This window comes from Azonexus sp. (genome assembly GCF_041909095.1).
Classification (GTDB): Bacteria; Pseudomonadota; Gammaproteobacteria; order Burkholderiales; family Rhodocyclaceae; genus Azonexus.
This window is the reverse complement of sequence record NZ_JAYREB010000001.1, coordinates 1,138,650-1,192,908: the sequence shown is the minus strand read 5'-3', so window position 1 is coordinate 1,192,908 and position 54,259 is coordinate 1,138,650. Positions and strand designations below refer to the sequence as shown.

55 protein-coding genes and 2 riboswitches (2 of these 57 only partly in view) are annotated in these 54,259 nt (G+C 65.3%); of the genes, 30 read left to right on the top strand and 25 right to left on the bottom strand.

The window, feature by feature from the left end; translation table 11 throughout:
• Positions 1-472, top strand: the 3' end of a protein-coding gene (locus ACE3OV_RS05700; protein ID WP_374325899.1) for an ATP-binding protein. Its footprint begins 896 nt before the window's first position; only the last 472 of its 1,368 coding nucleotides appear in the window; the start codon falls outside the window, past its left edge; its stop codon occupies positions 470-472.
• Here the strand turns inward: ACE3OV_RS05700 and ACE3OV_RS05695 are convergent.
• On the bottom strand, positions 438-1,394 hold the full coding sequence (locus tag ACE3OV_RS05695) for an SdiA-regulated domain-containing protein (RefSeq protein WP_374325897.1): 957 nt from the start codon (positions 1,392-1,394) through the stop codon (positions 438-440). The genes ACE3OV_RS05700 and ACE3OV_RS05695 overlap by 35 nt on opposite strands.
• Before the next feature lie 111 nt (positions 1,395-1,505).
• On the opposite strand from ACE3OV_RS05695, the gene ACE3OV_RS05690 reads away from it, so the two are divergent.
• From ACE3OV_RS05690 to ACE3OV_RS05675, 4 genes are all read left to right on the top strand, one after another.
• The gene (locus ACE3OV_RS05690) at positions 1,506-2,207 is read left to right on the top strand and encodes a PepSY domain-containing protein (protein WP_374325895.1); all 702 of its coding nucleotides are present in this window, start codon (positions 1,506-1,508) and stop codon (positions 2,205-2,207) included.
• Positions 2,204-2,872 carry a response regulator transcription factor gene (locus tag ACE3OV_RS05685; protein ID WP_374325893.1) on the top strand — a complete coding sequence of 223 codons (669 nt, stop codon included), beginning with the start codon at positions 2,204-2,206 and terminating at the stop codon, positions 2,870-2,872. Before ACE3OV_RS05690 ends, ACE3OV_RS05685 begins: the two co-directional genes overlap by 4 nt.
• On the top strand, positions 2,862-4,184 hold the full coding sequence (locus ACE3OV_RS05680; RefSeq protein WP_374325891.1) for a sensor histidine kinase: 1,323 nt from the start codon (positions 2,862-2,864) through the stop codon (positions 4,182-4,184). The genes ACE3OV_RS05685 and ACE3OV_RS05680 overlap by 11 nt, the downstream gene beginning before the upstream one ends.
• Positions 4,185-4,263: 79 nt before the next feature.
• A complete protein-coding gene (locus ACE3OV_RS05675) occupies positions 4,264-6,264 on the top strand; it encodes an LTA synthase family protein (RefSeq protein WP_374325889.1) in 2,001 nt (666 codons plus the stop codon).
• Here ACE3OV_RS05675 and ACE3OV_RS05670 read toward each other — a convergent pair.
• The 5 genes from ACE3OV_RS05670 to ACE3OV_RS05650 all read right to left on the bottom strand — a co-directional run bounded on the left by ACE3OV_RS05670 (position 6,243) and on the right by ACE3OV_RS05650 (position 11,570).
• Entirely contained in the window at positions 6,243-6,776 is a 534-nt protein-coding gene (locus ACE3OV_RS05670; protein ID WP_374325887.1) for a histidine phosphatase family protein, read from the bottom strand. The two genes, ACE3OV_RS05675 and ACE3OV_RS05670, sit on opposite strands and share 22 nt — an antisense overlap.
• Entirely contained in the window at positions 6,764-7,525 is a 762-nt protein-coding gene (locus tag ACE3OV_RS05665) for an adenosylcobinamide-GDP ribazoletransferase (RefSeq protein ID WP_374325885.1), read from the bottom strand. Before ACE3OV_RS05665 ends, ACE3OV_RS05670 begins: the two co-directional genes overlap by 13 nt.
• A 2-nt stretch (positions 7,526-7,527) precedes the next feature.
• Positions 7,528-8,571: a nicotinate-nucleotide--dimethylbenzimidazole phosphoribosyltransferase gene (gene cobT / locus ACE3OV_RS05660; RefSeq protein ID WP_374325883.1), complete on the bottom strand. Its 1,044-nt coding sequence runs from the start codon at positions 8,569-8,571 to the stop codon at positions 7,528-7,530.
• Positions 8,572-8,642: 71 nt separating this feature from the next.
• Positions 8,643-8,842: riboswitch (cobalamin riboswitch) on the bottom strand.
• Positions 8,839-10,410, bottom strand: a complete 1,572-nt coding sequence (locus ACE3OV_RS05655; RefSeq protein ID WP_374325881.1) for an AAA family ATPase — start codon at positions 10,408-10,410, stop codon at positions 8,839-8,841. (Overlaps the previous riboswitch by 4 nt.)
• Positions 10,407-11,570, bottom strand: a complete 1,164-nt coding sequence (locus ACE3OV_RS05650; protein WP_374325879.1) for a hypothetical protein — start codon at positions 11,568-11,570, stop codon at positions 10,407-10,409. Before ACE3OV_RS05650 ends, ACE3OV_RS05655 begins: the two co-directional genes overlap by 4 nt.
• A 115-nt stretch (positions 11,571-11,685) precedes the next feature.
• Here ACE3OV_RS05650 and cobU point away from each other — a divergent pair, with 115 nt between their 5' ends.
• Positions 11,686-12,237: a bifunctional adenosylcobinamide kinase/adenosylcobinamide-phosphate guanylyltransferase gene (gene cobU, locus ACE3OV_RS05645; protein ID WP_374325877.1), complete on the top strand. Its 552-nt coding sequence runs from the start codon at positions 11,686-11,688 to the stop codon at positions 12,235-12,237.
• On the opposite strand, the gene ACE3OV_RS05640 is transcribed toward cobU, so the two are convergent.
• From ACE3OV_RS05640 to ACE3OV_RS05620, 5 genes are all read right to left on the bottom strand, one after another.
• Positions 12,238-12,909: a class I SAM-dependent methyltransferase gene (locus ACE3OV_RS05640; protein WP_374325875.1), complete on the bottom strand. Its 672-nt coding sequence runs from the start codon at positions 12,907-12,909 to the stop codon at positions 12,238-12,240. It lies immediately after the preceding gene.
• 92 nt (positions 12,910-13,001) lie between these two features.
• Positions 13,002-14,483, bottom strand: coding sequence for a cobyric acid synthase (locus ACE3OV_RS05635; protein ID WP_374325873.1), 1,482 nt, complete (start codon positions 14,481-14,483; stop codon positions 13,002-13,004).
• Between the two features lie 45 nt (positions 14,484-14,528).
• Positions 14,529-15,878: a hypothetical protein gene (locus ACE3OV_RS05630; protein ID WP_374325871.1), complete on the bottom strand. Its 1,350-nt coding sequence runs from the start codon at positions 15,876-15,878 to the stop codon at positions 14,529-14,531.
• Between the two features lie 17 nt (positions 15,879-15,895).
• Entirely contained in the window at positions 15,896-17,800 is a 1,905-nt protein-coding gene (locus ACE3OV_RS05625) for a TonB-dependent receptor (protein WP_374325869.1), read from the bottom strand.
• Complete coding sequence (locus ACE3OV_RS05620) at positions 17,787-20,033, bottom strand: TonB-dependent receptor domain-containing protein (RefSeq protein ID WP_374325868.1); 2,247 nt, start codon at positions 20,031-20,033, stop codon at positions 17,787-17,789. Before ACE3OV_RS05620 ends, ACE3OV_RS05625 begins: the two co-directional genes overlap by 14 nt.
• 142 nt (positions 20,034-20,175) lie before the next feature.
• Here ACE3OV_RS05620 and ACE3OV_RS05615 point away from each other — a divergent pair, with 142 nt between their 5' ends.
• The 10 genes from ACE3OV_RS05615 to ACE3OV_RS05570 all read left to right on the top strand — a co-directional run bounded on the left by ACE3OV_RS05615 (position 20,176) and on the right by ACE3OV_RS05570 (position 29,528).
• Entirely contained in the window at positions 20,176-20,703 is a 528-nt protein-coding gene (locus tag ACE3OV_RS05615) for an RNA polymerase sigma factor (RefSeq protein WP_374325866.1), read from the top strand.
• Between the two features lie 37 nt (positions 20,704-20,740).
• Positions 20,741-21,670 carry a FecR domain-containing protein gene (locus ACE3OV_RS05610; RefSeq protein WP_374325864.1) on the top strand — a complete coding sequence of 310 codons (930 nt, stop codon included), beginning with the start codon at positions 20,741-20,743 and terminating at the stop codon, positions 21,668-21,670.
• A gap of 48 nt (positions 21,671-21,718) precedes the next feature.
• Positions 21,719-21,903: riboswitch (cobalamin riboswitch) on the top strand.
• A gap of 39 nt (positions 21,904-21,942) precedes the next feature.
• Positions 21,943-22,668, top strand: a complete 726-nt coding sequence (gene bluB, locus ACE3OV_RS05605) for a 5,6-dimethylbenzimidazole synthase (RefSeq protein WP_374325862.1) — start codon at positions 21,943-21,945, stop codon at positions 22,666-22,668.
• Positions 22,665-22,910, top strand: coding sequence for a hypothetical protein (locus ACE3OV_RS05600; RefSeq protein WP_374325860.1), 246 nt, complete (start codon positions 22,665-22,667; stop codon positions 22,908-22,910). The genes bluB and ACE3OV_RS05600 overlap by 4 nt, the downstream gene beginning before the upstream one ends.
• Positions 22,898-23,821 (top strand): adenosylcobinamide-phosphate synthase CbiB, encoded by a 924-nt coding sequence (gene cbiB / locus ACE3OV_RS05595; RefSeq protein WP_374325858.1) that lies wholly within the window; start codon positions 22,898-22,900, stop codon positions 23,819-23,821. The genes ACE3OV_RS05600 and cbiB overlap by 13 nt, the downstream gene beginning before the upstream one ends.
• Entirely contained in the window at positions 23,814-24,806 is a 993-nt protein-coding gene (cobD, locus tag ACE3OV_RS05590) for a threonine-phosphate decarboxylase CobD (RefSeq protein WP_374325856.1), read from the top strand. Before cbiB ends, cobD begins: the two co-directional genes overlap by 8 nt.
• Positions 24,803-25,684: a cobalamin-binding protein gene (locus tag ACE3OV_RS05585; protein WP_374325854.1), complete on the top strand. Its 882-nt coding sequence runs from the start codon at positions 24,803-24,805 to the stop codon at positions 25,682-25,684. Before cobD ends, ACE3OV_RS05585 begins: the two co-directional genes overlap by 4 nt.
• A 10-nt stretch (positions 25,685-25,694) precedes the next feature.
• Positions 25,695-26,495, top strand: coding sequence for an ABC transporter substrate-binding protein (locus tag ACE3OV_RS05580; protein ID WP_374325853.1), 801 nt, complete (start codon positions 25,695-25,697; stop codon positions 26,493-26,495).
• A gap of 64 nt (positions 26,496-26,559) precedes the next feature.
• Positions 26,560-27,438 (top strand): ABC transporter substrate-binding protein, encoded by an 879-nt coding sequence (locus ACE3OV_RS05575; RefSeq protein ID WP_374325851.1) that lies wholly within the window; start codon positions 26,560-26,562, stop codon positions 27,436-27,438.
• Positions 27,435-29,528, top strand: coding sequence for a diguanylate cyclase domain-containing protein (locus ACE3OV_RS05570; protein ID WP_374325850.1), 2,094 nt, complete (start codon positions 27,435-27,437; stop codon positions 29,526-29,528). Before ACE3OV_RS05575 ends, ACE3OV_RS05570 begins: the two co-directional genes overlap by 4 nt.
• A gap of 10 nt (positions 29,529-29,538) precedes the next feature.
• Here ACE3OV_RS05570 and ACE3OV_RS05565 read toward each other — a convergent pair whose 3' ends face one another.
• Both ACE3OV_RS05565 and ACE3OV_RS05560 read right to left on the bottom strand, forming a co-directional pair.
• A complete protein-coding gene (locus tag ACE3OV_RS05565) occupies positions 29,539-31,602 on the bottom strand; it encodes a TonB-dependent receptor plug domain-containing protein (RefSeq protein ID WP_374325848.1) in 2,064 nt (687 codons plus the stop codon).
• 13 nt (positions 31,603-31,615) lie between these two features.
• Positions 31,616-32,203, bottom strand: coding sequence for a PilZ domain-containing protein (locus ACE3OV_RS05560; protein WP_374325847.1), 588 nt, complete (start codon positions 32,201-32,203; stop codon positions 31,616-31,618).
• A 262-nt stretch (positions 32,204-32,465) separates the two neighbouring features.
• Between ACE3OV_RS05560 and ACE3OV_RS05555 the strand changes: the two genes are divergently transcribed.
• Genes ACE3OV_RS05555 through ACE3OV_RS05545 form a run of 3 tightly spaced genes read left to right on the top strand, consistent with a single transcriptional unit; the run spans position 32,466 to position 35,487 of the window.
• Positions 32,466-33,599 (top strand): homoserine O-acetyltransferase, encoded by a 1,134-nt coding sequence (locus ACE3OV_RS05555; RefSeq protein WP_374326236.1) that lies wholly within the window; start codon positions 32,466-32,468, stop codon positions 33,597-33,599.
• Positions 33,596-34,207: a methionine biosynthesis protein MetW gene (gene metW, locus ACE3OV_RS05550; RefSeq protein WP_374325846.1), complete on the top strand. Its 612-nt coding sequence runs from the start codon at positions 33,596-33,598 to the stop codon at positions 34,205-34,207. Before ACE3OV_RS05555 ends, metW begins: the two co-directional genes overlap by 4 nt.
• 35 nt (positions 34,208-34,242) lie before the next feature.
• The gene (locus ACE3OV_RS05545; protein ID WP_374325845.1) at positions 34,243-35,487 is read left to right on the top strand and encodes an AmpG family muropeptide MFS transporter; all 1,245 of its coding nucleotides are present in this window, start codon (positions 34,243-34,245) and stop codon (positions 35,485-35,487) included.
• Here ACE3OV_RS05545 and ACE3OV_RS05540 read toward each other — a convergent pair.
• From ACE3OV_RS05540 to ACE3OV_RS05520, 5 genes are all read right to left on the bottom strand, one after another.
• The gene (locus ACE3OV_RS05540; RefSeq protein WP_374325843.1) at positions 35,471-35,776 is read right to left on the bottom strand and encodes a hypothetical protein; all 306 of its coding nucleotides are present in this window, start codon (positions 35,774-35,776) and stop codon (positions 35,471-35,473) included. The two genes, ACE3OV_RS05545 and ACE3OV_RS05540, sit on opposite strands and share 17 nt — an antisense overlap.
• 2 nt (positions 35,777-35,778) lie before the next feature.
• Positions 35,779-36,063, bottom strand: a complete 285-nt coding sequence (locus ACE3OV_RS05535) for a YqjK family protein (protein ID WP_374325841.1) — start codon at positions 36,061-36,063, stop codon at positions 35,779-35,781.
• Complete coding sequence (locus ACE3OV_RS05530) at positions 36,060-36,461, bottom strand: phage holin family protein (RefSeq protein WP_374325838.1); 402 nt, start codon at positions 36,459-36,461, stop codon at positions 36,060-36,062. The genes ACE3OV_RS05535 and ACE3OV_RS05530 overlap by 4 nt, the downstream gene beginning before the upstream one ends.
• Positions 36,462-36,465: 4 nt before the next feature.
• Positions 36,466-36,780, bottom strand: a complete 315-nt coding sequence (locus ACE3OV_RS05525; RefSeq protein ID WP_374325835.1) for a YqjD family protein — start codon at positions 36,778-36,780, stop codon at positions 36,466-36,468.
• 62 nt (positions 36,781-36,842) lie between these two features.
• Complete coding sequence (locus ACE3OV_RS05520) at positions 36,843-37,640, bottom strand: exodeoxyribonuclease III (RefSeq protein WP_374325832.1); 798 nt, start codon at positions 37,638-37,640, stop codon at positions 36,843-36,845.
• A 44-nt stretch (positions 37,641-37,684) separates the two neighbouring features.
• On the opposite strand from ACE3OV_RS05520, the gene pyrE reads away from it, so the two are divergent.
• Positions 37,685-38,326, top strand: a complete 642-nt coding sequence (gene pyrE / locus ACE3OV_RS05515) for an orotate phosphoribosyltransferase (protein ID WP_374325830.1) — start codon at positions 37,685-37,687, stop codon at positions 38,324-38,326.
• A complete protein-coding gene (locus ACE3OV_RS05510; RefSeq protein ID WP_374325828.1) occupies positions 38,319-38,963 on the top strand; it encodes a hypothetical protein in 645 nt (214 codons plus the stop codon). Before pyrE ends, ACE3OV_RS05510 begins: the two co-directional genes overlap by 8 nt.
• Here the strand turns inward: ACE3OV_RS05510 and gatB are convergent.
• From gatB to gatC, 4 genes are read right to left on the bottom strand one after another with little or no spacing between them, the layout of a single operon-like run.
• Positions 38,929-40,380: an Asp-tRNA(Asn)/Glu-tRNA(Gln) amidotransferase subunit GatB gene (gatB, locus tag ACE3OV_RS05505; protein WP_374325826.1), complete on the bottom strand. Its 1,452-nt coding sequence runs from the start codon at positions 40,378-40,380 to the stop codon at positions 38,929-38,931. The genes ACE3OV_RS05510 and gatB overlap by 35 nt on opposite strands.
• 12 nt (positions 40,381-40,392) lie before the next feature.
• The gene (locus ACE3OV_RS05500) at positions 40,393-40,926 is read right to left on the bottom strand and encodes a hypothetical protein (protein ID WP_374325824.1); all 534 of its coding nucleotides are present in this window, start codon (positions 40,924-40,926) and stop codon (positions 40,393-40,395) included.
• Positions 40,923-42,380: an Asp-tRNA(Asn)/Glu-tRNA(Gln) amidotransferase subunit GatA gene (gene gatA, locus ACE3OV_RS05495; protein WP_374325821.1), complete on the bottom strand. Its 1,458-nt coding sequence runs from the start codon at positions 42,378-42,380 to the stop codon at positions 40,923-40,925. Before gatA ends, ACE3OV_RS05500 begins: the two co-directional genes overlap by 4 nt.
• On the bottom strand, positions 42,377-42,664 hold the full coding sequence (gatC, locus tag ACE3OV_RS05490; RefSeq protein ID WP_374325818.1) for an Asp-tRNA(Asn)/Glu-tRNA(Gln) amidotransferase subunit GatC: 288 nt from the start codon (positions 42,662-42,664) through the stop codon (positions 42,377-42,379). The genes gatA and gatC overlap by 4 nt, the downstream gene beginning before the upstream one ends.
• 105 nt (positions 42,665-42,769) lie before the next feature.
• Here gatC and ACE3OV_RS05485 point away from each other — a divergent pair, with 105 nt between their 5' ends.
• The 6 genes from ACE3OV_RS05485 to ACE3OV_RS05460 are packed head-to-tail and all read left to right on the top strand — an operon-like array spanning position 42,770 to position 49,231.
• Positions 42,770-43,813 (top strand): rod shape-determining protein, encoded by a 1,044-nt coding sequence (locus ACE3OV_RS05485; protein WP_374325816.1) that lies wholly within the window; start codon positions 42,770-42,772, stop codon positions 43,811-43,813.
• A 31-nt stretch (positions 43,814-43,844) separates the two neighbouring features.
• Positions 43,845-44,759 (top strand): rod shape-determining protein MreC, encoded by a 915-nt coding sequence (gene mreC / locus ACE3OV_RS05480; RefSeq protein WP_374325814.1) that lies wholly within the window; start codon positions 43,845-43,847, stop codon positions 44,757-44,759.
• The gene (gene mreD, locus ACE3OV_RS05475; protein ID WP_374326235.1) at positions 44,759-45,280 is read left to right on the top strand and encodes a rod shape-determining protein MreD; all 522 of its coding nucleotides are present in this window, start codon (positions 44,759-44,761) and stop codon (positions 45,278-45,280) included. The genes mreC and mreD overlap by 1 nt, the downstream gene beginning before the upstream one ends.
• A gap of 9 nt (positions 45,281-45,289) precedes the next feature.
• Entirely contained in the window at positions 45,290-47,227 is a 1,938-nt protein-coding gene (gene mrdA / locus ACE3OV_RS05470; RefSeq protein ID WP_374325812.1) for a penicillin-binding protein 2, read from the top strand.
• Positions 47,214-48,317, top strand: coding sequence for a rod shape-determining protein RodA (gene rodA / locus ACE3OV_RS05465; RefSeq protein WP_374325810.1), 1,104 nt, complete (start codon positions 47,214-47,216; stop codon positions 48,315-48,317). The genes mrdA and rodA overlap by 14 nt, the downstream gene beginning before the upstream one ends.
• Positions 48,314-49,231 carry a septal ring lytic transglycosylase RlpA family protein gene (locus ACE3OV_RS05460; RefSeq protein ID WP_374325808.1) on the top strand — a complete coding sequence of 306 codons (918 nt, stop codon included), beginning with the start codon at positions 48,314-48,316 and terminating at the stop codon, positions 49,229-49,231. The genes rodA and ACE3OV_RS05460 overlap by 4 nt, the downstream gene beginning before the upstream one ends.
• Positions 49,232-49,237: 6 nt before the next feature.
• Here ACE3OV_RS05460 and ACE3OV_RS05455 read toward each other — a convergent pair whose 3' ends face one another.
• Positions 49,238-50,140 carry a response regulator gene (locus ACE3OV_RS05455; RefSeq protein ID WP_374325806.1) on the bottom strand — a complete coding sequence of 301 codons (903 nt, stop codon included), beginning with the start codon at positions 50,138-50,140 and terminating at the stop codon, positions 49,238-49,240.
• A gap of 124 nt (positions 50,141-50,264) precedes the next feature.
• Here ACE3OV_RS05455 and ACE3OV_RS05450 point away from each other — a divergent pair, with 124 nt between their 5' ends.
• Genes ACE3OV_RS05450 through ACE3OV_RS05440 form a run of 3 tightly spaced genes read left to right on the top strand, consistent with a single transcriptional unit; the run spans position 50,265 to position 52,632 of the window.
• Positions 50,265-51,272 carry a peptidase U32 family protein gene (locus ACE3OV_RS05450; protein ID WP_374325804.1) on the top strand — a complete coding sequence of 336 codons (1,008 nt, stop codon included), beginning with the start codon at positions 50,265-50,267 and terminating at the stop codon, positions 51,270-51,272.
• A gap of 2 nt (positions 51,273-51,274) precedes the next feature.
• A complete protein-coding gene (locus ACE3OV_RS05445) occupies positions 51,275-52,183 on the top strand; it encodes a U32 family peptidase (protein WP_374325802.1) in 909 nt (302 codons plus the stop codon).
• The gene (locus tag ACE3OV_RS05440) at positions 52,180-52,632 is read left to right on the top strand and encodes an SCP2 domain-containing protein (RefSeq protein ID WP_374325800.1); all 453 of its coding nucleotides are present in this window, start codon (positions 52,180-52,182) and stop codon (positions 52,630-52,632) included. The genes ACE3OV_RS05445 and ACE3OV_RS05440 overlap by 4 nt, the downstream gene beginning before the upstream one ends.
• 44 nt (positions 52,633-52,676) lie before the next feature.
• Here the strand turns inward: ACE3OV_RS05440 and ACE3OV_RS05435 are convergent, their stop codons facing one another.
• Both ACE3OV_RS05435 and ACE3OV_RS05430 read right to left on the bottom strand, forming a co-directional pair.
• Positions 52,677-53,342 carry an OmpA family protein gene (locus ACE3OV_RS05435; protein WP_374325799.1) on the bottom strand — a complete coding sequence of 222 codons (666 nt, stop codon included), beginning with the start codon at positions 53,340-53,342 and terminating at the stop codon, positions 52,677-52,679.
• 138 nt (positions 53,343-53,480) lie between these two features.
• Positions 53,481-54,259, bottom strand: partial view of a PHA/PHB synthase family protein gene (locus ACE3OV_RS05430; RefSeq protein WP_374325797.1) — the 3' end only. Its footprint extends 1,054 nt past the window's final position; only the last 779 of its 1,833 coding nucleotides appear in the window; its start codon lies off the right edge, out of view — the gene reads right to left on this strand; the stop codon is at positions 53,481-53,483.

The window sequence follows — 54,259 nt, the reverse complement described above, 5'->3', positions numbered from 1 at the left end:
CGACCCGCTGAGCTGCCCGCCGCACAACCAGGCGGTCGACCTCGGGCAACTGGTCGGACGCGTCGTCGCCGCCTGCCATGCCGAGGCCTCCGTCACCTGCCCGCCACTGGACGCCACCTGCCTCGTCCAGGGCGACGACGACCTGTTGCAGATCGCCGTGCGCAATCTGGTAGACAACGCCCTGCGCTATTCCCCGCCGGACAGCGCAATCCGCGTCATCATCGCGCGCCGCGACGACGCTGGCTACGACCTGACGGTCAGCGACAACGGCCCCGGTGTCCCCGAGGCCGTCCTGGCCCGCCTGGGCGAACGCTTCTTCCGCGCCGAGCCGGGCAAGACCGAAGGCAACGGGCTGGGGCTGGCGATCGTCGCCCGCATCGCCGAACTGCACGGCGCCTGCCTGCACCTGGCCAACCAGCCAGGCGGCGGCCTGGCGGTCAGTCTGCAGGGCTTGCAGGCGGCTGCCGGGTGAAACGGTAGAACAGGTTGGGTTCGCTGACCACGTAGAGCCGCCCCTGGTCGTCCAGGGTCACCCCCTCCGCTTGCGGTATTGCCTTCTGCAGGCCACTGCGTCCGGCAGCCAGCGACAGGCTGCTCAGCGGCCGGCCGTCGGTGGCAAATTCGACCAGAAGGCGGGATTCCTCGGACAAGGCCAGGAGGTGGCCGCTCGCCGCATCGAAGTGCAAGCCGGCCAGGTCGGTGCCGGGCAAAGCGGCGTCGCGCGCCGCATCCTCGGCAATGTCGACCGTCGCCGTCGCTGCATAGGGAAAGCCCCGCACTTCGTAGATACGCTGCGGGTCGCGCTCCTTGGCGACGAACATGCGACCGCTGGCGGCATCAAAGGCCAGTCCCTCGAACCCCTTGTTGCCGTTGCGGCCAATGCCGAGAGCCAGACGTGGCGCCCGCCCGCCATCAATCGCCCGCGTCCCCGCGTCGATCCGGACATGCACCAGCGCCTGCCGTCGTTCGTCGGTCAGCACGAACTCGCCGGGCCCGACATACTCGATGGCCTCCGGATCGCTCACCCCGCTCAGCGGAATGCGGCGCAGCACTTCACCGCTCAGCGACAACTCGATGATTTCCGGGGAGGCGTTGGTGATCGCGAACAAGCTCCGCCGATCAGGGTCGTAAGTCAGTCCGGAAAGATTGGCGGCGACACCGGCCAAGGGCCGGGCTTCGATATCGACCCGGTAGTCGGGTAGCCACGCCGCCCGCTCGCGTTGCCCGGCATCGGCCGTCACCTGCTGCCAGTGCAGGACGAGCAGCGGCCAGCGCCCGAACAGCGCGGCGCCGGCGAGAACGAGCAGGATCGCCAGCAGGAAGCCACCGTGCGGCCGGCGCAGCCGGGGAGCGGAAAGGGAAAGCGGGACAGACAGGCTGCGAGTGGCGGACATGACCTAAACAGTTGCAGTCGAAGACAGCACCATCCTGCCGCGCCGACACTAAACGGCGCCTGACGCTACAATTCATCAACCGTTTACCCTGGCTGCCGCAGCATGCGCCCGATGAAACTCCTGCCTGCCCTCCTGATCGCCCTGCTGCTGCCGGCCGCCCACGCTGAAGAGCAATACGTCATCCGCCGCGCCGTCGAGGCCGGCCAGCTCAAGCCGCTGGCGGAAATCCTGGCCGGCGTCCAGAAAACGCATCCGGGCAAGGTGCTCGACGTCGATCTCGAACGCGACCTCGCCGGCAGGCGCATCTACGAAGTCACCGTACTCAGGAACGACGGCCAGCGCAGCAAGCTGCTGGTCGACGCGGTGAGCGGCAGGGAGTTGCCGCACGCGACACCAGCAACACCGCGTCTCGACATGGCCAAGGCGCTGCGTGCGCTGCTCGCCCGCCACCCGGGCAAGGTGCTCGAACTGGAACTCAAGCTGACGGCCGACAACCGGTTGATCTACGAGGTCCAGCTCATCCTGCAGGACGGACAGTTGCGCGAGTTCGTCATCGACGCCCAGAACGGCGAAGTGCTCGACGGCAACGGCCACCGCCAGGAAGTCCTCAAGAAACTGATGCCGCTGCCCGACCTGCTCGGTCGCCTGCCGGCCCGCTACCGCGGCACCATCCACGAGGTCGAACTGGAATACGATCAGGACGGCCGCTATTTCTACGAGGTCGAACTCCGTCTCGATGACGGCCGCGTCTTCGAACTCGACATCGATGCGGTCAGCGGCAAGCTGCTCAACGACGAGGAAGTCAGCCGATGAAGGTGCTGCTGGTCGAGGATGATCGCGAACTGGCCGCCAGGATCGCCGCCGCGCTGAGCGCCGACGGCATGATCGTCGATACCGTGCACGATGGCGACGAGGCGGCCTTCGTCGGCAGCACCGAGGACTACGACGCCGCCGTGCTCGATCTCGGCCTGCCCGGCCAGGACGGCGTCTCGGTGCTGCGCCACTGGCGCGAGCAGGGGCGCCGCCTGCCGGTACTGGTGCTGACCGCGCGCGGCCGCTGGAGCGACAAGCTGGCCAGTTTCGATGCCGGCGCCGACGATTTCCTGACCAAGCCTTTCCTGCACGAGGAGGTCGCGCTACGCCTGCGCGTCCTCAAACGGCGCGCCCTCGGCCACAGTTCGCCGATCCTGCAGGCCGGGCCGCTCAGTTACGATGCCAACGCCGACCGTTTCACGCTAGCCGGCGCGCCGCTCAATCTGACCGCCCAGGAAAAGCGCATCCTCGCCTACCTGATCCAGCGCAAGGGCTGCGTCGTCAGCCGCAGCGAGATCAGCGAGCACGTCTATGCGCGCGACCTCGATCCGGACTCCAACACCCTCGACGTGCTGATCGGCCGCATCCGGCGCAAGCTCGGCGTGCCGCTGATCCAGACCGAACGCGGGCGCGGCTTCTGCCTCACCGAAGTCGATGCCGTTTAGCCGGCTGCACCGTTTTGGTTTGGCCTCGCGCCTGGTCGCGCTGGCCGCGATCGCCGCCCTGCTGGTCAGTACGGTCGGCGGCTGGATCTTGCGGCAAAGCGTGCAGAATACCCTGCTCCGGCATTTCGAGCAGCGCCTCGAAGAACGGACCGAGCGACTGCTCGCCGGTTTCTCCGTCCTGCCCGGCAGCAGCCAGATCCACTGGCTGGGGCGCAGCAACGACGAATTCGGCCGCATTTTCTCCGGCTGGTACTGGCAGCTGGAAAGCAGCGGCGAACTGCAGGCCTCGCGCTCGCTGTGGGATAGCCGCCTGGATACCGCCGGCAACCGGCCCGTCGCCGGCAACCCGAATCTGCTGCAAGGCGTCGATCCGCAGGGACTGGCCGTGATGGGTATCGTCCGCGCCATCGAAATCGACGGCCAGACGGCCCGCCTCCACGTCTATGGTCCGGCCGCCGACATCGCCAGCGAGCTCGACCGGCTCGACCGCATCCTGTTGTTCACCCAGCTCGGCCTGCTCGTCTCGCTGCTCCTCACCAGCATCCTGCAGGTCCGTCTCGGCCTGCTGCCGGTGCGCCGGCTGCGCGACCGGCTGGCGGCGGTGCGCACCGGCAAGGCAGATAGCGTTGGTGGTGATTACGGCCCGGAACTGGCGCCGCTAGCCCAGGAGCTTGACCTCGTCCTCGCCCGCAACGCGCGCATCGTCGACCGCGCCCGCGGTCACGCCGCCGACCTCAGCCATGCGCTGAAGAAACCGCTGTCGCTGCTGGCGGCCGACGGCGAACTGCAACAGAGCCCGCTGCTGCGCCAGCAGGTCGGCGCCATGACCCAGTTGATCGACCGCCACCTCGCCCGCGCCGGCAGCGGTGCCGGCAGCGTCCGTCAGGTCGCCGTCGGTGACTGCGTCGCCGGCCTGATCGGCCTGATGCAACGGCTGCACCGTGATCGCGGCCTGGACTGGCAGCTCGACGTCGACCGCGAACTGCACTGGCGCGGCGAGCAGACCGATTTCGAGGAAATGCTCGGCAACCTGCTCGACAACGCCGGCAAATGGGCAAAATCGCGGGTCTGCGTACGCGCCCGCCGGCAGCACGACGAAGTCGTCGTCGAAATCGGCGACGACGGCCCCGGTCTGTCGGCCGAACAGATCCGCGAAACCGGCGTGCGTGGCCGCCGCTTCGACGAGAACGTGGAAGGCAGTGGGCTCGGCCTGGCGATCACTGCTGACATCGCCGAAACCTACGGCGGCGAACTGAACCTTGGCCGTTCGCCACTGGGCGGCCTGCAGGCCAGCCTGCGGTTGCCGGGATAGCCCTCGCTTTAAGCTTCGTTTAAGCTTCGTTTAATCACCGCTGGTCAGACTCTGCGGAATCTGCCTCACTGAATCCGCCATGACTGCCAAGCTCCCTCCCTTCTTCTCCCGCCTCTGGCAACGCCTCGACCTCTGCGGCCCCTACGCCGGCATCGCCATGCTCTTCCTGCTTGGCCTGCCGCTGCTGACGCTGTCGCGCGCGGCGCTGATGCTGTGGCAGTCGGAGCGGGTTGCTGCCACCGGCATCTGGAGCACGATGCTGCTGCAGGGCGTGCGCGTCGATGTGATCCAGCTTTCCCTGCTCACCCTGCCACTGCTGCTGCTCGCCCCACTGCTCGCCGGCAAACGCCTGTGGCCGGCCTGGCGGCGCCTGAACATCGCCTGGATGACGCTGGCGATCGCCGCTCTGGCGCTGCTCGAGATCGCCTCGCCGGCCTTCATCAACGAATATGACAGCCGGCCAAACCGCCTCTTCGTCGAGTACCTGAAATACCCCAACGAAGTCGTCGCCATGCTGTGGAGCGGCTTCCGCCTGCACCTGGTCGGCGGCCTGCTGGTCACCGGCCTGCTCGGCTGGTCAGCGTGGCGGATCATGCGCGCCTGGCAACGGCGCGAAGCGCCGTGGTCGGGCTGGAAGCTGTGGCTGAGCTGGCCGCTGCTGGTGCTGATCTGCGCCCTGGCCATCCGTTCCAGCCTGCAGCACCGGCCGGCCAATCCGGCGACTTTCGCGCTGACCGCCGACCCGATGGTCAACACGCTGATCCTCAACTCCGCCTGGTCGGTGACGCACGCGATCTACGGCATGCAACACGAGGCCAATTCGAGCGAAATTTACGGCAAGATGGAAACTGCCGACATGCTCGCCGAGTTCCGTCAGGCCCGCACCAGCCTGGGCGACCCGCACCCGCTGCTCAATGACCCGGAAATCCCGACCCTGGTCGATCAGAAGGCGACGGTGCGCCGTGCCAAGCCGCTGAACCTGGTGATCATCCTTGAGGAAAGCCTGGGCGCCACCTTCGTCCAGTCTCTGGGCGGCGTGCCAGTGACCCCCAACCTGGAAAAGCTGAAGGAAGAAGGCTGGTGGTTCGAACAGCTCTACGCCACTGGCACCCGTTCCATCCGCGGCATCGAGGCAGTCAACACCGGTTTCCTGCCGACGCCGGCGCAGGCGGTGGTCAAGCTGTCGCTGGCGCAGCGCAATTTCTCAACGCTGGCTTCCATCCTCGGTCGCCACGGCTACGAGTCGGAGTTCATCTACGGTGGCGAGGCGCATTTCGACAACATGCGCGGCTTCTTCACGGGTAACGGTTTCACCCACATCACCGAGCAGAAGGACTACAAGAATCCGAAATTCATCACCGGCTGGGGTGTTTCCGACGAAGACCTGTTCGACAAGACGCACGAGCGTCTGAACGCCAAACACGCCGAAGGGCAGGCCAGCTTCACCCTGGTGTTCACCTCGACCAACCATTCGCCCTTCGACTTCCCCGACGGCCGCATCGAGCTTTACGAGCAGCCGAAGGCGACCGACAACAACGCCGTCAAATACACCGACCACGCGCTCGGCGAGTTCATGGCCAAGGCCAAGGCCAGCCCCTACTGGCAGGACACGATCTTCGTCGTCGTCGCCGACCACGACATCCGCGTACGCGGCGACAGCATGGTACCGGTTGAGCGCTTCCACATCCCCGGCCTGATCCTCGGTGCCGACCTCAAGCCGAAGCGGGTGAAGACCGTCGCCAGCCAGATTGACCTGGCGCCGACCCTGCTCTCGCTGATGGGCGTCGATGCCAAACACCCGATGCCGGGCCGCGACCTGACCCGCGAAGCCGACGACCTGCCGGGTCGGGCGATGATGCAGTACGAGCAGAACTACGGCTGGATGGAAGGCAATCAGGTGGTCGTCCTGCGCCCGGAAAAGGAACCCGCATTCGCCCACTACGACCGCAAGACCAAGCGCCTCAGTGCCGCCGAAGCCGCGCCGGCCGACGGTGAGGCGCTGGCCAGACGTGCCCTGGCGCATGCCCTGCTGCCAGCCTGGCTGTACCGCGAGCAGCGTTACCGGCTGCCCGAGGAATAATCGAGACTGGTCAGGCTGCCATACGCCGGCGCCGGTCGATTCAGGACCGCCGCCAGCGTCTCGCCAGCAGCCGCGGCAAGCAAGGCGCGAATCACGCCGGCATGGGTGACCAATAGATGCGCCCCAGCTGGCAGTTCGTCGACGAAGGCGAGCACGCGCTGTTGCAGCTGACGGGGCGATTCGCCGCCAGGCGGCGCGTAGCCGTCAATGTCGACGGCCCAGGCATCAAGCTCCGGGCGCGCAATGTCGTCCCACGGTCGCCCTTCCCAGGCACCGAAATTCAGTTCCATCAGCCGCGCGTCGAGCCGCGGCGCCGGCTGCAAGGCTTCGGCCAGCGTCCGACAGCGTTGCAGCGGACTGCTCCAGACCGGCAATCCCGGCGGCAGTTCGCAGCGCAGGCAGGCGACGATGGGCGCTGGGTCTTCGGCCGCGACATCGAGTTGACCGTAACAGACGCCGGGTGCGATCAGCGGGCGCGGGTGGCGCACCAGATGCAGCGTCAGCGCGGCCATTGCGCGAGCAGCCCGAGGTAGAAGGCAATTTCGGCGAGCTGCTGGGTGGCGCCCAGGCAGTCGCCGGTGTAACCGCCCAGCCAGCGGCGGAACTTGGCTGCCAGCCAGGCCGTCGCCAGCAGCGCCATGAGCAGCCCGAGCACTGCCTGCTGCCAGAGCAGGCAGAGCAAGGGCGCCAGCGCGAATACCAGGGCGAACAGCAACGCCCCCGGTGTCAGGCGTTGGGCCAGCGGCCTGGCCTTGGACTGGTCGTCGTCGCGCGCGTAGTCCATGGTCGCCAGCAATAGCGTTGCACAGCCGCGCGAGCAGGCGTGGCCGGCGAGCAGCGCCGCCGGCACCAGCGCCGGGTCGAGCGCCGCCAGCAATACGAATTTGCCGGTCAGCCCCAGCCACAGCGCAACGACGCCGTAACTGCCGACCCGCGAATCCTTCATGATCGCCAGGATGCGCGACTTCTCCCAGCCGCCGCCGAGGCCGTCGGCGGTGTCGGACAGGCCGTCCTCGTGGAAGGCACCGGTGGCGTAAAGCGTCGCCGCCATCGCCAGCAGCACGGCGACCGGCTGCGGCCAGAGCTGCAGCGCGGCAAGATAGACCAGCGCACCGATGGTACCGACGACCAGGCCGACCGCCGGCAGCCAGCGCGCCGAATGCTGCAGCGCCTCGGCCGAATGACCGACCCAGGCCGGCACCGGCAGGCGCGTGAAGAAACGCACGGCGCCGAAGAAATATTCGAGCTCGCGGCGCAGCATGGCTAGCCGGCGACGCCGGCCGACTCGAAGCTGGCCATTTCGTTGAGGAAGGCGACCGCCGCCTGGACCAGCGGAAAAGCCAGCGCGGCGCCGGTACCTTCGCCCAGGCGCAGGCCCAGGTCGAGCAGTGGCTCGGCCTGCAAGGCCTGCAACTGGGCACGGTGGCCGGGCTCGGCCGAATGGTGGCAGAAGACGCAGTAGTCGAGCAAGGCCGGTTCGAGGCGCGCGGCGACCAGCGCCGCCGCGCCGACGATGAAGCCGTCGATGAGCAGCACCATCTTCGCTTCCGCCGCCGCCAGCATGGCGCCGGCCATGGTCGCCATCTCGAAGCCGCCGAACTCGGCGAGCACGGCAAAGGGGTCGTCGTCGCCGCCTGCGGCGCGATAGCGGGTCAGCGCCTGCTCCAGCAGCGCCTGCTTGCGCGCCAGCCCCGCGTCGTCGAGGCCGGTGCCGCGCCCGACGCAATCGGCCAGCGGCACGCCGGTCAGGCAGTGGGTGATCAAGGACGCCGAGGCGGTGTTGCCAATGCCCATCTCGCCGAAACCGACCACCTGGCAGCCCGCGGCCGCCAGCCCGAAGACCACGCCGGCGCCCTGCTCGATCGCCTGCGCGCATTGCGCTGCCGTCATCGCCGGGGTTTCCAGGTAATTGGCGGTACCCGGCGCCACCTTGAGATCGATCAGACCTTCGCGCGGGCCGCCGAAATCGTGCGCCACGCCGGCATCGACCACCGCCAGGCCGAGACCGTTCTGGCGCGCAAAGACGTTGATCGCCGCGCCGCCGGCGAGGAAGTTCTCGACCATCTGCCAGGTCACGTCCTGCAGATAGGCCGAGACGCCGGCCCTGGCGGCGCCGTGATCGCCGGCGAAGACCAGCATCTGCGGCCGCTCGAGCGACGGCGTCAGCGTCTGCTGGATCAGGCCGATGCGTACCGCAAGCGACTCCAGTTGCCCGAGCGAGCCGGGCGGCTTGGTCTTGCGGTCGACCTTGTGTCTGAGCGAATTTTCAATGCCCCGGTCGGGGGCGACGATTGCGAAGGAATGCATCCGATTCTCCAAAAGCGAAAGGGCCTCGTGCCCGCATCGTCCAGACGCGAACACGAAGCCCTGTCCACAGGCTTTCTGTTTTTCCGTCCGACAGGTCTTCTGGCTCCCGGATCGTCCCCCTGACCGCGCCTTCCCGGAGCGTCTGTTTCCGCTCGTAGTGGCTTATTGCGGTGGGGTCCCCGGTTACAGCGGCGGGCCCGCCCCGGAATTGAGTTGTCTCGCACCGGGTTCCGTTTTGTCGAACGCGGCGATTATACCCGCGCCACGCTAGCCGACGACCAGCGACGGCGCCATGCGGGCGAGGATCTCCCGCGCCGGCAAGCGGATTTCGGGCGCCACATCGTTGAGCAGCTCGGCGTTGCCGGCCACCGCCGCCACCAGGGCGGCACGCACCGGCTGCAGGGACTCGCCAATGCCGGACGCGTCCAGCTCGGCCAGGACGCGCTCGCCGACCTGCAATTCCACGGCAGATGGCAGCATGGCCACGATTTCCCGCAAATACGCCGGAGCCGCAGCGACTTGCTCTTGCTGCGCGGCGAACAATCGACGGATTGCGCCCATCAGTTCATCCGCCGTAGCAATGTGCACCGCTTGAGACGGCGCCGGCTCGGCGCAGCGCAGCGCATCCGGAACGACGCCCGGATCGAGGCTGAAGTAGGCATGCAGAAATCCGACCAGCCGCATCAACCTGCGCCGCGCACGTCGACCAGCGCGCATCAGATACCAGATGTTGAAGAAACGTTCGGCGACCTGGAAAGCCATGCGCTTACCCTGCCCAGCCTTGACCTTTTCAACGATGCCAGCTTGCGCCAGACGATCGAGCTGGGCCGAGGCCTGGTTGACACTCCAGCCCAGGGCATCGGCAAGCTGACGGGCACTCATCGGGTTCCAGTGCACGGCCAGCTTGTCGAGCAGCAGTTGCGCCTGTGCTGGCATTTCGTCGAAACGAGCCTTGTACTGGGGCGTCACTTCATCGAGCAGACTCTCGAGATCGGCGCACACATCGCTGTCGAATCCCTTCGACAACACGCCGTAGACCAGCACGGCGAGACGCGGGTTGCCGCCAGTCAGCGTATGCAGCACGCGCATGCGCCCGACATCCTCCTGGACTCGCCTGATCAGCGCTTCGGCACCGTGCCGGCGAGCGAGGTTGACGATGATCTCGCGCATTTCGTCTTCGCTGAGACCACGTAGTTCGTCGATGCGGAAGAAATCATAGAAAGCGCGGCCGTAGTCGTAGCTGGCTTCCAGTGCCCGGCTGCTGGCGCCGATCAGCATCAGTCGCGGATATTCCTGCAGGGCTTCGCGCAAGGCCCAATCCTTGTCCTTGAGGCGATCGAGAATCAAGTCGATGTTGTCGACGAGCAGGATCAGCCGGCGCCCCAGCTTTTCCGCGATACGCAACAAGGTTTGCAGGGCTCCTTCGCCATCCTTGCGGTCGAGACGCTCGACTTCTGCATCGATGGCGTTCATTTCGGCAGTGCGACCGTGGCTTTCCAGGTAATCGCCCAGGGCGTCGAGGCAGTTGAGCCAGAAATCGGCCAGACTGCCGACGTTGTACTGTTCTTCCGGGAAAACCAGGGGTATCCAGGCGGCGGCGAGTTCCTCGTCGTCATCGACGGCAATCGCCAAGCGGCGCAGCAGGGTGGATTTGCCCATGCCGCGTTGGCCGAGAATCAGCCGGTGTTGGGGGCGGGTACCCGGCTTCTCGCGACGAAAATCGTCGATGAACCGGGCGAGCAGTTTCGGGCGGGCGACGTAGTAGGTGCGCACCTCGTCGCGGCTCCACAGCGCCGGGTTATAGAGGGCGGAACGTTTCAGGGCGGTATCCAGACTCATGCTGCCAACCTCCGTTGCCAGAAAACGCGCAGCCATTCCAGCCTGAAAGCGTAGCGTCCCTCCCGTTCAATCAGGTAGCCATCACTGGTCAGCACTTCGAGCAGGTAGTTGAGCGTCTTGTCGCGTGCCGCCGGATCGCCGATGACGGCTGCCATCGCCTGCTCCAGGTTGTCTCGGGTGTTGCCTGCGCTCGATCGGCAGATTTGGGTCAAGATCCTTGCCGCATGCCCCGCTTCTGGCTGGCCAAGCTCCTCGTCCAGTCGCTGGCGCCAGTAGTCGAAGTGATTTCGATAACCCATGCCCAGCAGTTTCTCGAACACCCGCTCGACCATTGCCGCATCCGGCGTTCTACCGCTTTCCACGCATTCTTCGCGCAAGTGTTCGAACATCAGTTGCAGGTAGTAAGGTACCGGCCAGCCTACCCGCCGGACGATGACTGCACGCAAGCCTTCGTCAAGATCGATGGCGTAGCTCCTGGCAAGTTCACCTAAAAAGCGAAGAGCGCTTTCCTCGCTGAATGCATCAAGCGGAAAAGGCTCAAGGTCGTTGATCGTATCGCTCAGGCCCAACCGGGCGGCAAGCGTGTCCAGACCGATGGAACCGGCAAGCAGCCATTTGATGCGTCGGTAGTGGGTTTGCCGCAGGTCACGCAACCAATAGAGGAAGGCTCGCGCCCGGCGACGACCATCGTCGCCCTGCTGCAACAGGTTGATGATGAAGACCGGCAGTTCATCGACACACACCAGCCAGTCGTCGTCGCCATCCGCCAGCGCCTTGCCCAGTTCCTCACCGGCCTCGCGCCAGCTTTCGGGCCGGGCTTCGTGCCAATCGACACCAAAAGGACCTAGCTTGAAGCTCTTGATCTTGTCGAACAAGGCCTTTCTTCTCTGCTCAATGGTGTGCTCGGTAGCCAGCGCCTTGAACAGTTCGCGGATGCAGTCACTCTCGTTTTCGCACTTGGCAAAACTGCAATGCACGGCGTAGCGCTCATGCTGCTGTGCTGTGGAACACAGGCGCAGAATCAGCGAGGTCTTGCCGATGCGTCGTGGCGCGAGCATCAGCAAGTGGCTACCCGCCAGCTTGCGCCAGGCACGCGCCTGCTCCTGCTCACGGTCGAAAAAGTCCTCACCTTCCACCGGATTACCGACACTGATTTTCATCGCCACCTCACAACAGAAAATTTGTACAACAATTTTGTTTTAAAAAATTTTTGCTGTAAAGCTATTCACTGCTCAAACCTTCACTAAAAACAAGGGAGACGCCACAATGCCGGCCATGGCAAAAAGAACCTTGATCCTCGGCGGCGCCCGTTCGGGCAAGAGCCGCCACGCCGAACAAATCGCCGCCGCATCCGGCCAGCGGGTCGTCTACGTCGCCACCGCCGAGTCGCGCGATGGCGAGATGGTGCGCCGCATCGCCCACCACCGCGCACGCCGCCCGGCCGACTGGGGCTGCGTCGAGGAACCGCTCTATCTGGCTACCCGCCTGCGCGAACTGGCGGCGCCCGACTCCTGCCTCCTTGTCGATTGCCTGACGCTGTGGCTGTCCAACCTGCTCTTCGCCGGCCGCGCTGCGGCGCAGGCGGAAACCGGCGAAGCCATTTCCTGCCCGCTGTTCGCCGGAGAAACGGCGGCGCTGGTCGAAACGCTGCCGCAGCTACCCGGGCAGGTCATTCTGGTCTCCAACGAGGTCGGCTGGGGCATCGTGCCGATGCATCCGGTCTCGCGCCTGTTTGCCGACGAACAGGGCCGGCTCAACCAGCGTGTCGCGGCGGTCTGCGAGCGGGTTACGCTGGTCGCCGCCGGCCTGCCGCTGACGCTGAAATAGTCAGCCGCGCTTGCGCAACGTATAAACCCGCCACATCGCGTAGCCGGGCAGAAAATCCCGATGGCCGACGATGTCGAAGCCGGCCTCAGCGAACTCCGCCTCAATGACGCGGCGCGGCACGACGAAGCGGTTATTGTTGACCTGCCGCCGCGCTTCCAGCCGGGCCCGCCGCCAGGCCTTGAAATTGCCGTCCACCCAAAGCGAAAGGACGACGCTTTCACAGGAAACTCGGTGAAATTCGCGCAGCATCGCCAGCCGGTGCGCCGGTTCGGCGATATGGTGCAGCAGGCGCATGCTGAACACGCAGTCAACAGCGCCGTCGCCCAGATCGATGGCGAAGGCCGAGGTCTGGAAGGCCTCGACGCCGGCAACGATCTCCGGCGCCTGCGTGGCCTGGGCCACGGCAATCATGTCGGCCGAGTTGTCGGCGGCGAGGATGCGACGCTCGCTCCGTTCCGCCAGCATCGGCCAGAAGCGCCCGGCGCCGCAGGGCAGATCAAGCACGCTGGCCGGGTCTCCAGCCATGGCCAGCGCCGCCCGCGCGATCCGCTGCTCGCGCCAGTCGGAAAGACGGCGCATCGGGCCAGCCCGATGCTTGTCGAAATACTGCTGGGCGTGCTTTCGGTCGTACTTGCGGGAGAACTCGAGTTCGATCGGTCCTGCTTGGCTCATGGAGGATATCCGGGTATCTGCGAACCCGGATACTAGAGGCCTCCCCCTTAACCAAACATGAACGAATCTCGACAGATTGCTACCGGATGTTTCTAGGGCGTATTCACAGCAAGCAGGGGTAGCACGACGCTCAGCTTTTGCCAGTCGAATGCCGCTTCGACTGAATCGGCCAGACGTTCCAGATCGGCTTCGCGGCGCGCCGCGAAATCGACCCGATCAACCTCGCCGACACCGGCCCAGCGCAACAGCGCGGTCAACGCCTCGGGATGCTCGAAGACGCCGTGACAGTAGGTGCCGAGTAGCTGATCATCAGCCGAGATGGCTCCGTCGGCACGGCCGTCGGCAAGCTGCACGGCGGCCCGCGTCAGGCCATCGCCCTGAGTGACGCCAAGGTGGATTTCGTAGCCGATCATCGCCGGCTGTCCTTCGAGACGCAAGTGACCGCTCACATTGCGCAACTGCTTTTCGCATTCGAGCGTCGTATCAACCGCCAGGAAGCCGAGACCGGGCGTCGTTCCCGGTGATCCTTCGAGACCGAGCGGGTCGGCGATGCTGCGCCCGAGCATCTGGTAGCCACCACACAAGCCGATCACCTTGCCGCCGTAGCGCAGATGGCGGGCAATGGCCTGATCGTGGCCCTGAGTGCGCAGCCAGTCGAGGTCGGCGCGCACCGCTTTCGATCCAGGCAGGACAATCAGGTCGGCCGGCGGCAGCGCCTCGCCCGGCGCGATCCAGCGGAAGTCGACTTGCGGGTGCAGGCGCAGCGGATCAAGATCGTTGTGGTTCGAGGTGCGCGGATAGGCCGGCGCAACAACGCGGATTTTTGCTGCTTGCTTCCCGTCCACCGCAGCCGTCGCGATCGCGTCCTCAGCGTCAAGCATCAGCCCGTGCAGGTAGGGCAGAACACCAAGCACCGGCTTGCCGGTGCGCTGTTCGAGCCAGTCGAGACCGGGCTCGAGCAGTGCGATGTCGCCGCGAAAACGGTTGATGACGAAACCGACAACGCGCGCCTGCTCGGACGCCGACAACAGTTCCAGCGTGCCGACCAGGTGGGCAAAAACGCCGCCGCGGTCGATGTCGGCGACGATGATCACCGGGCAATCGACGGCCTCGGCAAAGCCCATGTTGGCGATGTCGCGGTCGCGCAGGTTGATCTCGGCCGGCGAGCCGGCGCCTTCGACGAGAACGCAGTCGTAGTGCGCGGTCAGCCGCGCCCAGGATTCGAGCACAGCGCCCATCGCGCGCGGCTTGTACTCATGGTAGGCCTTGGCATCGAGGTCGGTGGCAACCTGACCGTGGATGATCACCTGCGCCCTGCGGTCGGTGGTCGGCTTCAGCAGCACCGGGTTGAAGTCGGTATGCGGTTCCAGCCCGCAGGCCAGCGCCTGCAGCGCCTGCGCCCGGCCAATTTCGCCACCATCGACGGTGACCGCCGAATTGAGCGCCATGTTCTGCGGCTTGAACGGCGCCACCTTGATGCCACGGCGCTTGAAAATGCGGCACAGCGCGGCGACCAGCGTTGATTTGCCGGCGTCGGAAGTGGTGCCTTGCACCATCAGGGCGGAAGCGAACATGGCAGCCTCGGAAAACGGGAGGCGCATTATCGCATTGCCCTGATCTCAGCGCGCCAACCCGTAATAGCTATTGAAGTAACGCACCAGCCGTGTCGTCTCCTCCGGCGTCAGCGGCGCTACGGCGCGTAGCTGGCGGTAGGAGTGCATGCGCGTCAGGCTCGGCGTCCAGTCGCTGCGCCGCGAGAGTAGCAGGCGGCGGGCGTCGTGGCAGGCCAGGCATTTCTGTTCGACCAGCTTTTCCGTGCCGGCACCGTCGGCCTTGAAACGGCCGCTGCGCACTTCCTCGGCGCGCTTTTGGTCCATCTCCGCCTTGCCGGCGATGCGCGCGGCGAATTGGACGTAACAGACTTCGCCGTCGCGCACTTCGCGGCTGCCCCGGCGTTCCTCGATATTGACCAGGTGTTCGACGTAGTCGCCGTCCTTCGTCCGGCGGTTGATGTTGTAGTTGTAGAACTCGGAGAACACGACGTCGCCGTTGCGCAGCACCTTGATGGCCATGGCCTGATCGTCGCTGGCGGGCCGTTCCGGCAGATAGGCGACTGCGCCGTCTGCGGCGATGCGCCCGATACGGCCGCGTTGGTCGCCGGAAAACCACAGCACGCCGTCTGGCGCCGCCGACATTTGCTGGATGTAGGTGGCGTCGGGCAGTTTCTGTTCGCTGAGTTTGCCATCGACGGCAACCCGGCCCAACACGAAACGGCAGTGGTCGGAGAAGGCGAGGCCGCCGGCGGCCGGCGTCAGGTTGCTCGGGCAACTGTTGTCCCAGGCCGCCACCGTGGTCCATTGGCCATCGCGCGACAGCGTCGCCAACCGGCCCTTGGGTTGGGCGCCATTGCGCCCCGGCACCAGGATCGTCACCCAGGCGCGGTCCCGGCGGTCAAAGGCCAGCGAGGTCGGCCAACCTTCGCGCAGGGGAAAATCGTGCATCCGGCCCTGGCGGTCGATGCGACCGACCTTGGCGATCATCGCGCTGCCGTGGCCGGCGTGTTCGTCGCTGTCGTTTTCATGCCCGGACATCTGCGTGAACCACGCTTCGCCCCAGCGATCGACGGCGACCATGCCGGGGTGGCCGTCGCGCGTGGGGAATTCCCGGATGCGCCCGTTCGGCGCCAGACGGCCGATCTTGCCGCCGTCCATTTCGACGAACCAGACGTTGCCCCGGCGATCCAGCGCCAGAGCGCTGGGCTCGGCGTTCTTCGTCGGCAGCGCATAGGCCTTGACGCTACCGTCCGGCGCCAGCCGCGACACGGCGTTGTTGTCGCCCTCGGTAAACCAGATGCCGCCGGTTTTGTCCTCGACCAGTTGGTAGGAACCGAAAGGCCGGCAAGCCAGGGCCGGCGTCGCCAGCAGCACGGCGAGGCCGAAGAGAACGGGGAAAATCGCTTGCTTGCGCATGCATAACTCCTTGCCAGTCAGAAACGCAAAATGAATTCGCCGCGCAGGGTGCGCGGCTCGCCATGCCAGAAGAAACCGCTGACGTAGTCGCGGTCGAAGACGTTGTCGAGCGCCAGCGTTGCTTCCCAGCCCTTGGCCCGCCAGCTTGCCGCCAGGTCGAGGACGTCGTAGGCCGCCTTTTTCCAGCGATAGCCCCGGCTGTCGACCACGGTGTTGGCTTCGTCGGTGTAGGCGCTGCCGAGCAAGCGCCATTTGGCGCGGGCGGAAAATCCTGCGGTCGACGCGTAATTCAGCACAAAATTTGCCTTGTGCCGGGGCATCTCCGGCAGGACGTTGCCGACCAGTTGCGGCGCCGACTGGTCGCGGACGATGCGGGTGCGGGTGTAGGTGTAATTGGCGTCGAGCTGCCAATGCCCGGCGAGCGGCTGCGACCAATGCGTTTCCAGCCCGTGCGCTCGCACTTCACCAACGTTCTGCGGCTGCTGCACGACCGGCGAACCGTAATCGAGGATGCGCACGGCTATCTTGTCCTGCCAGCGGGTGGCGAACAGGGTGACGCCGCCGTTGCCACCCGCCGCGCTGCCGAGCAGGGCGAGGTCGGCGGTGGTCGAGCGTTCCGGCTTCAGCGCCGGGTTGGCCAGCGTCACCGAGCCGGCGCTGACAAAACCGTTGTACAACTGCGTCGCCTGTGGCGGCGAGAAGCCGCTGCCCAAACTGCCGCGCAGGCGGGCGGTCGCGCCCAGCGGCCAGGACAGCGCGATCTTCGGGCTGGTCGCCGCCTTGACCACGCCGCCTCCGCGCGTTTCCTGCCCGGGTGGGCCGGCATCGAACACGCGTGACGAGATATAGCGTTGCCAGTCGTGGCGCAGCCCCAATTCCAGGCGGCCGGCGCCGAGCGGCATTTCGCCGGAAGCAAACAGCGCCTCCTTGCGGATCAGCGAATCGGCCTGCGTGCGCGTGACGCGGCTGGCGTAATCGCTGGCGCTGAATTGTTCCGACAGTTCGATCAGGCTGCCGCCCAGCCGTCCCTGCCAGCCGCCGTCCTGCCAGGCCAGCGCCGCCGAGGCCTCGCGCTGGCGGGTATCCTGAGTCAGCCATTGGTCCGCCGCCAGACCGGCGGCGTCGATACCGCTGCCGCGATCACGCACGCCGGCCGTGGCATTGCGGTCTTCACCCAGCGCCGCTTCCAGCGACCAGCGTTCGTTCACCTGCCAGGAAAACTGGCTGCGCACGGTATCGGTTTGCCAGTCGAAGACCCAGTTCGGACGGCCGAAAAACGAATGGTTGTCCGAGTGCTTGAGGTTCAGCGACGCGGCGAAATCGCGCCCGGTCCAGGCCAGCTTGCCGTCCACGGCAGTGCTGCGGCCGTGCTCGTCGGCGACCGTGATCTGGTAGGGAAAAGGCGAGCGCGGCACGGTGCGGAAACCTTGGTCTTCGCGGTTTTCCGCCAGCAGTGACCAGGCCAGTTCACCCCGCTCGCCGCTGCCACCCAGACGGGTGTAGTTGCCGCCCCGGGAATCCACCCCCTGCGTCAGGTTGAGCGCAGGATTCTGCCGACCGCCGGCCCGCCGCGTCGTCACCGCAATCGCCCCGCCCATCGCCTCGGCGCCGAAACGCGCCGACGCCGCGCCGCGCAATACCTCAATGCGCTCCACCTGTTCCGGGCGCAAGGCCGACAACTCGCTGACGGAAGAAACGAAGCCATCGACCACCACGGCAATGCCGCGCACCCCGCGCATGCTGATGACGCTGTTGTTCTCGTCCAGCCCGACCCGCCGCTTGAGCATCTCCAGCAGACTGGCCGGCTTCTCGCGGGCGATGTCGGCGGCGGTGATCAGGGAGACGTCGGTTTCGGCCGCCTCCCCGCCCCAGGCCGGACTGGCCAACAGCAGCAGCAGGACCGCCGTTCTAGAAGCGCACATTCAGCCCGAGCCAGACATTGCGACGATCCATGTATTCGTATTGCTGTTCGCGATAACGCCGGTCGAAGATGTTGTTCACCGCCAGACTCAGTTCCGCACTGCGAAGTGGCCCACTCACGGGCAAGCGCCAGCCGATCTTGGCATCCGCAACGAAATGGCCGGCCTTGCGCGCCTCGTCGGTGTTTCGATCATTGAAGTAGTAGTCATCGACATAACGACCGGAAAGGCGGACGTAGTACTGTTCCGACGGGGAATAAACGACACCTGCGTTAAGCTTGTGCGGTGCAATGCGCTGCACCTGTTTGCCAACGGTCAGGGGATCGCTCGGGTTTTCCTTGATGCGCGAATCCGTATAGGTGTAGTTCAGGTACGGTTGCCAATCGCCAAGCTTGCCCTCGAACGCCAGCTCCAGACCATCAATGGCCACCTTACCGATGTTCTGGAACTGCCACTGCGGTCCGACCCGGATCGACGAAATCTTGTCCTCGTAGTCGGTATGAAACAGTGCCGCCCGTGCCGACCAGTTAAGCTGACGATGCTTGACGCCAAGTTCGTAGGAAATCGAGGTTTCCGGTTTCAGGTCGGGATTGTCCAGCCAGGCACCACCGCCACGAAATTTGAGAAAATTCAAGGCCGGCACATACGCAGTTCCCACTGTCGCATACAGGGAAGTCGGTTCACTCAGCCGATAGCGGAGACCCAGGCGCGGATTGAAAACCTTGTCCTTGGAGTCCTTGCCGGTTGCGACGCCATTCTGGCTATCCCCGGCGAATTCGTAGCGATCCCAACGACCACCGGCGAGGATGGTCAGGTTCTCGGATAGCTGATGCTCATCCTGCACGAAGATGCCGGTCAGCTTGCTCTTGGAAATGCTTTCGCCGCTGCCACCCCAGATTACATCTTCCCAGCGACTGGTGAATTTTCCGACCCCGTATGCGTAACCCAGGGTCAGCAGATTGGCCGCACTCAGGCGCAGGTCAGCCTGCAGGTCGAGGTAGTCATGACTCTCGATCCGGTCATCGACCTCGGCCAGAACCAGGCTGCCGGCATTGCCGTTCACGTATTCGTCATCGAACAACATGTGCGTGCTTTGCCGGGTATGACGAAGCCGCACCTTGAACACTGCGCGCTCCCCCAGTTCGAAGCGATAGCCAAGGTCGTAATTTTCCGAATCGTTGTCAAAACGATAGTTCGGATGCCCGCCCAACCAGGCGGAACTGGCATCGCCCTTGCGCGCCGAGAAAGTGATTTCCTGGTTGGCAGCGGGCCGCAGACCAAGCGTGAGACCAAATTTCTTGTCCCTGCCATCGCGCGACGCCAAATCCCTGGAACCCCATGGATCGGAATCCGGTTGGGCAACATAGCCATCGGTGCGGTAATCGCTCGCGGAAAGACGGAAATCGACCACATCCCAGGCCGCACCAACCGCCGCCGAGAACAGTCTGGCGTCGTGAGACCCCGCCCCGATACTCACCTCGGCCCCGGGAGCACCTCGCCAGCGCTTGGGGACGAAGTTCACCACGCCGCCCACCGCGCTCGGTCCGTAAAGCGCGGAAGCCGGCCCCCGGACGATTTCGACCCTTTCCAGATCCTGCAGGTCGAGCACCTGGATACCCTGATGAATGCCCGCGACCGGCGACTCGATCGGCATCCCGTCGATAAGTATCTGGCTGGTCGACCCACCGAAGGAACCACCGACACCGCGCAGGGTAATCCTCGGCAGGGAGGCAGGCGAACCGTAACCGGCAACATCCACCCCCTCGACATTACGCAACAGGTCCAGCGGACTCTGCACCTGCTGGGTGGCAATGTCCTTGCGTCCGACCACGGTCACGCTGGCCGGTACATCCTCGACCCAGCGCTCGGTCCGTGTCGCCGTGACCACCATTTCCGGCAGCACCTTTTCGCTGTGCCCGGCGCGCACGATGACGTAGCTGCTGTCGCCATCCTTGCGGAACTCCAGCCCGGTGCCGGCGAGCAGGCGGCGCAGGGCTTCTTCCAGGCGCATGTCGCCTTTGACTGCGCTGGCCTGGAGCGTGCCGACGACATCGCTGGCGTGGGCGATCTGCACGCCGGCCTGGCTGGCCAGGGCGCGCAATGCGCTGCCTAGCGGCTGGGCGGCAACGTCGACCGGAACGGCGAAGACGGCGCTGCTCTGGAAGGCCAGGAACAAGGCCGTGGCGATGGTGCTGAGAAGAGGCCGGCGCTCGCCGGCGAAGGCTTTTTGAAACACGTGATTTCCCCCTTGGTTGTCTGGCGATGCGCTCGCCTCTCCCCACCAAGACGGATGAATTTGCCCTCTCCCTACCTCTGCCGGGCCAAACGCGACAATATGCCGCATGGAGTGGGGCGGCATCGCCGATTAGCATGCGGCCATGAATGCCACCACTTGTCCGCCTACCGAGCCGCTGGTACTTGATCTCTATCGCAGGCATTTCGACGAGTTGCGGCATTTTCTCGGGCGCCGGCTCGACTGTCCGGAGGCCGGCCGCGATGCCGCGCAGGAAATCTTCCTGCGCCTGCTGATCAATCCGCCGGCTGTCGACATCCGCAATCCGCGCGCCTTCCTGCTCCGCTCGGCACGCAACTTCCTCATCGACCTCGGCCGCGCCGCCCAGAGCCGGCCGCAACTGGTGGTGGTCGATGAGACGGACCCCGGCCTGGTCGACCCGCTCGCCGACCCCGCCCGCATCGTCATGGCCCGCCAGCAATTGCGCCTGCTCGCGACGGGTATCGAAGCACTGCCGGCCAAATGCCGCGAAGTCTTCTTCCTGCACCGCTTCGACGCCCTGACGCAGGGCGAGATCGCTGCCCGGCTCGGTATTTCCGCCAAGATGGTGGAAAAACACCTGGCCAGCGCCATGCTCCATCTGCGCCGCCTGTGGGCGAAGCATTCGGCCTGAATTGACTGCCCCCGCCCCGCTGCCGACAATGCGGCGCATGTCACCCACCGCCGCCACCTCTACCCCGGAACAGGTGCAGGAAACTGCCGCCCGGTGGTTTGCCCGCCTGCGCGGCGACGCGGTAGCCGCCAGCACGCGCGCGGAATTCGCCGCCTGGCTGGCGGCCGACCCGGCACACGCCGAGGAATACTCGCTGCTGGAACAACTCTGGGATAACGCCGCCCGCCTGCAAACGCGCCCGCGCAAGTCCGGCCGCGCGCTGGCGACGGCTGCCCTGGCCGCGGCGGCACTGTTCCTCGGCTGGTTCAACCTTGCGCCGCCGACCGACACCCTGCTGAGCACCGTCGCCGGTGAACGGCGGCATGTGCAGCTCGACGACGGCAGCGAGCTCGATCTGGCACCGCAGACGCAGGTTAGCGTGCGTTTCGGCAAGGGGCAGCGGCAGCTCGAACTGGCGCAGGGCAGCATCGCCATCAGCGTCGCCGCCGATGCGCAACGGCCGTTCGAGGTCCTGGCGGGCAGCAGCCGGATTCGCGACATCGGCACCCGTTTCACCGTGGACCGCCGCGCCAACGAAGTGCGCGTCGGCGTTGCCGAAGGCATGGTCGAAGTCAGCCCCGGCGACGCGCAACAGACCAGGCAGATACTGCGGGCCGGCGAAGCGCTGACTATCGTCGATGGAGAAATCCGCCCGGTTCTGGCCGTCGACCGCAACAATTTGCTGGCGTGGACCAAGGGCCAGCTGATTTTCGAGGAAGCACCGTTGAGCGAAGTCGTCGCGGCGCTCAACCGCTTCCGCAAGACGCCCATTGTGCTCGGCGACCCGCAGGCCGGCCGCCAACGCATCAGCGGTGTCCTCCTCATCGCTGACGAAGCGACCGCGCCGCTGGCGCTGGCGCGGATTGCAGGGTTGCGCTTCGAGACGCAGGACGGCAGACTCCTCGCCCGCCGCGCCGAAACGCATTGAACGCCCGTTCGGCTTCCCTTGCTTCTGCCCGGCCCCTCGCTTAGCATCCCCGCCTTGAAGTCTCCGGGTGCCTTCCGGCTTTGCCGGCAGGAGAATCGGGAAGGCGGTGCGAATCCGCCACGTGCCCAGCGCTGTAAGGATGACGGGCGATGCACAGGCCACTGCTGCGGCGGGAAGGCGCATCGTGCGGGGGAATCCGAGTCAGAAGACCGGCCGGGAGACGTAACACGGCGCCGTGGACGGGCGCCTTCGCGTTTCCAGAAGGGGAATCCATGGAAAACCAGCTCGCTTTTTCCGACGCCGAACGGGCCGCCGTCTATCGTGCCATCTTCAACCGCCGCGACGTGCGCGGCCAGTTCCTGCCCGACCCGGTCGCCGACGAGCAACTCGCGCGCATCCTGCTGGCGGCGCATCACGCGCCTTCGGTCGGCTTCATGCAGCCATGGAATTTCCTGGTCGTCCGCTCGGCGGACGTGAAGCAGCGGGTACATGACATCTTCCGCGCAGCCAACGCCGAGGCCGAACGAATGTTCCCCGACGAGAAGCGCGAGATCTACAGCAAGCTCAAGCTGCAGGGCATCCTCGACGCACCGATCAACCTGTGCATCACCTGCGACCGCTCGCGCAGCGGCCCGGTGGTGCTCGGCCGCACCCACATGCCGACCATGGACCTCTATTCCAGCGTATGCGCCGTGCAGAACCTGTGGCTGGCCGCCCGCGCCGAGGGACTGGGCGTCGGCTGGGTCAGCATCTTCCACGAGAAGGCGCTGCAGGACGCGCTCGGCATTCCGCAGCACATCGTGCCGATCGCCTACCTGTGCATCGGCCACGTCAGCCATTTCAAGGACCGCCCGGAACTGGAAAGTGCCGGCTGGCTGCCGCGCCTGCCGGTCGAGGAACTGGTCTTCCACGAACAATGGGGGACGCGCGATTTACCGGAAAATGCCGGATTGACCGCCGCCCTGTCGGCGCTCGCCGCGGCGGAGCGTGGCGCATGAATGGCACTTTCCCGGCCGACCGGCGCGCCGCGCTGCTCGCCCTCCCCGGCGTCGGGCCGACGGTGATCCGCCGCCTCGAAGAGGCCGGCTACGCGCCGCTCGCCCGCCTGGCCGGCGAGGAAACCGCCGTCGTCACGCTGCACATCGCCCGCATGATCGGCTCGACCTGCTGGCACAACAGTCCACAAGCGCGCGCGGCGATCGACGCCGCCATCGCCCTGGCCCGCCAATGGCCGAACTGAACCTGCTCGCCGGCCCCTACGCCATGCCGCTGGCAGCGCTCGCCGCGGTGCTGCTCGACCGCCTGTTCGGCGAAGTGCGACGCTTTCACCCGCTGGTCGGCTTCGGCACGCTGGCGGCGGCGATCGAAAGACGGCTGAACCGGCGCACGATTGCCGGCGGTGTCCTCGGCTGGGCGCTGGCGGTGCTGCCCTGGGTGGTGCTGGCGCTGGCCTTGCGGCCATTGGCACCGTTCGCGGTCGACGTGCTGCTGCTCTATTTTTCGCTTGGCGCGCGCAGCCTGTGCGAACACGCCGAAGCGGTCGCCCGGCCGCTGCGCGAAGGGCGCCTCGACGCGGCGCGGCAGCGCGTCGGCTGGATCGTTTCCCGCGATACCGCAGCACTCGACGAGTCCGGCGTCGCCAAGGCCGGCGTCGAGTCGGTGCTGGAGAACGGCAACGACGCGATCTTCGGCGCGCTGTTCTGGTTCGCCCTGCTCGGCGGCCCCGGCGCCCTGCTCTTCCGGCTGGCCAACACGCTCGACGCGATGTGGGGTTACCGCACCGAACGCTACAACCTGTACGGCCGCTGGGCCGCCCGCTGTGACGATGCGCTCAACTGGCTACCGGCCCGGCTGACCGCGCTGACCTACGCCCTGCTCGGCCGCTGGCGCGATGCGCTGGCTTGCTGGCGCGCCCAGGCGCCCGGCTGGGAGAGCCCGAACGCCGGCCCGGTGATGGCCGCTGGCGCCGGCAGCCTCGGCGTGCAATGCGGCGGTGCCGCCATCTACCACGGCCGCGAGGAAATCCGCCCGCCGCTCGGCTGCGGCCCGGCGCCGGTCGCCGCCGACCTCGGCCGGGCGATCACGCTGATCCGGCGCAGCCTGTGGCTGTGGCTGGCCGTCCTTTTCCTGATCGGAGCCCTGCATGCTTGACCATGGCGGCCGCCTGCGCGAAGCCGCGGCCCACTACGACATCCCGCTTGCCGACTGGCTCGACCTGTCCACCGGCATCAACCCGCTGGGCTGGCCGGTGCCGCCGCTGCCGGCGGCGGCCTGGCAGCGCCTGCCGGAAGACAACGACGGCCTCGAAGCCGCCGCGACCGCCTACTACGGCAATAGCAACCTCCTGCCGGTCGCCGGTTCGCAAGCCGCCATCCAGTGGCTGCCGGCGCTGCTGCCGCGCGCCGCGGTGGCCTGCATCGCGCCGCTCTACAACGAACATCCGCAGGCCTGGCAGCGCGCTGGCCACAAGCTGCGCTTCCTGCAGAACGCGACGCTGCCGCGCGCGCTGGCAGCGGCAACGCCCTACGTGCTGCTGTGCAACCCGAACAACCCGACCGCCGACCGCCATCCGCGCGAGCTGGCGATCGACGCCGCGGCGCAGCTGAAAAAGCGCGGCGGCTGGCTGATCGTCGACGAGGCCTTCATCGACGCCACGCCCGAGCACAGCCTGACGCCGCTAGCCGGCACGGCGGAGGCGCCGAACCTGATCGTCTTCCGCTCGCTGGGCAAGTTCTTCGGCCTGGCCGGGCTGCGCGTCGGCTTCCTGTTCGCCGCCCCCGAATTGCTGGCGAAAATGGCCGAGGCAATCGGCCCGTGGAGCATCGCCGGCCCGTCGCGCGCCGCAGCGACGCTGGCACTGTGCGACAGCGCCTGGCAGGCGACGACGCGCCAGCGCCTGCTCGCCGACAGCGAGCGCCTGCGCCAGTTGCTGGCGCCGCTCGGCGAGGTCAAGGCGACGCCGCTGTTCGCGACGCTGAACGCAGCGGCCACCGCCGAACTGCACGAGCACCTGGCGCGCCACGCCATCCTCACCCGCCGCTACGAAGCGAACCCGCTGCTACGCGTCGGCCTGCCGCCCGACGAAATCGGCTGGCAGCGCCTCGAACAAAGCCTCGCCGAATGGAAACCCGCATGAAACGCTGTCTCTTTGCCCTGCTTGCCGCTGCCTGCCTGAGCGGCGCCCACGCCGAAGTCGCCGTGCGCGACGACAGCGGCCGCGACGTCCGCCTGCGCGAGCCAGCGCGACGCATCGTCGCCCTCGCCCCGCACATCGCCGAAACGCTGTTCGCCGCCGGGGCTGGCGACAAACTGGTCGGCACCGTCGATTACAGCGACTATCCGCCAGCAGCCAAGCAGGTGCCGCGCATCGGCGGCTACTCGCGCGTCGACCTGGAAGCTGTCGTTGCCCTCAAGCCCGATCTGGTGCTGGCCTGGGAAAGCGGCAACAACATGGCGCAGGCCGACAAGCTGCGCGCGCTCGGCCTCACCGTCTTCATCGTGCAGCCCAACCGGATCGCCGACGTCGCCGGGCAACTCGAACGCTTCGGCCGCCTCGCCGGCACCTCGACGGTCGCCGACACCGCCGCCCGCCACTTCCGCGAGCGCCTTGCCGCGCTGCAGGCCGGCAACGCCGGCAAGCCAAAAGTCCGCACCTTCTACCAGATCTGGAAGGCGCCACTGATGACAGTCGGTGGCCCGCAGATCATCAGCGACGCGATGCGCATCTGCGGCGGTGAAAACGTTTTCGGCCAGCTCGACCAGATGGCGCCACGGGTCAGTCTGGAAGCGGTGATCGAGGCCGATCCGGAAGCCATCGTCGCCACCGGCATGGGCGACGCCAAGCCGGAATGGCTCGACGACTGGCAACAATGGAAGCAGATGACCGCCGTTCGGCGCGGCAACCTCTTCCACATCAACCCCGACATCATGCAACGCCATACGCCGCGCATTCTCGACGGCACCGAGCAGCTGTGCCGCCACCTCGACACCGCCCGCAGTCGGCGCCCGCACTGAGAACCCGACCATGTCCCGCCTGCCCCAGCGCATCGTCTGCCTGACCACCGAAACCGTCGAAGTCCTTTACGCTCTCGGCGAGCAGGAGCGCATCGTCGGCATCAGCGGTTACACCGTCCGCCCGCCACAGGCGCGCAAGGAAAAACCGAAGGTGTTCGCCTTCACCAGCGGCGACATCGCCAAGATCCTGGCCGTCGAACCCGACCTGGTGCTGACTTTCTCCGACCTGCAGGCCGACATCGCCCGCGACCTGATCAAGGCCGGTATTCCGGTCTACGCCTTGAACATGCGCAGCGTTGACGACATCCTGGCGATGATTGAAACGCTTGGCCGTCTGGTCGCTGCCGAGGATCGCGCGCAGGCGCTGGTCGCCGGACTGGAAGCGCAAATTGCCGCAGCCCGGGCGCATGCCGAGGCCAGCATCGCCCGTCACGGGCGCCGGCCACGCATCTATTTCGAGGAATGGGACGAGCCGCTGATCAGCGGCCTGCGCTGGGTTTCCGAGCTGATCGACATCGCCGGTGGCGAGGACGTCTTTGCCGCACGTGCCCGCTCGCCGCTCGCCGCCGACCGCCGGCCGACGCCGGACGAGGTGATCGCCGCCGCGCCGGAGGTCATCATCGGCTCCTGGTGCGGCAAACACTTCCGCCCCGAACGCGTCGCCGCCCGTCCTGGCTGGGAAGCGATTCCCGCTGTCGCCCACAACCGGCTGCACGAGATCAAGTCGGCGATCATCCTCACGCCGGGGCCGGTCGCAATCAGCGAAGGCCTGCCGCTGCTGCAAAAAATCCTCTGGCCCGAGAGCGACTGACGGTAAACGCTTATTGCCTTGGCATCACGCAAGCCCCTATAGTTATTGCATGTTGCGTTCGGCATTGATTCTCCTGATTTTTTCCCTGCTCGCCCTGACGGCGCGGGCGGGAGAAATCGCCATCGTCCTGACCGACAACAGCGCCCCCTACCAGGAGTTCGCGAGCAGTCTGCAACAACGCCTCAAAGGCAGTAACTGGCAAATCAGCTACACCGATACCGAACCCCGCGCTCCCGAGCGCCAGCCGGTGGCGCTGATCGTCACCGCCGGCAGCGAAGCGCTGCGCAAGACACTGGCCGCTGCGCCGAAAGTGCCGATCCTCGCCACCCTGCTGACCGAACACGCCTATCAGAGCCAGGTCGGCGCCAGTCGCCCGCCGGCCATCTCGGCGATCTACCTCGACCAGCCGGCGCAGCGTCAGGCGCGTCTGCTGCGCCTGCTCTTTCCCGAACTGCAGCGGGTCGGACTGCTGCTCAGCGAGCAGTCGCGCCAGCAGGCCGACAACCTGCGCGCCGCACTGGCCGGCCAGCGCCTGCAGCCGGTCAGCGAATTCGCCAACGGCGAGGAATACATCCTGCAGACGCTGGAGGCGTTGATGCAGCGCAGCGAGGTGCTGCTCGCCCTGCCCGACCCGCTGCTCTACTCGCGCAACACGATCAAGGCCATCCTGATCACCTCGTATCGCCACCGGCGGCCGGTGATCGCCTTCTCACCCGCCATGGTCAAGGCCGGCGCGCTGGCTGCGCTGTACTCGACGCCGCAGCAGATCGGCCGCCAGGCCGCCGACATGCTGATCACGCACGGGGCACGCCTGCCCGCGCCGAGCGGCCCGTCCAAATTCTCGATCGACATCAACCGCAGCGTCGCCGACGCCTTAGGCCTCCGCCTGCCGGAAGAAAGCGATCTGTTCCAGAAACTGCTTGCCAGTGAAGTCACCCCATGAAGAACCTGACCCTGCGCCAACGCCTGCTGGTTCTGACGCTGCTGCCCAGCGCCCTGATCACCACGCTGCTCGTCCTCTACTTCGCCATCTCCGGCATCAGCACCCTGGAAAACCAGCTGCGCGCCAAAGGCCTGGCCACCGTCCGCTACCTCGCACCGATCAGCGAATACGGCATCATCGCCGGCCAGATGGACAGCGTTTATGGCCTGGTTCAGGCCGCCATGCAGGAACCCGGCGTCAAGGCAGCAATCATCGTCAACCCGAAGGGACGCACCCTGGCTGTCAGCGGTCGCGTCTCGCTTTCCGCCGAAACCATCCGCCAGCGCCTGAGCGCCCCGGCCCAGGTCGGCGAAGGCGACACCTGGATCGCCTTCGGCGCCCCGGTCGTGCGCAGCCAGAGCGACAGCGATCCGCTGTTCGACATCGCCGGTCTCGACGAGAATCCGCAGGAAACCATCGGCCATGTCTTCATCGAACTGGACAAGGAAGAGTTGCAGGTCCGCCAGCAGGAACTGGTGCTGCAAGGCTTCATCGCCGTCCTCTGCGGCCTTGGCCTGATGGGCGTGCTCGCCATCGCCATGGCCGACCATCTGGCCCGCCCCTTGCAGCGCCTCGCGGGCGCTGTCCGCAACATGTCGGCCGGTCGTTTCGACACCCGTGTCCATGCCAGCTCAAGCGGCGAACTCAGGGTTCTCGAGGACGGTTTCAACGAGATGGCCAGCCATATCGAGGAAGCCCATCAGTCATTGCAGGCCCGGATCGAGGAAGCCACCGCCCAACTGGTCTTCCAGGCTCGCCACGACGCCCTGACCGGCCTGGTCAACCGGCGTGAGTTCGAACTGCGTCTCGACAAGGCGCTGGCCGCGGTCCACGCCGGCGGTGACGAATTCAGCGTGCTCTACATCGACCTTGATCGTTTCAAGGCGGTCAACGACGCCTGCGGCCACATCGCCGGCGACGAACTGCTGCGCCAGATCGCCCTCCTCTTCCAGGGCCGCCTGCGCGAAGAAGACACGCTGGCCCGCCTGGGTGGCGACGAATTCGGCATCATGCTGGCCAACTGCAGTCTCGCCAAGGCACGCCAGGTGGCACAGGACATCTGCGCACTGTCGGCCGAATACCGCTTTGTCTGGCAGGACAAGATCTTCGCCATCGGCGCCAGCATCGGTCTGGCCCCCGTCACCCGCAACGTGCGCGACGTTCATGAGATCTTCGCCTTGAGTGACGCCGCCTGCCTGCAGGCCAAGGAAAGCGGGCGCAACCGGGTCTGCGAGATGGCGCCTGCCGCCCCGACCGACCGCCGGCGCGACCGCGGCAACTGGGCCAGCCGGCTGGCCAGCGCCCTCTCCGAAGGCCGTCTGATCGTCGAGGCAATTCCCGTCCGCCCGCTGCAGCCCGGCGTGCCGCACGGACCGATGGCCGAGATCAGCGCCCGCCTCAACGAGGCGGGGCAGGCGCCGATCGCCCTGAGCGCACTGATCGACGCCGCCGAGCGTTACGACATGGCAACGGTCTTCGACCATCATTTCCTGGAAACGGCGATCCGCTCGCTGACCAGGGCGCAGGGGCAGCAATTCAAGATGCAGTGCATGGTGCCGCTGTCGCGGGCGGCCATCACCAGCCCGAAAACCGGCGATTTCATCGCCGGCAACCTGAGCGCCGCCGGTATCCGGGGCGAAGGCCTGTGCCTGATGTTCCCGGAAGAAGTTGGCACTCACCACACCAGCCTGCTGATCGAATTCTCGCGACGCATGCGCGAACTCGGCTGCCAGATCGCGCTGACCGAGTTTGGCGGCGGCGTTGCCTCCTTCACCCAGCTGCGCACTCTTCAGCCCGCTTACGTCCGGCTCAGCCAGAGCCTGACCCGGGACATCAGCGACGGGCTCAGCTCGACCGCACTGTTGCGCGCGATCCTCGAAATCACCGCCGAACAGCAGATATTCTCGATTGCCGAGGACGTCGACGACACCCCCGCGCTCGAGCACCTGCGCAAGCTCGGCATCGCCTACGCACTGGGCAAGGCAGTCGGCCCGCGCGAACCTTTCGAGGCCTGGTTCGAAGGCGCCGTCATGCGCGGCATGCGCGCCTGAGCGGCAAAGATCAGAAATCGAGGCGCAAGGTCAGCCAGTGCCGCCGGTCGACGTAACGGCCGTTCGGCTTCGATCCGCTCTTGCGCTGCTCGGCGTGGCTGCCTTCGAGCGACTGCGCGGTATAGGCGAGTTCGCCGCGCTGCCCGGCAAACTTGAAGCTGTACGCAAGGCGAGCATCGGTCCGGCGGTATTTCTCGGCGTCGGTATTGCGGGTCCATTTGATCGCATCGACCCAGTAGCGCATCAGCGAGAAATCGAATCCCGCCGGCAGTTTCTGCATCCACATCAGCGATGAAGAGCGACGCGGCGCGGAACCCTCGGCAAGGCGCTGATAGACCGCGTACTGAGGTTCGGGCAAGCCATCGGGTCCGGTCGCGAACCCATCGTCGTCACTGAAATGACTCCCTGGCGTCGCCTGAATCACCTCTCCGTTGTCCGACAGTCGGCTAGCCAGCCTCAAACGGGCATGATTGATCAACAGGCGCGTCGAATCCAGTGGCTGCCAGCGCCACTGCAACTCGTAACCAGCAATCCTGATTTCCTGAATCGACTGCTCCGACTCCGGTGCATCCTTCGCCGGCCGCACCGCCATCAGCCGATCGCGGACGGTTTCCCGAAAATGCCGGACATCCAGGCTCATCCGCCAGTCACGCCAGTTGCCGAGATAACCGATTTCCCAGCTGTTCAAGCGCTCAGCGGGAAGCCGTAAATTGCCGCTTAATATGGTTTCGCTGCCATCGGCAGCCACATGATTGCCACGATAGGCGAGGATGCTGGCCGTCCGCCAGGCCTGGGTATAGCCCAGACGCAGGGTGTTTTCCGGCGTGACGTGGAAGGCGACGCTGGCGCGCGGCGACAGGTGATTGCCGGCCAGCGTGTCGTACTCGTTCGATGCACCGAGGTTGGCGGTCAGCCAGGTCACGGGCTTCCACTCGCCGTTGGCAAAGGCGCGCCAGACCTGGCGTGCCTCGGCGCCCCGGTCACGCATCAGGGTTTTCGACGCCATCTCGTCATGCCGCCAGCTCGCCCCCCAGACCAGCCGGGTCTGCGTCATCGGCACGAAGTTGTGGGTGGCCTCGATTTCATGCCGGCGTCCCCAGTCGCCGGATTCATTGACCTTAGGGTAGGGAACCACGCCGCAAGTGACCGGGTCGATGAAGTAGGCGTCGCTGCCGCGATCCTCGCTGAAGGTATAACGCAACGAGAAATCGGCGGTTTCGGAAAGCGCCCGCAGCCAGCGCGCCTGCATCCAGCTAGAGGACTCGTCGCGATTGCGCAGGGGATCGCAAGGATCGGAGAGACGGGTCACCTTGTCGAGCGACCCCGAGAGGAAGCGCCCCTCGACCTTGCCCAGTGAAAACTCCAGACTGTCCCGCAGATTGAGCGCATAGTCGAAACGCGCGTCGAAACGCCGGTTGCGGTAGCTGTCCTCCCAATTGTAGATCCCTTTCAGGCCATCGTCGCTGGTCTGCTGGTAGCTGAGGCGGAAATTCCCGGCCTCGCCCAGTTTCCCGCCACCACGCAACGAATAATCGTTGATCCCCTGCGTACCGCGGCTGGCGGAAACGGAAACACCGCGCACCAGCGAGGGATCGATGGTGACGATATTGATCACGCCGAGGAAGGCATTGGTCCCGTAAGAAACGCTGTTGCTGCCGCGCACCACCTCGATGCGCTCGATATCCTCGAGGGCCACGGGAATCAGCGCCCAATTGACGCCACCCCGAAACAACGGCGAATGCAACGACCGACCGTCGATCAGGACCTGAACCCGCGGCGAGAAATCGTTGTGATCCGTGATCCCGTGGTAATTGACCCGGGCTGCGACATCGCTGTGGGCAAAAGTCTGGAAACCCGGCACCAGGCGGAACAGATCGTTGAGGGAACGATAACCGGAAGCACGGATCATGTCCCGGTCGATCACCGTCACCGAAGCCGGCGCATCGGCGAGACGCTGCGGCAGACGGCTGACCGAAGCAACCACCGGCAATTCGGAGAAAAACAGCTCATCGTCGGCCAGCAAGTTGCCAAACGGCAGCATGCAGACCAGGGCAGATAGATAACGCCGCCGCATCGTCCGCCTCGCGTCAGTGCGTTCCCGGTGCGGCGACGGCCTGCGCCCAGGCATCGTCAAAACAGGCGGAACGGCTGGCGATGGCCACGCCATGCCGGTCGGTCGCCACCAGGCAAAGCGCCAGCCCGGCCTGTTCCACCTGGGTCACGCCGCCCACATCGAGCTCGTCCACGCCAACCCGGGTCAGGGCATGCATGAAATCGTTGCGCAGCGCACCGGTGAGCCCGCCGACGATACGCATCACCTTGCGTCCGCCCAGTTCATGGACCGAGAGCACCGAAGCCTTGCCGGAGGCCAGGGCGTCGCGGATCGCATCCTCGATCAGCACCTGGTTGATCAGACCGATCTGGAAACGGGCGCCATACAAGCCGTCGCCGATCCGACTGACGATATTGACCGCGATATCGATCAACGGTGATCCGAACAGTGAAAACTCGCAGCCAACCAGGCGCCCGATTTCGAGCGGTTCCGGGCTGCGCAGCATCAAGCCGGACATCGACAGGTTCTCGACACAACCCTCGCCTGTCCTGCCCCCAAAACCGATCCTGACCCGGGGCGAAACCCCGAACCGGATGCGCTGATGTCGCCGTTGCTCGATCATGCCTGCCCCCATCCTCATCAATCCCCGGGTGGCAATGGTACCAAAGTACCGGAGCCGTGAAGCAATGCCGGCGCCCGAAGATGACAGCATATGCGACGAATGGTGGCGAATTGACATTTCCCGGGGGGCTGGTTATCTTGTTTCCGCCGAAATCATCCGGCAGCGCCGATTTGTACTCTGATTGCGGGCGCTCAAAAATGCAGCTAAAACGGGAACCGCCCAGTTCGCGTTTCGGCCAACTGGGTTTTTTGTTTTCGGGAGCATCATGCCGGGACAGTCCGTCGGCGTCGTCGAGGCGCAACGCATCCATTTCAGCGAACCGCTGCACCTGCGCAGCGGCGGCGTCCTGCCGTCCTACGACCTGGCCGTCGAGACCTACGGCACGCTGAACGCTGACAAATCCAACGCCATCCTGGTCTGCCATGCGCTGTCCGGCCATCACCACGTTGCCGGCCACTACGCGGACCAGCCGCACAACATCGGCTGGTGGGACAACATCGTCGGCCCCGGCCGCCCGCTCGACACCGACCGCTTCTTCGTCGTCGGCTTGAACAATCCTGGCGGCTGCCACGGCTCGACCGGCCCGTCGTCGATCAACCCGGCCACCGGCAAGCCCTGGGGCGCCGATTTCCCGATCGTCGCGGTCAGTGACTGGGTGAATGCCCAGGCACGCCTCGCCGACGTCTTCGGCATCGACCGCTGGGCAGCGGTGATGGGCGGCAGTCTGGGCGGCATGCAGGCGCTGCGCTGGACCATTTCCTACCCGGAACGGGTACGCAACGCGCTGATCATCGCCTCGGCACCGAAACTGACCGCGCAGAACATCGCCTTCAACGACGTCGCCCGGCAGGCCATCCTGACCGACCCCGATTTTCACGGCGGCCATTTCTACGAACACGGCACGCGGCCGGTGCGTGGCCTGCGTCTGGCGCGCATGCTCGGCCACATCACCTATCTGTCCGACGACCAGATGGGCGAGAAATTCGGCCGCGAACTGCGCAACAGCTCATTCTCCTTCGACTACGACGTCGAGTTCGAGGTCGAATCCTACCTGCGCTACCAGGGCGACAAGTTCGCCGGCTACTTCGACGCCAACACCTACCTGTTGATGACCAAGGCGCTCGACTACTTCGACCCGGCCCGCCTCGACGACGGCGACCTGGTCAAGACGATGGCGCGCACGCATCGCGATACCAATTTCTTCGTCGCCTCGTTCACCACCGACTGGCGCTTCTCGCCGGCCCGCTCGCGGGAAATCGTCGCGGCGCTGCTGGCCAACGGGCGCAAGGTTTCCTACGCCGAAATCGACCTCAATTTCGGCCACGACTCCTTCCTGATGGAAGACCCGCAGTACCACGGCCTGGTCGCCGCCTTCCTGGGGAACATCAAGCCATGACCCACACCCTCGGACGCCCTGACTTCGACGTCATCGCCGCCTGGGTCGAACCTGGTCACCGGGTGCTCGACCTTGGCTGCGGCGACGGCGCCCTGCTCAAGCACCTGATCGACACCCGCAACGTGCACGGCTGGGGCGTCGATATCGAAGACGCCAACGTGCTGGCGGCGATGCGCAACGGCATCAACGTGATCCAGAGCAACCTCGAAAACGGCCTGAAGGATTTCGCCGACGACGCCTTCGACCACGTCGTGCTGTCGCGCACCCTGCAGACGGTGCGCCACACCGAAGGCATCCTGCGGGAAATGCTGCGCGTCGGCCGCGAGGCGGTCGTCTCCTTCCCCAACTTCGCCTACTGGCGCAACCTGCGTTCGGTGCTCGACGGCCGCATGCCGGTCTCGGAAGACCTGCCTTACCAGTGGTACGACTCGCCCAACGTGCGCTTCTTCACCTTGCTCGATTTCGAGGCGCTGTGCGAACAGATGGGGCTGATCATCGTCGAGCGCCGCGTGCTCGACGAAGCCGGGGAGATTGTCCAGGCCGAAACGGCCCGCGACCTGAACTTCCTCGGCAGCCTCGCCGTCTACCGCCTGACCCGCCCGCACTGATGCCCGCCTGGCTGGCCGCGTTGTGGAACAGGCGGATGCTGATCTGCATCTTCACCGGTTTCGCCTCTGGCTTGCCGCTCTATCTGCTGCTCAACCTGGTACCGGCCTGGTTGAAGACGGAGGGGCTGTCGCTGCGCACTATCGGCGCCTTCGCGCTGATCCAGTTTCCCTACACCTGGAAGTTCCTCTGGGCGCCGCTGCTCGACCGCTACGGCATCCTGCCCTGGCTCGGCCGGCGTCGTAGCTGGATGTTCGTCTCGCAGCTCGGCCTGATCGCGGCCATCGGCTGGCTCGGCCAGCTCTCGCCGCGTACCGACCTGGCTCTGATCGTCGGCCTGACCGCGCTGCTGGCCTTCCTGTCCGCCACCCAGGACATTGCCCTCGATGCCTTCCGCCGCGAAATCCTGCCCGACACGGAACTCGGCCTGGGCAACGCGATCCACGTCAACGCCTACCGCATCGCCGGCCTGGTCCCCGGCTCGCTGTCGCTGATCCTCGCCGACCATCTGCCGTGGAGCCAGGTCTTCCTGATCACTGCGGCCTTCATGATTCCCGGCCTGCTGATGACACTGGCAGTCGGCGAACCGCGCGCCGCCTCCGGTACGCCGCGCACCCTGCGCGATGCCGTGGTCGAGCCCTTCCGCGAGTTCTTCGGCCGCCACGGCGTGCAATCGGCGCTGCTGGTGCTTGCCTTCCTGTTCTTCTATAAACTCGGCGACTCGCTGTGCACGGCGCTGGCCACCCCCTTCTATCTGGACATGGGCTACAGCAAGACCGAGATCGGCATCATCGCCAAGAATGCCGGCCTCTGGCCGATGGTCGCCGGCGGCATCCTGGGCGGCATCTGGATGGTCAAGCTGGGCATCAACCGCGCTCTATGGCTGTTCGGCGTCGTCCAGATCGTCACCATCCTCGGTTTCGTCTGGATGGCCTGGATCGGCCCCGGCGAATCGACTCCGGCCCGCCTGGCGACGCTGGCCATCGTCATCGCCGGCGAAGCGATCGGCGCTGGTCTGGGCACCACGGCTTTTGTCGCCTTCATGGCTAGAACCACCCACCCGGCCTACACGGCCACCCAACTGGCCTTGTTCACCAGCCTGATGGCCGTGCCGCGCACCTTCATCAACGCCAGCGCCGGCTGGCTGGTCGAGGCGCTGGGCTGGAACAGCTTCTTCTGGCTCTGTTTCCTGTTTGCCTTCCCCGGCATGCTCCTGCTGCTGCGCGTCGCGCCCTGGAACGAATCGCCAGCCGCCAACGCGGCGGCTAATCCCGCCGGTTGATCCGGCGCCGATCCAGCCACCAGGCGTAGATCGGCAGCAGAATGATCGATCCCGGCAGCAGCAGGCCGATCAGGTAGGGGGAAAGATGCGCCAGACGGCGCAGATGGTCGATCAGGATACGACGTTCGTCGGCGGTCCACGCCTCGCCGTTACGCGCCTTCATCAACAAGGGCATCAGACCACGGGTCGCCATCAATTCGATGATCACGCGCCGGGCTTCGCGCCGTTGCGAGGACAGCAACTGCCGGAACCAGCCGGGGCTGGCCCCTTCTTCGACCCGTTCTGCCACGGTCAGTGCAGCAGACTGCGCAGCTTCTGCCAGCCCCGCCAGACGAAAACGCCGCGCGCCGCCCAGCGCCAGGCGCGGCGCGGGCGCAAGGCAACGACTGCGGCAACGGCGGCAAACACCGCGCCCGGATGCAGCTTGAGCCAGTCGATGCCGCGCAGGGCGGCATCGCCCCCGGCAAACAGGGGAGACAAGCCGCGCGCATGGCGGGCCAGGGCTTCCCGCTGGCCGGCGATACGGACGCCGAGCGCGCCCCGGCGGGCGGCCAGTTCGAGCCGCTTCTCGTTCATTCCCGGCGCTGACCGCGCAATTGCGCAAGGTCGGTATCGAGTTCGGCGAGACTGCTGCGGAACAACTGGCTGGGCGCCCTGACCTGGCGGCGCAGGGCGAGAATCAGCAGGGCGGCACCGGCAAGGAAGAGCACTGCAAAGGCAGCGAAGACCAGAACACGCTGTTCCCAAAAGGCCAGAGCGAGACTGAATACCGCCATGATCACGGCCAGCGTGAGCAGGAAGGCGGCGCCAATGGCTTTCGACCACAGCGCGATCAGCCGGTATTTCTCCTCCTCGATTTCAAGGACGAGCAACTCGGCCCGCGTCCGCCCGATTGCAAGCAGCGTCGCAGTGCTGTTCTTCAGTGCGGCGAAAAGGCCTTCCCGGCCGTCTTCGCCACCTTCGGATCCGGTCATCCGCTCAGCGACGGCCGATCAGCACGCCCAGCGCCAGACCGAGCGCAGCAGCAACGCCGACGGCCTTCCACGGCTGGTCATGCACGAAGTCGTCGGTGGCACGAGCCGCAGCCTTGGTCTTGTCGACCAGGGCCTGTTCGAGATCGAGCATGCGGTCCTTGGCGTCACGCAGGCGGACACCCAGGCGTTCGCGCAATTCCCCGACCTTCTCGCCGGCCATGCCGGTCGTCGCACGCAGCAGTTCTTCGGTATCGGCGATCACGACTTTCAGGTCCGAAACCAGTTTTTCCTTGTTCGCGGCGGTCATTTGTTCAGACATTCGAAACCTCGTCTTGGAGCGGTTGTTCAGGGATTACAGGTTATCCCTTCCGCTGGCGTAAATCAAATCGCATTGTCCGTAATCCGGTAGTCGTAATCGACAACCAGCGGCGCATGGTCGGAAAAACGCTGCTCCTTGTAAACCGAGCCCTGACGGGCAGTGGCGGCGATCCCCGGGGTGGCGATCTGGTAATCGATCCGCCAGCCGACGTTCTTGGCCCAGGCCTGACCGCGATTGCTCCACCAGGTGTAGGCAGCCTCGCCTTGCTCGGGATAAAGGTGGCGATAGACATCGACCCAGCCGAGTTCGTCGAACACCCGGGTCAACCAGGCGCGCTCTTCCGGCAAGAAACCCGAGTTCTTCTGGTTCGACTTCCAGTTTTTCAGGTCGATCTCGCGATGGGCGATGTTCCAGTCGCCGCATATCACGATTTCCCGCCCTTCCGCGCGCAAGGCCTGCATCTGCGGCAAGAAGACGTCGAGGAAGCGGAACTTCGCCGCCTGGCGCTCGGGCGACGAGGAACCAGAAGGCAAATAAAGGGAGATCACCGACAGGTTGCCGAAATCGACACGCAGATAGCGCCCTTCGGCATCGAATTCGCCGCCATCGAAGCCTTCGACAACACCACGCGGCGCCGCCTGTGTCCAGATGCCGACGCCGCTGTAACCCTTCTTCTCGGCGCAGTGATAGAAAGCATGCATGCCGTTTGGCGCCAGCATGCCTGGCGCCAGATCCGGCAACTGCGCCTTCAGTTCCTGAAAGCAGACGACATCCGCCTGCTGCTCAGCCAGCCAGGGCTGGACGTTTTTGCTCCACGCGGAGCGGATGCCATTGAGGTTCAGGGAGATGATGCGTAACATTGCGAGACTCTCGGTCGTTTTTTTTCGACTGATACTGGAGATTTATGGATTTTCGTCAGGAATTCATCGAATTCGCCGTCGCCTGCAAGGTGCTCCGCTTTGGCGAATTCACCACCAAGGCCGGGCGGCAGTCGCCCTACTTCTTCAACGCCGGCCTGTTCAACGACGGCGCGTCACTCGGACGGCTCGCCGGATTCTACGCGAAAGCGGCACAGACCGGCGGCGTCGCCTTCGACATGCTGTTCGGCCCGGCCTACAAGGGTATTCCGCTGGTTGCCGCGATCACCATCGCGCTCGCTGCCGACGGCAGCAACTATCCGTTTGCCTTCAACCGCAAGGAAGCCAAGGATCATGGCGAGGGCGGCAGCATCGTCGGCGCCCCGCTGGCCGGCCGCGTGCTGATCGTCGATGACGTGATCTCGGCCGGCACCTCGGTCCGCGAATCGGTTGAACTTATCCGCGCCGCCGGTGCCACACCGGCAGGCGTGCTGATCGCCCTCGACCGTCAGGAACGCGGCCAGGGTGAACTTTCGGCGGTTCAGGAGGTGCAGCGCGATTACGCTATTCCGGTGGTCGCAGTCGCTGGTCTGCGCGACCTGATGACCTATCTTGAAAACCATCCCGAATTCGACGCGCACCGGGCCGCCGTCGCCCGCTACCGCGAACGTTACGGTGTCGATGTCTAAACTCCCCTTCGCCCTCCTGCTGATTGTACTGAGCGCCCCAAGCCTCGGGGCGAACGAGTACTACTGCTGTACTGATCCAGCAAACAGCCGACGGGTTTGCGGCGACACGCTGCCGGCGCAATGCCGGGGACGCGCCTATCGCGTTTTCGACCGGGCCGGCAATCCAATCAGGGAAGTCGCCGCCGCCATGACACCGGAAGAAAAGGCCGCCGCCGCCGTCGCCGCGAAACGTCAGCAGCAACTTGAGGAGCAAAGGCTGGAACGACGGCGCATGGACGCCGCCCTGCTCTCGACCTACGCCACGCCCGAAGATATCGACATGGCGCAGAACAAGGCAGAAGGCGACGTCAACCTGACGATCCGCGACGCCACCGAGAAGATCACTGAATTGCAGAAGCGGCTCAACCGACTGAACGCCGAAGCCGAGTTCTACAAGCGCACGCCAATGCCCCAGGTGCTGGCCAGCGACCTGCACACGGTGAATCACGAAATCCGGCTGCAGCAGGAACTGATCGAGGTCAAACGCAAGGAACTGGCCAAGATCCGCAGCAAATACGACAGCGACCGCCAGCGCTACTACGAGCTGACTGGTCGCCGCTCGCTCAGCCGGCCAGTTTCTCCTTCAACAGCGCGTTGACCTGCTGCGGGTTGGCCTTGCCCTTGGCCGCCTTCATCACCTGACCGACCAGGGCGTTGAACGCCTTTTCCTTGCCTGCCCGGTATTCGGCCACATTGCCCGGGTTGGCGGCAATGACTTCGTCGACCAGCGCGGCGATGGCGCCGCTGTCGGTAATCTGGCGCAACCCCTGGTTCTCGATCACCTCGTCGGCGCTCGCCCCCTCGCCGTTCCACAACGCCTCGAAAACCTTCTTGGCGATGTTGTTGGAGATGGTGTTGTCGGCGATACGCTGGATCAAGCCACCCAGTTGCGCCGCGCTGACCGGCGACTCGCCGATCTCGCGGCCTTCCTTGTTGAGACGGGCGGCCAGGTCGACCATCACCCAGTTGGCGCAAGGTTTGGCGTGGGCCGCGCCGGCGATGCCGACCGTGGCTTCGAAATAGGCGGCAATCTCCTGGCTGGCGGTCAGCGTCGTCGCGTCGTAGGCGGAGAGGCCGAACTGCGTCATGAAACGCTGGCGTTTCTGCGCCGGCAGCTCGGGCAATTCGCCGCGTACCCGGTCGATCCAGTCGGCCGGAATCAATAGCGGCAGCAAGTCGGGGTCGGGGAAATAGCGGTAATCGTGCGCATCTTCCTTGCTGCGCATCATCCGGGTCTCGCCGCTATCCGGGTCGAACAGCACGGTGGCCTGCTGGATGGCGCGGCCTTCCTCGATTTCGTTGATCTGCCACTGGACTTCGAAATCGATCGCCTCCTTCAGGAAGCGGAAGGAGTTGAGGTTCTTGATCTCGCGCCGGGTACCGAAGGGCGCCCCCGGCCGGCGCACAGAGACGTTGGCGTCGCAGCGGAACGAGCCTTCCTGCATGTTGCCATCGCAGATGCCGATCCAGCGCACCAGCGCATGCAGCGCCCGGGCATAGGCGACGGCCTCGTCGGAGGAACGCATGTCGGGCTCGGTGACAATCTCGAGCAGTGGTGTGCCGGCGCGATTGAGGTCGATCCCCGACTTGCCGTGAAAATCTTCGTGCAGCGACTTGCCGGCGTCCTCCTCGAGGTGGGCGCGGGTCAGGTTGACCGTCTTCTCGTAGGCCTTGTCGCCACTACCGACGGCGACGGTGATCGCCCCACCCTGCACCACCGGCAGTTCGAACTGGCTGATCTGATAGCCCTTCGGCAAATCCGGGTAAAAGTAGTTCTTGCGTGCGAACACCGACTTCGGTGCCACATGGGCGCCGATCGCCAGACCGAAGCGGATCGCGCATTCGACCGCCTTGCGGTTGAGCACCGGCAACACACCGGGCAGCGCCAGGTCGACGGCGCAGGCCTGGGTGTTGGGCGCCGCGCCGAAGGCGGTGGAGGCGCCGGAGAATATCTTGGACACGCTCGAGAGCTGGGCATGGGTCTCGATGCCGATTACGACTTCCCACTGGTTCATGGTTTCATCCGTTCAATGACAACGTCCGGTCTTCGCATCGACGATGACCGGCCACAGGTACTGGAACGCCTGGCCGTCGCAGGCCTGCGGACAACTATTGAAGGCAATCGTCACCTCCTTGCCCTGCTCCCACATGCGCACCGTGCAATCGCTCTGCGTCTTGTGCCGCAACAGGACCTGCGGCAGCTTGGCGTCCTGCTTGAAATCATTGGCATTGAAGCGACAGGCGCCGTGCCCCTTCATGCTCACCTGAACATCGAAGGCCTTGACGTCGGCTTCCTTGACCAGCAGGTTGAGGCGAGTCACGGTGCCGATCGCGTCCTTGTGTGAACAACGCGAACGTACGTTGAGCGGACGCGTCGGCTGCGGCTTCAGGTTACGCTTGGCCAGGTACTTCAAGGTCGAATTCTTGAATTCCGGCGATTTTGCGGCACTCGGCGCAGATTCCACAGGTGCCGGCGCCGTCGCCTCGGGCGTGGGCGCCGGTGGCGTCGCGCAGGCGGCAAGCACAGCAACCATCAGGCCCAGGGTCAGACGCTGCTTCATGCGATGCCCGCCGGACGACGCAGATGCCAGTCGGTGGCCTGCTGATAGCGATGCGCGACATTGAGCAGGCGGGCCTCGGCGAAGTAATTGCCGATCAGTTGCAGGCCGACCGGCAGCCCGTCGGCAAAGCCGCAGGGAATCGACATGCCGGGCAGGCCGGCGAGGTTCACCGCAACCGTGTAGATATCGGACAGGTACATCTGCACCGGATCGGTCGACTTTTCGCCAAGCCGGAACGCGGTCGACGGCGAAGTCGGCCCGAGGATGACGTCGCAGGACGCGAAGGCAGCCGTGAAATCGTCGGCGATCAAACGGCGGATACGCTGCGCCTGCAGGTAATAGGCGTCGTAGTAACCGTGCGAGAGAACGTAGGTACCGATCAGGATGCGCCGCTTCACCTCGCCGCCGAAGCCCTGGGCGCGGGTTTTCGCGTACATGTCGTCGAGGCTGCCGTAGTCCGGCGCGCGATAGCCGTAGCGGACACCGTCGAAGCGGCTCAGGTTGGAGCTCGCCTCGGCCGGCGCGATCACGTAGTAAGCCGGCACCGAAAGATGGGAATTGGGCAGCGAGACGTCGACGATGATCGCGCCGAGCCGCTCGTATTCGCGGATTGCCTCTTGCACCGCAGCCATCACGCCGGCATCGCAACCGGCGGCGAAGAACTCACGGGGCAGGCCAATGCGCAGACCGGCCAGCGGTTGTTCGAGGTCGCGCGTGTAATCCTCGGCCGGGCGGTCGAGCGACGTCGAATCGCGGACATCGAAGCCGGCCATCGCGTTGAGCAGCAGCGCGCAGTCTTCGGCCGAGCCGGCCATCGGACCGCCCTGGTCGAGCGACGAGGCGTAGGCGATCATGCCGTAGCGCGAGACCACGCCATAGGTCGGCTTGAGGCCGGTCAGGTTGCACAGCGCCGCCGGCTGGCGGATCGAGCCGCCGGTATCGGTACCGGTCGCCGCCGGCGCCAGGCGGGCAGCGATCGCCGCCGCCGAACCGCCGGACGAACCGCCGGGAACGCGCTCACGATCCCAAGGATTCTTCACCGGACCAAAGTACGAGCTTTCGTTCGACGAGCCCATCGCGAACTCGTCCATGTTGGTCTTGCCCAGCGAAACCAGGCCGGCCTCGCCATGCATCCTGGCGATCACCGTCGCGTCATACGGCGCGACGAAGTTGGCGAGCATCTTCGAACCACAGGTCGTCGTCCAGCCTTCGGCGCAGAAGATGTCCTTCTGGGCGATCGGAATGCCGGTCAGCGGACCGCCGCTGCCCGCCGCCAGCCGCTGATCGGCCGCCGCCGCCATGGCCAGGGTCTTTTCCCGGTCGATGGTGATGAAGGCGTTGATTTCAGGATTCAGCCGGGCGATGCGGTCGAGGAAGAGCGAGCTCAACTCGACGCTGGAAATTTCCTTCGCCGCCAGTGCCTGCGACAGTTGTTTCAAACTCCGGCTAATCATTCAATCACCTTCGGCACGAGGTAGAGACCGGCCTCGGTTTCCGGGGCGACGGCCTGGAAGGCGGCGCGCCGGTCGGACTCGCTGACGACGTCATCGCGCAGGCGCTGGCCAAGATTCTGGGCGTGGGCCATCGGCTCGATGCCCTGGGTATCGACCGCCTGCATCTGCTCGATCAGCGCGAAGATGCCGTTGAGATGGGCTTGTGTGGTCAGCGCTTCGGATTCGCTGACCTCAATGCGGGCCAGATGGGCGATCCGCAGAACCTGTTCTGTAGTGAGCGACATGGCTTGAAAAAGGCTTTTTGCAGCGCACAAAGCCTTATAAACGAAAGCGTTGTAAGGTATCATAAAAGCTTTATCTACCGCACCCCCCAACGCGGAGCTCAACAGATGTTCGGATTTCTCTCCAAGTATTTTTCCAACGACCTTGCCATCGACCTCGGCACGGCCAACACGCTGATTTACGTGCGTGGCCGCTCGATCGTCCTCGATGAGCCGTCGGTCGTTGCGATCCGCCTCGAAGGCGGCCCCAACGCCAAGAAAACCATCCAGGCCGTCGGCCGCGAAGCCAAGGAAATGCTGGGCAAGGCACCCGGCAGCATCACCGTGATCCGGCCCATGAAGGATGGCGTGATCGCCGACTTCACGGTGACCGAGCAGATGCTCAAGCAGTTCATCAAGAAGGCGCACGATTCCAAGCTGTTCTCGCCCAGCCCGCGCATCATCATCTGCGTGCCGTCGGGCTCAACCCAGGTTGAACGCCGCGCCATCCGCGAATCGGCGCTCGGCGCCGGCGCCAGTCAGGTGTATCTGATCGAGGAACCGATGGCGGCCGCCATCGGCGCCGGCCTGCCGGTTGCCGAAGCGACCGGCTCGATGGTCGTCGACATCGGCGGCGGCACCACCGAAGTCGGCGTCATCTCGCTCGGCGGCATGGTCTATGCCGGTTCGGTGCGCGTCGGCGGCGACAAGCTCGACGAGGCGATCATCAATTACATCAGCCGCAACTACGGCATGATGATCGGCGAGAACACCGCCGAAAACATCAAGAAGAACATCGGCTCCGCTTTCCCGGGCGCCGAGATCAAGGAAATGGAAGTTTCCGGCATCAACAAGGCCGAAGGCATTCCGCGCAAGTTCACGATTTCGTCGAATGAAATCCTCGAGGCGCTGACCGATCCGCTCAACCAGATCATTTCTGCCGTCAAGTCGGCGCTGGAAAAGACGCCGCCGGAACTCGGCGCCGACATCGCCGAGAAGGGCATGGTCCTGACTGGCGGCGGCGCGTTGCTGCGCGACCTCGACCGTTTGCTGATGGAAGAAACCGGACTGCCGGTGATCGTCGCCGACGAGCCGCTGACCTGCGTCGCTCGCGGCTGCGGCATGGCGCTGGAAAAGATGGACAAGCTGGGCAGCATCTTTGCCTCGGACTGACCGGCCGACCCCCTCCCTGCAGGATTAAGCGATGGCCGGCTCCGACCACGCACCGCCACCGTTTTTCAAACGAGGGCCAGCGCCGCTGGCCCTTCTGACTTTCTACATCGCGCTGTCATTGGCGCTGTTTTTTGTCGACCTGCGCCTGCGCAGCCTCGACCTGTTGCGCCAAACGGTCGCCCTGGTCACCGATCCGATCCAGCGCATCGCCCAGATGCCGGGCGGCCTGGTCGACAATGCCGGCACTTACCTGCGCGGCCTGGACAAGCTGCTCGAGGAAAACCGCAGCCTGAAGCAGGCCCAGTTGCAGACCGCCCCCAACCTGCTGCGCCTGGAACAACTGGAGAGCGAAAACGACCGCCTGCGCAAACTGCTTGCCGTCAAGGAAAGAGAAAAAGCCCACGGCGAGGTGGCGCGCATAATGTACACGGCGCGCGACCCCTTCACTCGCCGTATCATCATCGACAAGGGCCAGCAAGCGGGCATCATCGCCGGCCAGCCAGCGATCGACGAGGCTGGCGTCGTCGGCCAGGTGACCCGGGTCTTTCCCTTCTCCGCCGAAATCACCTTGATCACCGACAAGGACCAGGTCGTCCCCGTCCAGGTTGTTAGAAGCGGCCAGCGCTCGGTCGTCTTCGGCCTTGGCAGCGGCGAACTCGAACTACGCTACATTCCGGCCAATGCCGACATCCGCGAAGGTGACCTGCTGGTCACCTCGGGCCTGGACGGCATCTACCTGGCCGGGTTCCCGGTGGCCAAGGTGGTCAGCATTGAACGCGACAATTCCTACGCCTTTGCCCGCATCCGCTGCGCCCCGGTTGCCGCCGTCGAGAACTTCGGCGAAGTCCTGGTTCTCGCCCCGCGCGCCTCGCAACCGCCTCCGCCACCGGATTCGCCCGGCCGCGCCGGCAACAGCGGCACACCGGGCCAAGCGGAAAAGAAATGATGCAGCCGACCTTCTCCTCCTCGCGCATCCTGTTGCCGGTCCGGCCCTGGTTCATTGTCGCCAGCCTGTTTGCCGCGCTGCTTGCCAACTTCCTGCCGACCGCCCACTGGCCCGGCATTCCCGACTGGATCGCCCTGGTCCTCTGTTTCTGGTGCATCCGCGAACCGCGCCGGGTCGGCATGGGCTGGGCCTTTTTCCTTGGTCTGGCGATGGATGTCGCCGACGGCGCAGTCCTCGGCCAGCACTGTTTCGCCTACGTCCTGCTTGCTTACTTTGCCGCCGGCCAGGCGCGCCGCATCCTGTGGTTCCCGCTCGGCCAGCAGGCGCTGCAGATCTTTCCGCTGCTGCTTGCCTGCCAGGTCATCCAATTGCTGATGCGCTTGTCGACCGGTGCCGATTTCCCCGGCTGGGGTTACCTGATCGGCCCGCTGAGCGCCACCCTGCTCTGGCTTCCTGCCACCTTCCTGTTGCTGCTGCCCCAGTACCAGCCGGTGGAAAGGGATGCCAACCGTCCGCTCTGACCTGAACCCATGAGCGAATTCCACCAAGGCGAACAAGACCCCGACCGTTTCCGGCGCCGGGTCCTGTTCGCCGGCGCTTTCGTCCTGAGCTGTTTTGCACTGCTCTTCGGCCGTTTTTTCTATCTGCAGATCCTGCAGCACGAGTACTACACCACCCGCGCCGAGAGCAACCGGATCTCGCTGGTCCCGGTGATGCCCAACCGCGGCAACATCGTTGATCGCAACGGCGTCATCCTGGCCCGCAACTATTCCGCCTTCACGCTGGAAATCACGCCGTCGAAAACCCTCGGCCTCGAGGAAACCATCGACCGCCTCGGCGAAATCGTCGAAATCCAGCTCAAGGACCGGCGCCGCTTCAAACGCCTGCTCGAGGAATCGAAGAATTTCGAATCGATTCCGATCCGCACCCGCCTGACCGACGAGGAAGTCGCCCGCTTTGCCGCCCATCGTTACCGCTTCCCCGGCGTCGAGGTGAAGGCCCGCCTGTTCCGCCAGTATCCCGAAAACACCCTGGCCGCCCATGCCATCGGCTACATCAGCCGGATCAACGCCAAGGACAAGGAGATGATCGAGGCCAGCGGCCACGACGCCAACTACAAGGGCACCGAACACATCGGCAAGGTCGGTCTGGAAGCCAATTACGAGTTCGAACTGCACGGCACCGCCGGCTACGAACAGGTCGAAGTCGACGCTGGCGGGCGGGCGGTGCGCATTCTCTCGCAAACCCCGCCGGTTCCCGGCAACAACCTGAGTCTGACCCTCGACGCCCGCCTGCAGTCGGTTGCCGAACAGGCTTTCGGCAACCGCCGCGGTTCGCTGACAGCGATCGACCCCAACAATGGTGCCGTCCTTGCCCTGGTTTCCGCGCCAGCTTTCGACCCCAACCTGTTTGTCGATGGCATCCGTTACGACGACTGGGACGAACTGAACAACCATCCGGACAAGCCCCTGCTCAACCGGGCGATCTATTCGACCTATCCACCAGGTTCGACCTTCAAGCCGCTGATGGCGCTCGCCGCGCTGAGCACCGGCAAGCGCACGGCGCATCAGGCGATCGCCGATCCAGGTTACTTCCAGTTCGGCAACCGCCGCTTCATGGACGACAAGGTCGGCGGACATGGCATCGTCGACATGCACAAGTCGATCGTCGTCTCCTGCAACACCTATTACTACGTTCTCGCCAACGACATGGGGATCGACAACATCGCCCGCTTCATGGGCGAACTCGGCCTTGGACGGCGCACCGAGATCGACATTCCCGGCGAAGCCACCGGCATCCTGCCGTCGCCGGAGTGGAAGCAGAAGCGCTTCAAGAAGCGCGAGCAACAGAAATGGTATCCGGGCGAAACCATCTCTATCGGCATCGGCCAGGGTTACAACGCCTATTCGACGCTGCACATGGCGCATGCGCTGGCCAACATCCTCAACTATGGCAAGGTCTTCCGCCCCCACCTCGTGCATAGCATCACCAACCCGACCACCGGCCAGGTCCGCATCGTCGAGCCCCAACCGATCCGCGCAATCCCGTTGAAGCACGAGCATGTCGAGGTGATAAAGCGCGCCATGGCCGGCGTCGTCCTCGAAGGCACGGGTGCCCGTGCCTTTGCCGGTGCCCCCTATGACTCGGGCGGCAAGACCGGAACCGCCCAGGTCTTCAGCCTGAAAGGCGGACAGCGATACGTTGCCGGCCAGGTCCGCGAACGGCTGCGCGACCACTCCTGGTATGTTGCCTTCGCCCCGGTGGCAAAACCGAAGATCGTCGTCGCCGTGATGGTCGAAAACGGCGGTTTCGGCGCTCAGTCGGCAGCACCGATCGCCCGCCAGGTCTTCGACTACTACCTGACCGGCAAGCTGCCCGGCGGCCCGGCGCCCGAAGTCGAAGCGGCCGACGGCGTCGGCGATGCGGATGCGAGCCTTGCCGTGGAGAAAGCCGATGAAGCTGATTAGGCGCATCATCCAGAACCTGACGGCACACCTCGACATGCCGTTGTTCCTGATCGTCCTGGCACTGATGACGATCGGCCTGGCGACGATTTACTCTGCCACTGCCAGCGATGGTTTCTGGAAGCTGGACCGGCAACTGGTCAACATCGCCGCATCGACCGCCGTCATGTTCGCCGTCGCCCGCACGCCGCCGCAGTCGCTGATGCGCTGGGCGGTACCGCTCTACCTGCTGGGCCTGATCCTGCTCATCGGCGTCGCCCTCTTCGGCATCGTCGTCAATGGCTCACGGCGCTGGCTGTCGCTCGGTTTCGTGCGCATCCAGCCGTCCGAAATCATGAAGATTGCGATGCCGCTGATGCTCGCCTGGTATTTCCACAAATACGAGTCGATGCTGCGTGCCAAGCACTTCGCCGTCGCCAGCATCATCCTGCTTTTGCCGATCGCCCTCATCCTCAAGCAACCGGACCTCGGCACCTCGCTGCTGATCGGCGCCGCCGGTTTCTTCGTCATCTTCTTCGCCGGCCTGCCGTGGAAGGTGATGTTCGGGCTGGCCGCCGCCGCCGGCGCCGCCATGCCCTTCGCCTGGAGCATGCTGCATGACTACCAGCGACGGCGCGTGCTGACCCTGCTCGACCCCAGCTCCGATCCGCTTGGGGCCGGCTACCACATCATCCAGTCCACGATCGCCATCGGCTCCGGCGGCACGCTCGGCAAAGGCTGGCTGAAGGGCACCCAGACCCACCTCGAATTCATTCCAGAAAAGCACACCGACTTCATCTTCGCCGTCTTTTCGGAGGAATGGGGTCTGCTCGGCAACGGCATCCTGCTCGTCCTGTTCACGCTGCTGATCGGTCGCGGCCTGATGATCGCCGCTGCCGCGCCAACCATGTTCTCGCGCCTGCTGGCTGGTGCCCTGACCCTGGTTTTCTTCATCTACGCCTTCGTCAACATGGGCATGGTCTCGGGTATCCTTCCCGTGGTCGGCGTGCCGCTCCCCTTCATCAGCTACGGCGGCACCGCGCTGCTGACGCTGATGCTGGGCATCGGCATCCTGATGAGCATCCATACCCACCGCATGCTGGTCAAGAAATGAAAGACACCTGGCGCCTGCTCCTTCCCTGCCTCCTGCTCGCCGCTTGCGGCAGCACCCCCGAGCCCGTCGCGACAACGGAACGACCGACGGCGAGCGCCAGCCGGCCAGCCTCCCAGCCTCCCAGCCGGCGCTGGGGCGGCGGCTACTACAAGGACGACGGTCCGGGCGACGAGATCCCGGCAAACCTAGACCAGACGCCCGACGCGGTTCCCCGCTGGGAACCGCTGCACAAGCCGGCGCTGCGACCTTACGAAGTCTTCGGCACCAGCTATGTCCCGCACACCAGCGTCCGCCCCTACAAGGCCCGCGGCATCGCCAGCTGGTACGGCAGGAAGTTCCACGGGCAGAAAACCTCGATCGGCGAGCCTTACGACATGTTCGCCATGACCGCCGCCCACCCGACCCTGGCCCTGCCCTCCTACGTGCGCGTCAGCAACGTGCAGAATGGTCGCTCGGTGGTGGTCCGCGTCATCGATCGCGGCCCTTTCCACGCCAGTCGCATCATCGATCTTTCCTACACCGCCGCCTACAAGCTCGGACTGGTTCAGGGCGGTAGCGGCGAAGTCGAGGTCGAGGCGATCATCCCCGGCCAGGAAACCGCCACCGCCTACGCTCAGGTGGCGCCGCCGGCCGCGCCCAGCGTCGTCGCCATGCCAGCGCCAGCGGTCGAGACTGCGCTGCCGACCGGGATTTACCTGCAGCTTGGCGCCTTCGCCAACGCCGACAACGCCGACAACCTGAAACGGCATCTGGAACGGGAATTCGACTGGATCGAGGCAAACATGCACATCCTGCGTGCCAACGGGCTGCATCGCCTGCAACTCGGCCCCTACGCCTCGCGTGCCGCGGCGCAGGCGGTCGCCGAGCGCTTCCGCAGCAGCCTCGGCTACCAGCCGACGATCGTCACCCGCTGAAGCCGCTTACACCGCTGCCGGCAAATCGACGGTGGCAACGACGACGTTGCCGCAACCTTCGTACTGCAGGCGGCTGAAACTGGTCATCCGGGCCATGGCAATCCCCCGGCCGTTGGGGTCGAAGACGCGTTCGGGGTCGAAATCGAGGAACTTGCGCCAGTCGAAACCGCGCCCCTGGTCGGCGATACGGAAGGAAATCGCCGCCGCCGACCGCTCGACGCGCACGCTCGCCCGCCGCTCGCAGAATTCCGGCTGGGCGAGCCGCTTGCGGATTTCACCCTCCCAATCGCCATCCCACTTGAGTAGCGACTTTTCGCGGTAGGAAATTCCCAGGTTACCGTGTTCGACCGCGTTGACCATGAGGTCGGACAAGCCGGGTGCAACGCGGTCGGGTTCCGGACAGATGCCGGCCAGCACCGGCACCAGGCAGGAGATTTCTTCGAGCGTGGAAAAGCCGTATTCGGCGCAGACGAGAAGCTTCTGCGCTTCCTCGATGTGCGTCGCCAGCGTGCGCAGCGAGACGCGGGCCCGGCGATCCTCGAGCGCGGCGCGGACGATCGAGATCAGCGCTTCCGGCGCATAGGGCTTGGTCAGGTAGTAATAGGCGCCGGCTTCCAGCCCCTCACGCACCTGTTCCGGCGCCGAGGCCGCCGTCTGCATGATCACCGGCACGTCGGCAAAACGCCGGTCGGCCTTGACCCGGCGCAGGAACTCGATGCCATCCATGCCCGGCATCATGCGATCGAGCACGACCAGCGAAAAATCGCTGTCGGGTGCCGCCAGACGCTGCCAGGCAGCGAGCGGATCGGCGAACAACTCGAGCGCCAAATGCTCCTGCTCGAGAAAATCCTCGATCAGCATCAGGTTGATGGCTTCGTCGTCGACGACGAGAACACGGTTATCCGACATGAAGCTGAGTTCCAAGCGAACGTTACGTGCGCCAATCCTAGCACGAGCCCGGCCTTTGATGCGGATCAACGGCAGCCCGACACGAGTCGCTATACTTCCCCGCTTCACCTGCCTGGAACCAGCCATGCCCCAACTGCCCGACCTCGTCTGTCCGGCCGGCAGCCTGCCGGCCCTCAAGGCCGCTGTCGACAACGGTGCCGACGCCGTCTATCTCGGTTTCAAGAACGATACCAACGCGCGCAATTTCGCCGGCCTCAACTTCGATCCGAAGACCATGGGCGAAGGCGTCCGCTACGCTCACGCCAAGGGTCGCGAGGTGTTGCTGGCAATCAACACCTTCCCTCAGCCTGGCCGCGTCGGCGACTGGCACAAGGCGGTCGACGCGGCGGTCGACCTCGGCGTGGACGCGATCATCCTTGCCGATGTCGGGCTGCTCGACTACGCCAGCCGGCGCCACCCGCAGCAGCGCCTGCACCTGTCGGTGCAGGGCTCGGCTACCAGCTACGAAGCGATCAACTTCTGTCGCCGCGAATTCGGCATCCGCCGCGCGGTCCTGCCGCGCGTGCTGACGCTGGCCCAGGTCGAGAACGTCATCCGCAACACCGAGGTGGAGATCGAGGTCTTCGGCTTCGGCAGCCTGTGCGTGATGAACGAGGGTCGTTGCTGGCTGTCGTCCTACGCCTGCGGCGAATCGCCGAACACCGTCGGCGCCTGTTCGCCGGCCAAGTACGTCAAGTGGGAAAAGCAACCGGGGGCGATGGAAACCCGCCTCAACGGCATCCTGATCGACCGCTTCGGCGACAACGAGCCGGCCGGCTACCCGACGCTGTGCAAGGGCCGCTTCGAGGTACGCGGCGAGACCTATTACGCGCTCGAAGAACCGACCAGCCTCAACGTCCTGGAAATCCTGCCGGAGATCGTCAAGATCGGCGTCCGCGCGATCAAGGTCGAAGGCCGCCAGCGCAGCCCGACCTACGTCACCCAGGTCACCCGTACCCTGCGCGCCGCCCTCGATGCGCTGCGCGACGGCACCGAGCGCTACCACGTGAAACCGGCCTGGCAGGCCGAACTGGCCAAGGTTTCCGAAGGCAACCAGGCAACACTGGGCGCCTATAACCGCCCCTGGAGATAAGCATGAAACTGTCGCTCGGCCCCCTGCTCTGGTTCTGGCCCAAGGCAGAAGTCATGGAGTTCTACGCGGCGATGGCGGAGAACCCGGCACTCGACATCATCCACGTTGGCGAAGTCGTCTGCTCGCGCCGCCAGCAACTGCGTACCGCCGACTGGATCGGCCTGGCCCGCGACCTCACCGATGCCGGCAAGGAAGTCGTCATTTCGGCGCAGGCGCTGCTCGAATCGGAAAGCGACCTCAAGGCATTGCGCCGCATCGTCGATGAAGCCGGCTGCAAGGTCGAGGCCAACGATCTCGGCGCGATCAACCTGGTGTCCGGGCAGGATTTCGTCGCCGGTCCGCACCTCAACATCTACAACGAAGCCACCCTAGCCACCTTCGCCCGCTACGGCATGAAGCGCTGGGTGCCGCCGCTGGAAGCCTCGCGCGCGCTGATCGAAACGCTGCACGCCAGCCGCCCGGCCGGGGTCGAGACGGAAGTCTTCGCCTTCGGCAGGATTCCGCTCGCCTTCTCGGCGCGCTGCTTCACCGCCCGCCACTACGAGCTGAACAAGGACGACTGCCAGTTCAAGTGTCTCGACCATGCCGAGGGGCTGACGCTGAAGACTCGCGAAGGGCAGGCTTTCCTGACCATCAACGGGATCCAGACGATGTCGGCGCAAACCTACTGCCTGCTCGGCGAGATGCCGACGCTGCGCGAACTCGGCATCGACATAGTCCGTCTCAGCCCGCAGAAGCACCGGATCGACGAAATCATCGCCGCCTTCGACGGCGCCCGGCGCGGCCAGACGCCCACCGTCGACAGCTCGACGTGGAGCGAATGCGGCCTGGTCGACGGCTACTGGTTCGGCGACGCCGGGATCGCCACGCATCACATCCCGCAACCTGCCCGCACCGGAGCCCCCGCATGAGCCCGCATTTCGTCATTCCCCGTTTCCGGCTGCCGGCGCTGATCGCCGAAATCGGCCACAAGCTGCCACAGTGGCCGCATTCGCTGGCCCTGGTGACGGCACTCAACGCCGCCCTCAAGCTGAAGCTGCTGCCGGAAAGCGAACTCGGCGCGCTGGAGGACAAGCTGTTCCGGGTCAGCGTTCTCGATACCGGCGGCGTCGCCCACTACACCTTCCGCAACGGCCTGTTCCGCCCGGTATTCAGCCCGCAGCGCGAACCGGACCTGGCCTTTGCCGCCCACCTCTCAGCCTACCTGCAGTTGCTGGCGCGTCAGGAAGACCCCGATACCCTGTTCTTCAACCGCGAACTGGAAATCACCGGCGACACCGAGCTTGGCCTGATCGTCAAGAACATGCTCGACGCGGTCGAATGGCCGACCCTGCCACGTCTGCCGCTGACCGGAAACTGAACGGCCCGCGCGCGGCGGGCCGGATCAAGGGAGACTGCTAGCCCTCAGTTGGCGGCCTGGCCCTCGGCGATGAAGATTTCGACCCGCCGGTTCTTCGCCCGGCCTTCCGCGGTCGTGTTGTCAGCCAGCGGTTCGCGCGCGCCGCGGCCATCGACCGCGATCCGCGACGCCGCCACACCGCGCGGCACCAGGTAATCGCGCACTGCTTCCGCGCGCTTTACCGACAAGGGGTTGTTGATCTTGTCAGAGCCGGAACTGTCGGTATGGCCGACGATCGTCACCCGCGTCACCGCGTGTTCAGCCAGGCCCGCGGCAAGCTTGTCGAGGACCGGCCGCAACGACGGCCGGATCGCGTAACTGCCGGAATCAAAGGAAACATCGCTGGGAATCTCGAGCTTGAGGCGATTGTCGGCGGTCTGGGTGACTTCGACGCCGGTGCCCTGGGTCGCCTGCTCCATCGCCGCCTTCTGCTCCTGCATGCGCTTCGACCACAGATAACCGCCACCGGCACCGATCGCCGCACCGGCGGCAGCGCCGATCGCCGCACCCTTGCCGCGGTCGGATTTGCTGGCCGTGGCAGCGCCGAGCACGGCACCGGCAACGGCGCCGATCGCCGCCCCGGTTCCGGTATGGCGCTGCGTTTCATCCATGTTGGCACACCCGGTAAATGCCAGACTGACGGCGGTCAGGGCTATCATCGTTCGTTTCATCGTTTTTACCTCCTGTTGCCGGTCCTATCCGGCCTTTGCAGACTAGCACGCCCACTGGATCCGGCTGTTAGCAGTTGTAACAGCCAGCAAAAAGGGAGGCTTGCGCCTCCCTCGTTGATTGCCGCAGGACGAAAAGGTTCAGTCCTGCTTCTGGGCATCGAGACGGAACTTGACGTAGCTGCCCGGCGCCTCTTCCAGGGCCTTGAGCACCCCGGCCGCCGGATCGCGGGCCGGCACCTTGGCCGAACCACCAGGCAGGCTGGTGACCCATTCCTGCCAGTGCGTCCACCACGAACCGGCATGCTGCGTCGCGCCGGCCAGGAAATCCTCCGGGCTTTCCGGCAGGTTGCCGTCGGTCGCGTCATTGGTCCAGTAACCGTACTTGTTGGCGGCCGGCGGATTGACGATACCGGCGATGTGACCCGAACCGCCGAGGACGAACTTGGTCTTGCCGCTCGGCAGGCGCGCCCCGGTGTACGTGCTCTTCCACGGCGCGATGTGGTCTTCGATGGTCGAGATGAAGTAGCACGGGGTCTTGACCTTGCGCAGGTCGATCTTGACGCCTCCCAGTTCGATGCCGCCGGGGTCCTTGAGCTTGTTCTCGAGGTACATGTTGCGCAGGTAGAAGCTGTGCATCGCCGCCGGCATGCGCGTCGAATCCGAGTTCCAGTAGAGCAGATCGAAGGGGAAGGGGTCCTTGCCCATCAGGTAGTTGTTGACCACGAAGGACCAGATCAGGTCGTTGGCGCGCAGCATGTTGAAGGTACCGGCCATTTCCGAACCTTCGAGGAAGCCGCGCTTCTCCATCTTCTTTTCCAGCCCTTCGATCGTCCCTTCATCGAGGAAGACCGAGAGTTCGCCCGGTTCGGAGAAATCGAGCATGGTGGTGAAGAAGGTCGCCGAGTTGACGCGCTTGT

What these genes read in the sequence shown, in the direction of transcription:
- cbiB (WP_374325858.1), top strand. Translation starts at nt 22,898, where the DNA reads ATGGCCGAACTGAACCTGCTCGCCGGCCCCTACGCCATGCCGCTGGCA.
- cobD (WP_374325856.1), top strand. Translation starts at nt 23,814, where the DNA reads ATGCTTGACCATGGCGGCCGCCTGCGCGAAGCCGCGGCCCACTACGAC.
- mrdA (WP_374325812.1), top strand. Translation starts at nt 45,290, where the DNA reads ATGAGCGAATTCCACCAAGGCGAACAAGACCCCGACCGTTTCCGGCGC.
- cobT (WP_374325883.1), bottom strand. Translation starts at nt 8,571, where the DNA reads ATGCATTCCTTCGCAATCGTCGCCCCCGACCGGGGCATTGAAAATTCG.
- ACE3OV_RS05510 (WP_374325828.1), top strand. Translation starts at nt 38,319, where the DNA reads ATGTCTAAACTCCCCTTCGCCCTCCTGCTGATTGTACTGAGCGCCCCA.
- ACE3OV_RS05500 (WP_374325824.1), bottom strand. Translation starts at nt 40,926, where the DNA reads ATGAAGCAGCGTCTGACCCTGGGCCTGATGGTTGCTGTGCTTGCCGCC.
- ACE3OV_RS05695 (WP_374325897.1), bottom strand. Translation starts at nt 1,394, where the DNA reads ATGTCCGCCACTCGCAGCCTGTCTGTCCCGCTTTCCCTTTCCGCTCCC.
- ACE3OV_RS05445 (WP_374325802.1), top strand. Translation starts at nt 51,275, where the DNA reads ATGAAACTGTCGCTCGGCCCCCTGCTCTGGTTCTGGCCCAAGGCAGAA.
- ACE3OV_RS05450 (WP_374325804.1), top strand. Translation starts at nt 50,265, where the DNA reads ATGCCCCAACTGCCCGACCTCGTCTGTCCGGCCGGCAGCCTGCCGGCC.
- ACE3OV_RS05635 (WP_374325873.1), bottom strand. Translation starts at nt 14,483, where the DNA reads ATGTTCGCTTCCGCCCTGATGGTGCAAGGCACCACTTCCGACGCCGGC.
- ACE3OV_RS05665 (WP_374325885.1), bottom strand. Translation starts at nt 7,525, where the DNA reads ATGCTGCGCCGCGAGCTCGAATATTTCTTCGGCGCCGTGCGTTTCTTC.
- ACE3OV_RS05680 (WP_374325891.1), top strand. Translation starts at nt 2,862, where the DNA reads ATGCCGTTTAGCCGGCTGCACCGTTTTGGTTTGGCCTCGCGCCTGGTC.
- ACE3OV_RS05545 (WP_374325845.1), top strand. Translation starts at nt 34,243, where the DNA reads ATGCTGATCTGCATCTTCACCGGTTTCGCCTCTGGCTTGCCGCTCTAT.
- ACE3OV_RS05525 (WP_374325835.1), bottom strand. Translation starts at nt 36,780, where the DNA reads ATGTCTGAACAAATGACCGCCGCGAACAAGGAAAAACTGGTTTCGGAC.
- ACE3OV_RS05560 (WP_374325847.1), bottom strand. Translation starts at nt 32,203, where the DNA reads ATGATCGAGCAACGGCGACATCAGCGCATCCGGTTCGGGGTTTCGCCC.
- ACE3OV_RS05485 (WP_374325816.1), top strand. Translation starts at nt 42,770, where the DNA reads ATGTTCGGATTTCTCTCCAAGTATTTTTCCAACGACCTTGCCATCGAC.
- ACE3OV_RS05535 (WP_374325841.1), bottom strand. Translation starts at nt 36,063, where the DNA reads ATGAACGAGAAGCGGCTCGAACTGGCCGCCCGCCGGGGCGCGCTCGGC.
- ACE3OV_RS05585 (WP_374325854.1), top strand. Translation starts at nt 24,803, where the DNA reads ATGAAACGCTGTCTCTTTGCCCTGCTTGCCGCTGCCTGCCTGAGCGGC.
- ACE3OV_RS05580 (WP_374325853.1), top strand. Translation starts at nt 25,695, where the DNA reads ATGTCCCGCCTGCCCCAGCGCATCGTCTGCCTGACCACCGAAACCGTC.
- ACE3OV_RS05455 (WP_374325806.1), bottom strand. Translation starts at nt 50,140, where the DNA reads ATGTCGGATAACCGTGTTCTCGTCGTCGACGACGAAGCCATCAACCTG.
- ACE3OV_RS05690 (WP_374325895.1), top strand. Translation starts at nt 1,506, where the DNA reads ATGAAACTCCTGCCTGCCCTCCTGATCGCCCTGCTGCTGCCGGCCGCC.
- cobU (WP_374325877.1), top strand. Translation starts at nt 11,686, where the DNA reads ATGGCAAAAAGAACCTTGATCCTCGGCGGCGCCCGTTCGGGCAAGAGC.
- ACE3OV_RS05650 (WP_374325879.1), bottom strand. Translation starts at nt 11,570, where the DNA reads ATGAAAATCAGTGTCGGTAATCCGGTGGAAGGTGAGGACTTTTTCGAC.
- metW (WP_374325846.1), top strand. Translation starts at nt 33,596, where the DNA reads ATGACCCACACCCTCGGACGCCCTGACTTCGACGTCATCGCCGCCTGG.
- ACE3OV_RS05520 (WP_374325832.1), bottom strand. Translation starts at nt 37,640, where the DNA reads ATGTTACGCATCATCTCCCTGAACCTCAATGGCATCCGCTCCGCGTGG.
- ACE3OV_RS05670 (WP_374325887.1), bottom strand. Translation starts at nt 6,776, where the DNA reads ATGGCCGCGCTGACGCTGCATCTGGTGCGCCACCCGCGCCCGCTGATC.
- bluB (WP_374325862.1), top strand. Translation starts at nt 21,943, where the DNA reads ATGGAAAACCAGCTCGCTTTTTCCGACGCCGAACGGGCCGCCGTCTAT.
- ACE3OV_RS05600 (WP_374325860.1), top strand. Translation starts at nt 22,665, where the DNA reads ATGAATGGCACTTTCCCGGCCGACCGGCGCGCCGCGCTGCTCGCCCTC.
- mreC (WP_374325814.1), top strand. Translation starts at nt 43,845, where the DNA reads ATGGCCGGCTCCGACCACGCACCGCCACCGTTTTTCAAACGAGGGCCA.
- ACE3OV_RS05440 (WP_374325800.1), top strand. Translation starts at nt 52,180, where the DNA reads ATGAGCCCGCATTTCGTCATTCCCCGTTTCCGGCTGCCGGCGCTGATC.
- pyrE (WP_374325830.1), top strand. Translation starts at nt 37,685, where the DNA reads ATGGATTTTCGTCAGGAATTCATCGAATTCGCCGTCGCCTGCAAGGTG.
- gatA (WP_374325821.1), bottom strand. Translation starts at nt 42,380, where the DNA reads ATGATTAGCCGGAGTTTGAAACAACTGTCGCAGGCACTGGCGGCGAAG.
- ACE3OV_RS05625 (WP_374325869.1), bottom strand. Translation starts at nt 17,800, where the DNA reads ATGTGCGCTTCTAGAACGGCGGTCCTGCTGCTGCTGTTGGCCAGTCCG.
- ACE3OV_RS05570 (WP_374325850.1), top strand. Translation starts at nt 27,435, where the DNA reads ATGAAGAACCTGACCCTGCGCCAACGCCTGCTGGTTCTGACGCTGCTG.
- ACE3OV_RS05655 (WP_374325881.1), bottom strand. Translation starts at nt 10,410, where the DNA reads ATGAGTCTGGATACCGCCCTGAAACGTTCCGCCCTCTATAACCCGGCG.
- ACE3OV_RS05565 (WP_374325848.1), bottom strand. Translation starts at nt 31,602, where the DNA reads ATGCGGCGGCGTTATCTATCTGCCCTGGTCTGCATGCTGCCGTTTGGC.
- ACE3OV_RS05460 (WP_374325808.1), top strand. Translation starts at nt 48,314, where the DNA reads ATGAAAGACACCTGGCGCCTGCTCCTTCCCTGCCTCCTGCTCGCCGCT.
- ACE3OV_RS05685 (WP_374325893.1), top strand. Translation starts at nt 2,204, where the DNA reads ATGAAGGTGCTGCTGGTCGAGGATGATCGCGAACTGGCCGCCAGGATC.
- gatB (WP_374325826.1), bottom strand. Translation starts at nt 40,380, where the DNA reads ATGAACCAGTGGGAAGTCGTAATCGGCATCGAGACCCATGCCCAGCTC.
- ACE3OV_RS05615 (WP_374325866.1), top strand. Translation starts at nt 20,176, where the DNA reads ATGAATGCCACCACTTGTCCGCCTACCGAGCCGCTGGTACTTGATCTC.
- ACE3OV_RS05675 (WP_374325889.1), top strand. Translation starts at nt 4,264, where the DNA reads ATGACTGCCAAGCTCCCTCCCTTCTTCTCCCGCCTCTGGCAACGCCTC.
- ACE3OV_RS05530 (WP_374325838.1), bottom strand. Translation starts at nt 36,461, where the DNA reads ATGACCGGATCCGAAGGTGGCGAAGACGGCCGGGAAGGCCTTTTCGCC.
- ACE3OV_RS05630 (WP_374325871.1), bottom strand. Translation starts at nt 15,878, where the DNA reads ATGCGCAAGCAAGCGATTTTCCCCGTTCTCTTCGGCCTCGCCGTGCTG.
- ACE3OV_RS05640 (WP_374325875.1), bottom strand. Translation starts at nt 12,909, where the DNA reads ATGAGCCAAGCAGGACCGATCGAACTCGAGTTCTCCCGCAAGTACGAC.
- gatC (WP_374325818.1), bottom strand. Translation starts at nt 42,664, where the DNA reads ATGTCGCTCACTACAGAACAGGTTCTGCGGATCGCCCATCTGGCCCGC.
- mreD (WP_374326235.1), top strand. Translation starts at nt 44,759, where the DNA reads ATGCAGCCGACCTTCTCCTCCTCGCGCATCCTGTTGCCGGTCCGGCCC.
- ACE3OV_RS05610 (WP_374325864.1), top strand. Translation starts at nt 20,741, where the DNA reads ATGTCACCCACCGCCGCCACCTCTACCCCGGAACAGGTGCAGGAAACT.
- rodA (WP_374325810.1), top strand. Translation starts at nt 47,214, where the DNA reads ATGAAGCTGATTAGGCGCATCATCCAGAACCTGACGGCACACCTCGAC.
- ACE3OV_RS05435 (WP_374325799.1), bottom strand. Translation starts at nt 53,342, where the DNA reads ATGAAACGAACGATGATAGCCCTGACCGCCGTCAGTCTGGCATTTACC.